Origin of the sequence: Mycobacterium liflandii (genome assembly GCF_022354805.1) — a bacterium.
GTDB classification, from domain to species: Bacteria; Actinomycetota; Actinomycetes; order Mycobacteriales; family Mycobacteriaceae; genus Mycobacterium; species Mycobacterium marinum.
The window spans coordinates 806,335-864,005 of record NZ_CP023138.1 but is presented as its reverse complement, the minus strand read 5'-3'; the positions used below and the strand labels follow the sequence as shown (position 1 = coordinate 864,005).

The following is a 57,671-nucleotide window of genomic DNA, read 5'->3' as shown; positions in this document are numbered from 1 at the left end:
CACCCACGCACCGCCGGGTTCCGCCACCGAACGGGATCCACCCGAAGGTGGACGGTCTACCACCAATGAAACGCTGCGGATCGAAGCGCTGCGGGTCTGGGAAAATGTCGGGATTGGCATGCATCTGCGCGATGTTGACGAGGATCGATTGCCCGCGCGGAATCATCCACTGGCCAAGCTGGTACTGCGGCGCATAGACGTGCCTGGCCGCGAAATCGATGACCGTCCTGGCTCGCTGCACTTCCAGGATGGTGGCCTGGCGTAGCTCGCCCCCCGCATCCTCGGCCTCGGCCACCAGGGCCGCCAGCAGATCGGGGTGGCGGGTCACCCGCTCAAACGCCCACGACAACGTGGACGCCGTCGTTTCATGCCCCGCCGCCAGCAATGCCAGCAGCTCGTCGCGAATATCCTTGCGCGACATACGTGAACCATCGTCGTAGGTGCTGCGCAGCATCAGGGCCAGCACGTCGGTCCGATCCGAGAAGTTCGGGTCCGACCGCTCCTGGTCGATCAGCCTGTCGATGATCACGTCGTACTGGCGCCGATACTCGGCGAGCCGACCCCACGGGCTGAAGCGGCCGTATCGCCGCTTCGGCTTCGGCATCGACGCCAGCCGTGAGCACAGTGTGGTCCAGGGCGGAATGATCCGGCGCAGTTCGTCGAGTTCGGCGCCATCGGCACCGAAGACCGCGCGCAGGATCGCGTTGAGGGTGATGCGCATCATCGACGGCAGCGTCGGGAAAAGTTGCCCCTCGGGCCAATTGGCGGTTTCGCGCAGGGTCTCTTGTTCGATGATGATTTCGTAGTTCTTCATGCTCTTGCCGTGAAACGGCGGCGCCAACAGCCGCCGCCGGCGGCGGTGGTCGTCCCCGTCGAGCCCGAACACCGAGCCAGACCCGAACATCCGACTCAAATTGGGCTGGATGTTGCCCAGGTCCTCCGGGCTGGCGGTGAAGACCTGCTTGGCCAGTTGTGGGTCGTTGACCACCACCATGTGGCCATAGATCGGGACGTTGAGTGCGAAAACGTCGCCGTTGCGGCGGCTCAGCCAGTCCATCATCCACCGCCGGGAGGTGGCAAAGGCCAGGCCCTGTAACAACTTCGGAATTCGGGTCGCTTGCGCCATTTTGACCGCCGGCACTGCCGGCGCGTCGGAGATCGCTTGATTCATGGGGGTATCGCTCCCAACACTTGCCCCCGAAACGGGGTTGGTACCACCGTGTACCACTCGCTTTTCTAGTACGGTGGTCTTTGGTACCAGTCCTGACAAGGAGTTCGGGTCGACCGAGGAGGCGCGCTCGTGACGGCAGCTGCTAGCAGCCCGGCGGCCCTGGACAGCGACCCGTTTCGGCAGCGCCTGCTCGAGGGCTTGGTCGCCTCGATCGGCGAACGTGGCTACCACGCCACCACCGTCGCCGACATCGTGCGCCACGCGCGAACCTCCAAACGCACGTTTTACGACCGGTTCGAAAGCAAGGAACAGTGCTTCCTGGACTTGCTACGGGCGGACAACGAGCGACTCGCCAAGCGGATCCGCGCGGCCGTCGATCCCGAAGCGGACTGGCAGGCCCAGATACGCCAAGCCGTCGAGGCCTACCTGAGCCACATCGAATCCCGGCTGGCAGTCACCTTGAGCTGGATCCGCGAATTCCCCTCCCTGGGACCCATCTCCTACCCCGTCCAAAGGCACGGGATGAACCTGCTGACCAGCCTGCTCGTCGAGCTCAGCGCCAGCCCCGGATTCCGGCGGGCCGGCTTGCCCGCGGTGCCCGGGGCACTGGCGGTGATCCTGCTGGGGGGTTTGCGTGAACTGACCGCGCTGACCGTCGAGGACGGACGAGACATCCGGGAAATCGTCGAACCGGCGGTGGATGCGTCCATCGCATTGGTCGGCCCACGGCACTAGGCTCGGTGCCCGACTGTGTAGCTCTAGTAGACGGAGGACCTAACGATGCGGCTGTCGACCCGAAACCAGCTCAAGGGCACCATCATCGAGGTGGACCTCGGCGCCGTGATGGCGGTTGTGAAGGTGCGGCTCGACGGCGGCGACCAGGTCATCACCTCCTCGGTCGCCAAGGATGCCGCGACCGACCTCGGCCTCGCGGTCGGCCAGCCGGCGACGGTGTTCATCAAGTCCACCGAAGTCACAATCGGAGTCGAGTAGTCCGACATGGCGGCCACGATGCGAGCCGAGCGCTTCTACGCCGATTCCAAAACAGTTGTACTCGAAGATGTTCCGATACCGGAGCCGGGGCCGGGCGAGGTCCTGGTCAAAGTGGCCTACTGCGGGATCTGCCACTCCGATCTGAGTCTGATCAACGGCACCTTCCCCACCCAGGCGCCAGTGGTGACCCAGGGGCACGAGGCGTCGGGCACCATAGCCAAACTCGGCCCCGAGGTTGACGGCTGGTCCGAGGGCGACCGCGTCGTGGTGGCCGCCGGCCGGCCGTGCCAGAGCTGCCCGAACTGCCGACGCGGTGACACGGTGAATTGCCTGCGGATCCAGCTGATGGCGTTCGCCTACGACGGGGCCTGGGCGGAGTACACCGTGGCACAGGCGGCCGGTCTGACCCGGGTGCCCGACAATGTTTCGCTCGACCAAGCCGCGATTCTGGCCGATGCGGTGTCCACACCGTTCGGTGCGGTGGTGCGGACCGGCAAAGTGGCCGTCGGGGAATCGGTCGGGGTGTGGGGCGTGGGTGGCGTCGGAACCCACATCGTGCAACTGGCCCGTTTGGTCGGCGCGGTGCCGGTGATCGCCTTGGACATCAATCCCGTGGTGCTCGACCGGGCGCTGGAACTGGGCGCCGACTACGCCTTCGACTCCCGCGACGACCAACTGCACGACAAGCTCGCCGAGATCACCGGCGGCCGCATGCTCGACGTGGCGTTCGACGCGGTCGGTCTCAAGGCCACCTTCGAGCAGGCGCTCGGATCGCTGACCGCCGGAGTCCGGCTGGTCGGTGTTGGCATGAGTGCCGAATCACCGACCGTGGGACCCACCTCGATGTTCGGACTGACCCACAAGCAGGTACTCGGTCACCTCGGCTACCAGAACGTCGATATCGAAACCCTGGCGAAGCTGGTTTCACTTGGGCGCCTGGATCTTTCGCGCTCCATCAGCGAGATCGTCCCGCTTGAAGACCTGCCGTTGGGTATCGAGAAGCTGGAACGCCAGGACGGCAACCCGATCCGCATCCTGGTCCAGCCCTGACGAGCACGCGCCTCCACGACACTTAAACCACGCACCCGACGCGCCGCGAAGTGGCGCAACGGTTTAAGTCTCGATACGAAGGAACGCGCGCAGCCGGTCCAGTACCAGATCCGGCCGCTGCTCGACGATCCAATGGCCCACCCCGTCGACGAACTCGACCTCGAAATCGCTGATGTGGTCCTCGTATCCGCGCAACAGCTGCGGGGTGAGCACCGGGTCGTCGGTGCCGTGTAACCAGCGCACCGGAACATCGACCCGAGCGTCGGCGTATTCGCCGCGCATCCAGGGCAACGCTTCCGAACTCTGGAACGTGCGATACCACCGCGAGCCCGCCACCGCGTGCCCCGGCTGGCGCATGCGTTCGACATACATGCGAACATCCTCGTCAGCAATGGTGAATCCCCCACCGACCCAAGACGTCAGCACCCGAAAGTAGCGAGCCTTGGGATCCGCGATCACCCGGGGGCCGATGACCGGCAGCAAGATGGGGATCTGATACCAAAACCGCCAGATGTCGCGCACCATGCCGAGATCGCGCGGGAACCACGGCGCCGCGGTGTTCATTCCGAAGAATCCGGTCACCTTGGCCGGGTAGCGCAGCATCATGATGAACGCCACCGGGCCACCCCAGTCGTGGGCGACGAGGCGCACCGAGGCGATGCCCAGCCGATCCAGCACACCCGCCAGATCGTCGGCCATCTCCTTTTTCGTGTAGCGCGAGCGCGGAGCCGAACTCCATCCGGCGCCACGCAAGTCGGGACACAACACCCGATACCCGTCCGCGGCCAGCGGACCGATCAGCTCGTGCCATTCCCACCAGTTCTCCGGAAAGCCGTGCACCAGCATCACCGCCGGGCCATCGGCGGGGCCGGCGTCTGCGACATGGATCGTGATGCCACCGTCGAGATCGACAAACCGGTGCTCGACACCGTCGAGGGCGGGAAGAGTGCTCATGTGTTGAGAAGGTAGTGGACGCGGCGGATCCCGGTCGACTAACTGAGGAACCGCTTCAGGTAGGGCGCAAAGCGAGCCCGCAGACTCTCCTCGGTCAGCCCGAACATCTCGCAGGATGTCTGCACGGTGCCCAGCCGGCCTCGTTGGTGGCCCGCGAGGTAGCCGGCCGTTGCGGTGCGTACCGAGTCGGTGAATAGCTCGCCGGCCAGCGCGTATATCCGCTCCGCGACGCCGACCTCGTCGGCCATGAAGTCGTCGAACCGAATATCGATCGAGCGCTCGGGACCGATGGTGTCGCGATCGCGCACGAGTGTGGCGAGCATCCGGTCGAGGCGATCGACCCAGTAGTGGGCGATCCGCTCGACCGGGACCGGCCAGCGGTGCATCCGGGCCGAGTAGGTGATCATCGCGAGCATCGACAACGCCACCGGCACCGGGTCACGGTGCGTGAACAACACGATGCTGCCCGGGAACACCCGATCCAGCACCGGAACCTGTTCCAGATGCTGGGGCGACTTGAGCAGCCAGCGCCGGCCGCCACGCAGGAATTGCATCGCCTTGAGCTGGGTAGCCAGGTATTGATAGTGCGGCGTCTGGTCGTGGGTCTGGTAGTAGTCGCGCCAGCGGGGCACGTGGCCAAGCGTTTCGAAGAGCATCGTCGAGAAGTCATTGGCCAGCAGTTGAATCTCTTCGTGGACGTGGTCGGCGGTCATCTCGTGCATCAGCGAAAAGTGCGGCATCACGGTGTTGATGACCCCGACCGCCACATCCATGCGGACCCGCCGCGGGTCCGGCTCCACCCCAGGGCTCCGGCGTTGTTGATTAGCAGGCTTGTGAGCTGGGTTGATGATCTTTGGTGCCGCGCTATTGGGGCCGGAGTGTAGGCACGGGCTATCTGGAGAACGATCGAGTTGGTTACTGTTCGTCGTTGGTCTGGAGTTGCCCGTGCCTACCGTTTCAGTATTGCCTGTGTCGTCGGTTCCAGAGGTGTTCGACCGCTGGAGTCCTGGTGAGCGCAGCGAGCTCATCGGATCGGAGTTTCTCGATGTGTTGGCCTCGGTGCCAGACCCGAGGGACCCACGCGGTCGGAGGTATTCGCTGATGGCTTTGTTGGCGATCGCGGTTCTGGCCACTGCCGCGGGGATGCGCGGCTATGCTGGTTTTGCCACATGGGCGGCCACCGCTCCCGATGATGTGTTGGCCTAATTAGGGGTCCGGTTCCGGCGGCCCAGTGAGAAGACCTTCCGCGCTGTTTTGTCTCGGCTAGACCCCGCCGACCTCAACGCCAGGATGGGCAGTTACTTCACTGCACACGTGGCCAGCAGCGACCCCAGTGGATTGGTGCCGATCGCGTTGGACGGCAAGATGCTGCGTGGTGCTTTACGCGCCAAAGCGACAGCCACGCATCTCGTGTCGGTGTTCGCCCACCGTGCCCGATTGGTGCTCGGTCAACTCGCTGTCGCCGAGAAAAGCAATGAAATTCCCTGCGTACGTGCCCTGCTCACGCTGCTGCCGGGTAGCTTGCGGTGGCTGGTCACCGTGGATGCGATGCATACCCAGGTCGTCACCGCGAAGTTGATCTGCGCCACCTTGAAGTCGCACTACCTGATGATCGTCAAGTCCAACCAAGCCAAAATACTTGCGCGTATCACCGCGCTGCCCTGGGCCGAGGTGCCCGCAGCCGCTACCGACGACTCCCGCGGCCACGGCCGTGTCGAGACCCGCACCCTGCAAATCATCACCGCTGCACGAGGAATCGGCTTCCCCTACGCAAAACAAATCATCCGGATCACTCGTGAACGCTTGATCACCGCCACCGACCAGCGCAGCGTGGAGGTGGTCTATGCCATCTGCAGCCTGCCGTTCGAGCACGCCCGCCCTACCGCGATCATGACCTGGATGCGTCAACACTGGGGAATCGAGAACAGCCTGCACTGGATACGCGACGTCACCTTCGACGAAGACCATCAAAGGGCACATACCGGAAACGGCGCACAGGTCCTAGCAACGCTACGCAACACCGCCATCAATCTGCACCGCCTCAACGGCGCCGACAACATCGCCGAAGCCTGCCGGATCACCGCTTTGACCGCCAACCGCCGCCTAGACCTCCTCAATCCACAATTCCCCAGCTCACAAGCCTGCTAATCAACAACGCCGGAGCCCTGGGCTCCACCCCCGCCTCTTGGGGCAGGGGAAACGGCTCCACGCTCTCCCAGTACGGCATGGTCCGGAATGTGGTCGGCGCCGCGAGCATGTTGTGCAGGTGGGTGGTGCCGGTGCGGGGCAGACCAGCGATCACCACCGGCGGTTGCAGTTCGATGTCGTCGATCTCCGGATGCCGGTGGCGCAGGTCGCTCAACAACAGCCGGTTCTTCAGCAGCTGCAATAGCTGCCCATAGAAGTTGACCACTCCGGCCGGCTGCATCCCGTCGATCTCGGCCAGGGCGGCCAGATAGACGTCGAGCCTTTCCCGGTAGTCGCCTTCGCCGAAATCGTGCAGCCCGGTGTCGGCGCTGGCCTTTGCGTGCAGCGCGTCGGAATCCAACGAACAGTCCGGGGCGAGGGCGGCCATCATGTCGAGGATCTGCTGAGCCTCGACACTGAACTGAGGCCGGGACAGATCGTCGAGGCGCACGAGCGCGGCTTTCGTCATGGCAACTTATGTTACTCTGAGTTTCGTAATGGTAGCTGATTTTGGCCGGCCTCGTGACCCGCGCATCGACGGCGCCGTGCTGCGCGCGACGTTCGAGCTGCTCGCCGAAACCGGATACGCCGGGCTGCTGGTCTCCGCCATCGCCAAACGCGCCGGCACCAGCAAGCCCGCGATCTACCGGCGCTGGCCCAGCAAGGCGCACCTGGTGCATGAGGCGGTGTTCCCGATCGACGCCGCCACCGCAGTCCCCGATACCGGATCACCGGTCGACGATCTACGCGAAATGGTGCGGCGCACGACGGCCGTGCTGAGCACCCCGGCCGCGAAGGCGGCCCTGCCGGGGCTGATCGGCGAGATGGCCGCCGACCCAACGCTGCATTCCGCGCTGCTGGTGCGATTCGGCGAGATCTTCGGGCATGGGCTCACCACCTGGCTGGACAATGCCGCGGCCAGGGGCCAGGTCCGGGCCGATGTCACCGCACCCGAACTGGCCGAGGCGATCGCCGGCATCGTCCTGATCGGTCTGCTGACCCGCCCGGGCGAACTCGAGCCCGACGTCGGGGACGCCTGGATCGACCGCACGACGACGTTGCTGCTGAAAGGAATCCGGAAAGGAACCCCGCAATGACATACGAGTCGACCGCCGCGTGGCAGGAGCTGCTGGACACCCTGCGCACTCTGGACAGCTCGTTCCTCGAGGGAGAGCGCGCCGTCACCGACGACCGTCACGTCGCCGACGGCTACCGCATGCTCGCCACCACGCTGGGCGTCGCCTTCGACGCCTACCTCTTTCCCGAGCCCGGTCGGCCCCAGTTCGTCGCGGTGAACACGCCGTTTCGCCGCGACCGCAGATGGGGCGGCGACAACACCGACGCCTACTACTTCATGTGCCCGGTCGACCCCGATCGCCGCTACCGCATCAGCGGCAACAAGGGCGACAGCGTGTACTTCTCGGTGACGGCCTACAACGAACCAGCACCGGGCGCGTGGTCAGACCGGATCGTTGCGATCGTTCGCGATAGCGATCTCGACGTCGACGCCGACGGCAACTTCTCCTTCGAACTGGGCCCCACCCCCGACGCGGCGGTGTTGATGACCCGCGACTACCAGGCCAACCCACTGACCGGGCGCCCGATCACCTGGCACATCGAGGCGCTCGACGAGCCCGACCCGATCCGACATGCAGATCCGCAGACCGCTGCCGGCCTGCGGTCGGTTGCGACCTGGTTGCGCACTATGTTCGCCATCATGCCGCTGCCCGTTGGGACACGGGACCAGGACTTGCCAGACGAACACGCGCTTGGGCACAACACCGCCCACGCCGCGAACCAGTTCGCCGACCCCTACCAGGTGCCCGACGCCAACTTCGGCTGGTCGGCACGCGACGCGTGCTACTGCTACGGCAGTTTTGTGCTCGACGACGACGAGGCGCTGGTCATCACGCACCGACCGCCGTCGTGCCGGTTCTGGAACCTGGTGGTGTGGAACCAGTTCATGGCCACCTGTGGCGCCGCCGATGCCCGGTGCTCGGTCAACGGCCACAGCGCCATCGCCAACAGCGATGGCTCGGTGACCGTGGTGCTCTCCCGCGGGGTCACCACACACCCGAACTCGCTGGCCACGCTGGACTATCCCCGCGGCAATCTCGCCTTCCGCTGGTTTCTCGCCGACGGCGTGCCGGCGCGGCCGGAGGTGAAGCTGGTGAAGCTCGCCGATGCACCGACCGAGGTGGCTTGAATCACCCGACCGCACGGACCAACTCGATGGCCCGGCCCAGCGTGGAAAGCTTGGCGTCCATCGTGTCGCCCGCGGGATAGAGCCGCACCGTGTTCACCCCCGCCTCGCGCCACGCCACCAGCCGGGACCGGACCATCTCCTCGGTCCCGATCAGCGTGGTGGCCAGCACCATCTCGTCGGTGACCAGCCTGGCCGCCCCTTCCGGTCGCCCCGTTGCCAGCGCTCGCGTACCGCGGCCGCGACCTCCGACCAGCCCTGCCTGCTGTAGGCCTGGTTGTAGTAGTTGGTGCTCGCCGACCTCATCCCGCCCAAGCTGAATGCGAGTTCCGTCTTGCGCGCCGCGACCATGTCCCGCAGCTCTTCGACACCGGATGCGAACGCCACTTCAGCGCCCTGGCAGAAGTCGATGTCGGCTCGGCTGCGACCGGCAGCGGCCAGCCCGGCATCCAGGTGCGTGAAATACGCGTCACCGGCGCCTTCGGGAACGAAGCTGGTACCCAGCCAACCGTCGGCAATCCGGCCGGTCAGCCGCAACATGGCCGGCGACAACGCGGCCAGGTAGATCGGGATGTCGTACTCGGGACGAGTCGACAATCGCATGGGCCGTGCCTCCCCGCCCCGGCGGGGAATCTGAAACTCACTGCCGGAGTAGCTGACTTTGCCGGCCGCGAACACCTGCCGCGCGATCTCGACCGTTTCCTTGAGCCGAGCCAGCGGCCGGTCGAACGCGACGCCGTGTAGACCTTCAATCACTTGTGGGCCGGATGCCCCCAACCCGAGTAGAAAACGGCCGCACGACAGATTGGACAGGGTGATCGCCGTTTGCGCGACCAGCACCGGGGATCGGGTACCAACCTGCAGCACCCCCGAACCGAGCTGCATCCGTTCGGTCCGGGCCGCTATGTAGCCCAGCGCGGATGGCGCATCGCTGCCCCACGCTTCGGCCACCCAGCAGGTGTGTAGGCCGAGCTTTTCGGCCTCGACGACGAAGTCGACCGTGTCCTTGCCGTCCTTGCCGCCGGACAGCTCGACCGTCGTCGCCGTACGCATCAACGCACTCCGTGCTCAGCCAACCTCTTGATCGCGGCCAGGGTCTTGTCGATCGCCGCCTCGAACTCCCGCAGTCGCACGAAGACGATCTTTTCTTCCTTGTCCGGCATCGCATCGATGGCGTTGGACAATCCCGAGCGCCCTGGCCCGATCTGCGTCCGGTAAGTCAGGTTGGTGCCACCGTCGCGGGGGACCAGACGAAACCGCCACACCGCGGCCGGATAGTCGGGTTCACCGACGGCCCAAGCGAATTCGCGGGGCGGATCACATCGGACAACTTGGGATGTACTGGTCCATTGCCCGAACGCCTCGTGTTGGTTGTGTCCGATGAACCGGGCGCCGACGCGTGGTTCGCTGACGCCGCCAACCCACTCCACGGCCTGCAGCTCGTTGCTGAGCGTCGGCATCAGCGCGATGTCGGAAATGAGGCTCCAGACCCGTTCGGGCTCGGCGTCAATCCACGTCGAGGCCTCCACGGTCGGCCTGTCCGCATAGCGTGCGCCCGTCCACTCCACGGATCCCATTGTCCTCCAGCGGGAACGTGCAATAGACGTGAGCGTCGCCACCACGGCCGCTCGACGGGGATTTCAGCCCTGCGGGTTCGCCGGCGCTGCACGCAACGATCTGCGAGAACTCATCTGGCGTTAGGCAATTCCGCTGCCGGTGACCACGCTTGGGCCCAACGTACCGGTTTGGTCACGATTGGGGGAGCACATCGACAGCTCGCCGATGTCCACTTTCTGGACAAGGCTTGGTGCGGGTGCCGGCGTCGTCGGTAGCCACCGACACGGTGCTAGGCCAACGCGTGCGCTTCCTGTCGATCGGAGCCACGGAATGCCAGTTTGACGATCTTGCGAACAACCGTGCCGAACTGGCGCAGCAGCGGGCCCCGGTTGTAAAGAATGCCGTAGCGTTCGCAGATCTCCTGCACCTCGGGGGCAATCTCGGCGTACCGGCGGGCCGGGATGTCGGGGAACAGATGGTGCTCGATCTGGTGGGACAGGTTGCCCGACAGCAGGTGGAAGGTCTTGCCGCCGGTCAGATTGGCCGAGCCCAGCACCTGGCGGAAATACCACTGCCCCCGAGACTCGTTCTGGGTTTCTTCGACGCTGAACTCCTGGGTGCCGTCGGGGAAGTGGCCGCAGAAGCTGATCATGTACGACCACACGTTGCGCATCAGGTTCGCCGTGAGATTTCCGGCGAAAACGAACGGCGCAAACGGCCCGGCCAGCAGCGGGAAGGCGACGTAGTCCTTGAGGGTCTGACGTCTGGTCTTTTTCCAGATCTCCGTCAAGGTCTCACGCTTGTCGCGGAGCGTGATCTCGCCGGAGCGAATGCGCTCGGTCTCCAGTTCGTGCAGCGCGACGCCGTACTGGAACAGCACCATCAACAGGAACGCATAGACGGGGTTGCCCAAATAGTACGGCTGCCAGAGCTGGTCTTCGCTCATCCGGATGATGCCGTAACCGATATCGCGGTCCATTCCCACGATGTTGGTGTGGGTGTGGTGCATGTAGTTGTGCGAATGCCGCCATTGATCGGCGGGGCAGGCGGTGTCCCACTCGAAGGAGCGCCCGGAAATCGCGGGGTCACGCATCCAGTCGTACTGGCCGTGCATGACATTGTGGCCAATCTCCATGTTGTCCAGGATCTTTGACAAGCCCAGCATTGCGGTGCCCGCCAGCCAGGCCGGTGGCAGTATGCCGGCGAACAGCAGTGCGCGTCCACCGTCTTCCAGCGCCCGCTGAGCCTTGATGACGCGGCGGATGTAGTCGGCGTCCGCTTCGCCGAGGTCAGCGATCACGCGTTCCTTGATGGCGTCGAGTTCGCGGCCGAATGCCTCGGCTTGTTCGGGCGTCAGGGCGAAATTTGCGCGGGTTGCGGTGTCTGCGGTTTCTGCAATGGTTGCGATGTTGTTGTTTCCCATGGGTTTCCCCTCCCAAGGTTGATGTGGATTGATGGCTAGAGCGATAGGTCGACGTCACCGACCGGAACCGATACACAGATCTGGACGTCCTCGTCCGGAGCGACCGATACCGCACCGGTGACCAGGTTGCGCACCGTGCCGGAGGTCTTGCGCCTCGTGCAGGTGTGGCAGATGCCCATCCGGCAGCCGTTTTCCGGTGCCAGTCCGGCCGATTCGGCCTGTTCGAGCAGCGAGCGGCCGTCGTCGACGACGTCAATGCCGCTGTCTGCGAACCTCACCCGGCCGCCGGATGGTTGCGCGGGCGCTTCGATCGGCGCCGGCACGAAGCTTTCGGTGAACACGTTTTCACAGTTCTCCCGCACGGCGTCCACCAAAGTGGTGGGACCGCAAACGAACACCGCGTCCGGGGCGTCCATCGCGGCGGCCAGGTGATCCGGGCCGAATCGGCCGACGAGGTCGCCGCCACCCGATTGGGTGTAGCCGTGCAGGACCCGCACCCCGGGCAGTGCGGCCAGCTCGGCGCGATAGCAGGCCTCGGCGGGATTGCGCGCGTAGTGGATGAAGGCGATCTCGGTACCGTGAATGTGCAGATGGTGCTGGGCAACCAGGGTGCGCAGCATCGCCAGCACGGGCGTGATGCCGCTGCCGCCGGAGACGAACAGGATGCGGCGCGGCCGGCGCTGCGGCAGCACGAAGTCGCCGCCGACACCGGCCAGGCCCACCACCATGCCGCGACGGGCATGGTCATAGAGATAGGTCGATACCAGCCCGCCGTCGTGGCGACCGATGGTCAGCTCGAGAGTCTCGCTGCCTTCGGCGTTGGCCGGCGAATAGCACCGGGTGTGACGTCGGCCGTCGATATCGACGGTGAGGTTGACGTACTGACCGGCCAGGGGGCCGGTACCCGCCGCCATGGCCGAGCGGAACGTGTCATTGGGGGCCAGCGTGAGGGTGACGCTGCGCGGCGTGGTGCGCCGCACGTCGATGAGCTTGGCGCGGGCCTCGCCCAGCGTCCACGTCGGCTCCACCAACTCGGTGTATCGATCGATTCCGTGCGGACCGGTGAGCAGGTCGACCAGGCCGGAACCCAGGACCCGCTTTGCCAGAGTTTGGGTCAAAGTTTGAGTGAACATATGTACACGGTGCGACGTGACGACGCTGGTCGTCAAGGTTTTTCCGCAGCTCTGCGGTAGGGTTCACATAGTGAATGAACGTACTCCTAGCTCACGCCCGCACCGATCGGGCCGCTCCCGGGACAGCCCGTCACGCGAGGAGCGCAAGGAGGCCACCCGGCGCGCCATCATCGCCGCCGCCCTCAAGCTGGTGCATGATCGCAGCTTCAGCGCGCTGAGTCTGCGTGAAGTCACGCGCGAAGCCGGAATCGTGCCAGCCGCGTTCTACCGCCACTTCGAATCGATGGAAGCCCTGGGCTTGGTTCTCATCGACGAGTCGTTCCGAACGCTGCGCGACACCCTGCGCGGCGCGCGGGCGGGCCGCCTGGACCCGAACCGGGTGATCGAATCGTCCGTCGAGATCCTGATAGGCAGCGTGGCCGAACGCCGCGAGCACTGGCGATTCATCGTGCGCGAGCGCTCCACCGGCCTATCGGTGCTGCGCTACGCCATCCGTACCGAGATCCGGCTGATCACCTCGGAACTGGCCACCGACCTGGCGCGGTTTCCCGGGCTCAATGAGTGGAGCACCGAAGACCTCAACATCTTGGCGACGCTGTTCGTCAACGCCATGATTGTCACGGCCGAGGCGATCGAGGACGCGCAGAGCTCCGAGGCGCTCGAGGAGATCCGTAGGATCGCGGTCAAACAGCTGCGGATGGTCGCAATCGGTGTCGCCGGCTGGAAAAGCAGGCCCTGAGTCCGTTTCGGGCTGATGCCGCTTGATCACCCAGGCCCCGAACCGCGTTCGGGCGGCTATCGATTGAGGTGCGCGCTGGCCCCTCGGCAAACGAGCACTGCGCCAGATTCAAGCCGCTATAGTTCTACGCGTGGCTCTGGCCGCGACTCGCAAGTTGGTGCGCGATCCTCAGCTGCGCAGACTAATGGCGGTATGCGCCACCTTTCTCACCAGTAATTCCGCGCACGGCGTGCTGCTCACCGTCTTCGCCTTCTCGGTGGGCGGTGCCGCCACCGTCGGCGTGGTGACCCTGGTCCGGATGCTGCCCAGCGCACTTCTGGCGCCGCTGGCGGCAACGCTGGCCACCAGTCCACGCCCCCAGGTACACCTGGCAATCGGGGTTGGCGCCCGCGGGATGACAACGATCGCCACCGTCATCGTGGTGGTGTCCGGGGCGCCGCTCGGTGTCGTCTTGGTGGTGCTGGGCGTCGACTCGCTGATGTCGGCGGCCGTGCGCTCCCTGCATGCCGCGCTGGTGGTGCGTCTGGCCACCAGCGTGGCCGAGGCGGCAACCGCCAACGCGGCGACCGGGGTTCTTCTCTATGCCAGCGCCCTGGCCGGGCCGGCGCTGGCCGGGGTGATGCTGGCCTTCGTCGGCGTCGGCTGGGCCTTGACCCTGCCGGCGGCGCTCTTCGTCGTCGGCGCCCTGACGGCGCTACGGATCACCGTGGCGCCCATCGATGACATGCCCGATACCGGCGGTGCCCGGCCATCCGGCGGTGTCGCGCGCGTCCAGCTCAGGGCGGTCGGAGCCGGGTTTCGCGCGATCATCGAAAGCCGTCCGGCCGCCGCAGCGGCGACCCTGTTCCTTCTCACCACGACGCTGCTCGACGGCTTCTGGTACGTCGCGAGCGCGCCGTTGGCCGCAGACCAATTTGGGCTCGGCCCAAGCGGTGTCACGACGATCATGACCATCTACGGCGTCGGCGGCCTGCTCGGTGCGGTGGCAATGCTGTCGATCGCGGGACGGGGCGGGCTGGCCCGCATGTTCACCTTGGCCCGGCTCAGCGAGGCGCTCCTGCTCGCGGCGATCGGTGCGGCCAGTCTGCCCGCATTGGGCCTGGTGCTGGCCGCCGGCGTGGGTGGGGGAAGCGCGGCCTCGTGGGCCATCGCACCGACGCTTGTTCAGCGCAGCGTCAACAGAGCCTCGATGGTGACCGCGGCGGCCAGTCTGCAGAGCGTGTCAGAGCTGGCGATCGCCGCGGGTGCGGGGATCGCGGCGGTGCTGGTCGGCTCGTTGGGGCTGACCGGCGCCCTGGCCATCGTCAGTGGTGCCGCGGCGCTCATCACGGTGCTGGCCTGGCCACAGGTGCGCCGCGCCGACAAGCTCAGCGACGACGACAGCGCCAAGCTTGCGGTGATCCGGGCCACCCCGGTGCTGGCCCCGCTGCCCGCACTTGCTCTCGAGCAGCTCGCGCGCACGGCGACGCGGATGGCCGTGCCTGCGGGCTCCGACGTGATCCGCCAGGGCGACCGAGGCGACCGGTTCTACATGATCGCCAGCGGCCTGGCCGACGCCACCGTCAACGGTCGCCGGGTGGCCACCCTTGGTCCCGGCGGGTCGTTCGGGGAGATCGCCTTGCTGCACGACGTGGCGCGCTCGGCCACCGTGACAGCGCGAAAGGACCTCGACCTGGTCGCGGTGGATCGTGCCGAGTTCCTCGCCGCGCTGTCCAGCAACACGGCAGCGGGTCTGCGGCTGGGCGGGCTCGCCCGGACCCGGCTGGGCACCGTGCCCGTCGAGGAGCGCCTCATCGAACTCGGCCCGGATCCCGCACTGAACAGCCAGTCGCTGTCTGAGCTGCTCGCCGCGCAGCCGGCGCTGGCGGGCATCGGCGACGGCGCGCTGCGCGAACTCGCCGACACCGCCAAGGTGCTGGCGGCCCCCGACGGTGCGCTGATCACCTGCGAGGGCGACCACGGCGATACCTACTACGTGATCCTCGAGGGCGCCGCCCAGGTCCTCTACGACGACACCGCGGTGCATCACCTCGGCCCCGGCGAGGGCTTCGGCGAGCAGGCGATCCTGCGCGACGTCCCGCGTACGGCGACCGTGCGAGCGGTGGGCGACACCACCCTGGTGGCCGTGGATCGCGAGGCGTTTCAGCGCGCGCGGCGTTGACACCGGCCGCAGCGACGGTGCCGTGACTGGGCCGGCTTACCGCGGGTCACGCCACATCGGCCAGATCGACGGACCACCGTGCGGCAGCGCGATCTCACCGGTAACGGTGAAACCGAAACGCTGGTAATAGGGCACATTTTCGGGCTTGCTCGACTCGAGGTAGGCCGGGCAGTACTCGGCGTCGCAGCGGTCCAGCCGCGACCGCAGCAGCGCCTGACCGAAACCCTGTCCGCGAACCGTCGGGTCGCTGCCGATGGCGGCCAGATACCAGTGTGGTTCTTCGGGGTGTGCGCGCTTCATCGCCGACTGCACGGCACGTCCCACCCCCGTTCGGAACCCGAACACCCGAAGCAAGGCCGGGGTCATCGCCAGTTCCCCGAGCCGTGTCTCGCGCCATTGGTTCGGCGGATCCCACAATGCCGCCGCGCCGATAACCGGTCCGTCGCAGGCCACCTCAACGCCACCGCGGGCCAGATGGTGGTGGCGTGTCATGGCCGCGAACAACCGGCACAATTGCGTGGTCCGGGCCCGGTCACCGGGAAACAGCCACGTCATCACGGGTTCGTCGTAGAAAGCCCAGGCCATGGTTCGGGACAGCTCACGGATATCGGCCTTCTGCGCCGGACGCGCCTGTGGGGTCATCTCAGCGAGGGTATCTGGGACCGCCATGGCATCGCCGGGTCACCGCACCGCCGGGCGGCCCGATCCCGCCTGATACCCAGCAGCTCCACCGCGCCCTTACGATGGGGTGGCTCCATCATCGATGCCGGTGCGGCGCTGCGCCGGGGAACGGTTGGCCTACGGTGTGGGACTTCGAAACAGACCCCGAATACCAGGCGAAGCTGGACTGGGTCCAAGAGTTCATGGTCAACGAACTCGAACCACTGGATCTGGTAGCTCTCGATCCCTATAACAAGAAGAACCCCGAGATGATGGCCGTCCTTCGGCCGTTGCAGCAGCAGGTGAAGAACCAGGGGCTCTGGGCCGCTCACCTGCGACCGGAACTCGGCGGGCAGGGGTTTGGCCAAGTCAAGCTTGCGCTGCTGAACGAAATCCTCGGACGCTCGCGCTGGGCGCCCTCGGTGTTCGGTTGTCAGGCACCAGACTCGGGTAACGCCGAGATCCTGGCGCTGTTCGGCACCGAGGACCAGAAGGCCCGCTACCTGCAACCGCTGCTGGACGGCGAAATCACCTCCTGCTACTCGATGACAGAACCTCAGGGAGGTTCGGATCCAGGGTCGTTCGTCACGGCCGCCACCCGCGACGGAGACAGCTGGATCATCAACGGGGAGAAGTGGTTTTCCACCAACGCCAAGCACGCCTCGTTCTTCATCGTGATGGCCGTGACCACCCCGCAGGCCCGCACCTACGAGAAGATGTCGCTGTTCATCGTCCCTGCGGAGACACCCGGTATCGAGATCGTCCGCAACGTCGGCGTCGGGACCGAGTCGAGCAAGCACGCCAGCCACGGCTACGTCCGCTACCAGGATGTTCGGGTGCCGGCCGATCATGTGCTCGGCGGTGAAGGCCAGGCGTTCATGACCGCGCAGACGCGACTCGGCGGCGGTCGCATTCACCACGCGATGCGCACAATTGCATTGGCACGACGAGCCTTTGACATGATGTGCGAACGCGCCGTATCCAGGCAGACCAGACACGGCCGGCTTTCCGACTTGCAAATGACGCAGGAGAAGGTCGCCGACAGCTGGATCCAAATCGAGCAGTTCCGGCTACTGGTGCTGCGCACGGCGTGGCTGATCGACAAGCACCACGACTATCAGAAGGTGCGTCGCGACATCGCGGCGGTGAAGGTCGCAATGCCACAGGTGCTGCACGACGTGGTGCAGCGCGCCATGCATCTGCACGGCGCGCTCGGCGTTTCCGACGAGATGCCGTTCGTCACGATGATGGTGGCCGCCGAATCGCTGGGCATCGCCGACGGCGCCACCGAACTGCACAAGATGACGGTGGCACGCCGGACACTGCGCCAATACGAGCCTGTTGCAACGCCGTTCCCGTCACAGCACATACCCACCCGGCGAGCGGCGGCCGAAGCGCGGCTGGCCGAGCGCCTGGAACACAGCATCGCGGAGTTCTGACACCGGACGCCGGCCGCTGGGCGTCCGGATGCCGAAAAGTGGTGCGGCGAATGGATTCTCACGGCTCCCGCCCCGACCGGTCAGGTGACGTACCGGACGACGCTTTCTGCCACACAGGCCGGCTTACCGGACCCTTCGACCTCGACGGTCGTGGCAACCGTCGCCTGGACCGCGCCGTTGCCGACGTCTTCAACACCGACCAGCGAACTCTGGGCGCGCACCCTGGAACCGACCGGCACCGGGGCGGGGAATCGAACCTTGTTGAGCCCGTAGTTGATTGCCAGCTTTATGCCCTTGACCGTGTACATCTCGTGCTGCAGGCGAGGTAACAGCGACAGGGTCATGAAGCCATGTGCGATGGTGGTGCCGAATGGCCCTTTGGCCGCTCTTTCCGGGTCGACATGGATCCATTGATGATCGCCCGTCGCATCGGCAAACAGGTTGACGTCTTCCTGCGTGATCGTCACCCAGTCGCTTTGCCCGATGGTTTCACCCGCAGCGGCAGCGAGGTCGGCGACGGATTCGAAGGTGCGCATGGCTGTCTCCTCTGCTCGTGGGTAAGCATAGATGTTGTGAAGCTACTGCTGATCGCCGATACGCACGTCCCCAAGCGTGCCCGCGACCTACCCGACCAGGTATGGAAGCAAGTCGCCCGGGCAGACGTGGTGATCCACGCGGGCGACTGGGTAACCGTCGAGTTGCTCGACGAACTGCAGAGCAGGGCGGCCCGGCTGGTGGCCTGCTGGGGGAACAACGACGGACCCGATCTGCGCAGCCGGTTACCGGAGCGGGCGGACGTCGTGCTGGCGGGTCTGCGCTTCACCGTCGTTCACGAGACCGGCGCGGCGGGCGGTCGCGAGGCCCGGATGTCTCGGCTCTATCCCGATAGCGACGTACTGGTGTTCGGTCACAGTCATATCCCGTGGGACACCACAACCAGCACCGGTTTACGGCTGCTGAATCCGGGGTCTCCCACCGATCGTCGCCGAGCTCCCCATTGCACTTACATGACCGCGACAATCGAAAGCGGCGCGCTTGCCGGGGTCACCCTGCACAACATCGAAAAGTAGCCGCTTCCATCGCACATATTCTTCAAATAGCAACGACTACAATGGTTTTGAGTTGCGCGACAAAGTCACTCGCAAGTGTCGACGACAGGCAATGACCACCCGAAACATCGCGCATTCGCGTTACCGAATTACGAAGCAAATAGTGCATCGCGGCCGAATTCTTCAAGTTTTCAACACCAATCTGAGCATCAATCGTTATCGTGTCGAAACGACTCGGCGCCGATTCTCAATCGTTAGATAACCGCGACATTCTTCTCCGGCCGCGACAGACGAATTGGGCCGCGGCCCTGTGTTTCACTCGCCCAGACAGATTTGACCGTGCCGTGCGGCAGATGAAAGTTGGGTAGGAGCTATGAAGTTCGTTGAGAAGTTGCGTGGCGCAGCGGCCGGCGCTCCGCGCCGGCTGACCATCGCGGCCATAGGGGCTGCCCTGTTGTCCGGACTTGTTGGGGCCGTGGGTGGCGCGGCGACCGCCGGGGCATTTTCCAGGCCAGGTCTGCCGGTGGAATACCTGCAGATTCCGTCGGCTGCGATGGGCCGCGACATCAAGGTTCAGTTCCAGGGCGGTGGAGCGCACTCGGTCTACCTGCTCGATGGGCTACGGGCGCAGGACGACTACAACGGTTGGGACATCAACACTCCCGCCTTCGAGGAGTACTACAACTCCGGGTTGTCGGTGGTGATGCCCGTCGGCGGCCAGTCCAGTTTCTACAGCGACTGGTACCAGCCCTCTCAGGGCAACGGTCAGGGCTACACCTACAAGTGGGAGACCTTCCTGACCCGGGAGATGCCCGCCTGGTTGCAGGCCAACAAGGGCGTCTCGCCAACCGGCAATGCGGCGGTGGGCCTTTCGATGTCGGGCGGTTCGGCGCTTGTTCTGGCTGCCTACTACCCCCAGCAGTTCCCCTACGCCGCGTCCTTGTCGGGATTCCTGAACCCCTCCGAGGGCTGGTGGCCGACGCTGATCGGTCTGGCGATGAACGACTCGGGCGGCTACAACGCCAACAGCATGTGGGGCCCGTCCACTGACCCGGCCTGGAAGCGCAATGACCCGATGGTCCAGATTCCGCGCTTGGTCGCCAACAACACCCGCATCTGGGTCTACTGCGGCAATGGCACCCCCAGCGACCTCGGTGGCGACAACATGCCGGCGAAGTTCCTGGAAGGCCTGACACTGCGCACCAACCAGACCTTCCGGGACACCTACCTGGCCTCGGGTGGGCGCAACGGGGTGTTCAACTTCCCGACCAATGGCACTCACTCGTGGCCCTACTGGAACCAGCAGCTGGTTGCCATGAAGGGCGACATCCTCAAGGTGCTCAACGGGCCTGCCGTCCCGGCGGCTCCGGCTGCCCCGGAGGCTCCCGCCGCCCCGGTCGCTCCGGCCGCCTGAGGGGCTCGCTAGCTCCAAAACCTGCATCGGCAGCAGCGCAACGGCCAGCGCTGCTGCCGATGCTTTTTTGGTGGCGCGGCTACTTCAACAGGGCCCGACGGTCGGAGTGGAAATAAGTGAAGCCGGTTGTCAGCGCACACACCGTTGAGGCGACCGCGAGCATCTGGGTTCCGCTGACCACCAAGCTGATGGTCCCACCCACGGTGGCGCCGAGAATGAAGCTGGCAAGCAACATGAAGTAGCCGAGCCAGTCCGCCGCCTGTCCGCCGGCGATATGGCGTTCGATGCCCTGCCCCATCTTGACCAACGTCCCGGTCACGTAACTCAACGGCACCGACACCTCGCCGTCCTTGACGAACGACGTGTTCAGCGAACCCACACCGAAGACCACGAGCATGATCGGCAGGAAGTCCAGCTGGCTGCCTTCCCATCCACCGATGACGATGTCCAGGGCCGTCGCGGCGACCAGGCTGAAGGTGGTCAGCACGGTCGGGCCGTGCGGGTGATCCACCCAGAAGTGCCGTTTGCACACCGATGCAACCACGACTCCCACCAGGAAACACACCAGGAGCAGCCCCGCCGTGACCGAAAGCCACACGTCGTCCCGAAAGTAGCCCAGCACAGCGCGTTGGGCGTTTCCCGTCATGAATGTCACGAAGTAGCCGGCAGAGTGGGTGAAAGCGGTTGCACCCAGCACGCCGGCCAGCACCGCCAGCACCCAGGACAGTCGCGCCTCGCTGTCGAAAATGTCACTCCTCACCCAGCCATGCTGTCAGACCCGTTCGACGACCGCAGAAATCAGCAGGCCAGACCATGCCCGTTCGGGCGCGCCACAGTCACCGGCCGGGCGCCGGCGGCCGGTGCGCCCGCCGACCTAGGTGGCGGTGAGCCGCGCGATCGAGCGCAGCGGGATCGGCAGCCAGCCGGGCCGGTGCCGCGACTCATAGCCGGCCTCATAGACGGCCTTGTCGAGTTCGTAGGCGGCCAGCAGCAGCTCCGAATCCCGCGGATCGTTTCCCGAGGCGGCCGCATAGCCTTCGCAGAACGCGGTGCGGTTGCGGGTGATCCATTCCCGGGCGCGAGCCGCCAGCTGCTTATCGTCGGCGTGGTCGACCAGCGGCCCATAGGCGGCGTACTCGAACGAGCGCAAGACCCCCGCGACGTCGCGCAGCGGCGAATCGGGGGCCCGCCGCTCCCGCAGCGGCTGCCCCGGTTCGCCTTCGAAGTCGATCAGCACCCAGCTCTCCGGCGTGCGCAGAACCTGCCCCAGATGCAGATCCCCATGCACGCGCTGAACGCTGATCGTCTCGTCGACCAGCTTGACGAACCGTTCTTCGATGGTGCCGGCGTACTGCTGCAGTTCGGGCACCGCCGCAGCGGTCGACGACAACCGCGCCAGCACGTGGTCCACCGGGAAGGTGGCCTGTGCCGTCCCCAGCTGCTCGGCCAGGGTCGCGTGCACCGACGCGACCGCTTCACCGAGCCGGCGGGACTCGCCGGCAAAGTCGCCGCCGACTTCGTGTGCGTACAGGTCGCCCTCGGCGAACAGGTCACGGACGCTGGCGGTGGCCATCGCCCAGCCTTCGGCCGCGTTGGCCGCGTAGGCGGTTGCCATGCCCAGCGGGCACGCGGCCTCCGGGGGCTCGCCGGGGATGCCGATTTCGTAGGTGCCCAGCAGCCGCGCCACGTGCGGATTGTGCGCCCGGCCCAGCACCCGGTTGAGTTCGATGTCGGGATTGATCCCGCTGCTCACCCGGCGGAAGACCTTCAGGATCGCGGCCTGCCCGCGGTCGAATATCACGCTGGTATTGCTTTGTTCGGCGTCAGAGACCCGCGGGTAGGCATCCAGCGGCAGCTCGACATCGGGCTCGCGAGCGAAGCTGACCTGCCCGTCGGACGAACTTCGCACGGCCGACGAGTCGATCAGCGAGAGCAGAACCTGCGGCGCCACCGGGTCATAGAGGGCGTCGAAGCCGGTGTGGTCGTCGGCGGAGCCGATGGTGGCCAGCGTGCTGAATTCCGAGACCGGCCCGGCATCCCAGCGCACCAGCACCTGGTAGCGCTCCGCGGAGCCGTCCGTGTAGCTGACATCCACCAGCACCAGGTCCAGATCATCGCGCAGCGCCACCACCGCACCCGGTTCGGCGGCGGCCAGTTCGCGGTTGCGTCCGGCGTACCAGCGTTGCTGCGGGAGCCATTCCGACCAGGGCAGCTTGGCTGCAAGCGTGACTGGCGAGTTCATTTAGCGCCGCTCCTTCTCATTGCTTGGTCCCCCGCAAGCGGGCGGTGCCCCAAGTGCATCGTCACCGGCGCGGTCATCGTTCCTCCTCGGATGCGGACAGCTGAAACCAGTAGAACCCGTGCCCCGGAAGGGTGAGCAGGTAAGGCAGGTGCCCGATTTTGGGAAATTCCACTTGCCCGGTCAGCTCGACGGGCGTGTAGCTGTTCCACTGCTGCAGGTTGAGCTCGATGGGCTGCGGGAAGCGCGACAAGTTGTTCACACACAGCACGACGTCCCCGTCTTCGCCGGCCGGTCCCGGGGCCTCGCGCACGTAGGCCAGGATCGACGGGTTGGAGCCGCCCAGCTCCTGGAACGTGCCGACGGCGAACGCGTTGTGGCGGCGTCGTACCGCCAGCATGGTGCGGGTCCAGTTCAACAGCGATGTCGAGGTGTCCCGTTGCGCCTCGACGTTGACCGCCTGATACCCGTAAACGGAGTCCTGGCTTGGGGGCAGGTACAGCCGGCCCGGGTTGGCGGTGGAGAAACCGGCGTTGCGGTCCGGGGTCCACTGCATCGGAGTCCGCACCCCGTCGCGATCCCCCAACCAGATGACGTCGCCCATGCCGATTTCGTCGCCGTAGTAGAGCACCGGCGAGCCGGGCAGCGAGAGCAGCAGCGCATTGAACAGCTGGATCTGGTTGCGGTCATTCTCCAGCAACGGCGCCAGCCGGCGGCGGATCCCGACGTTCGCTTTCATCCGCGGGTCCTTGGCGTACTCCGCGTACATGTAGTCGCGTTCTTCGTCGGTGACCATTTCCAGCGTCAACTCGTCATGGTTGCGCAAGAAGATTCCCCACTGTGCCATATCGGGGATGGGCGGGGTCTTTGCCAGAATCTCCGAGATCGGAAACCGCGATTCGCGGCGGACCGCCATGAAGATGCGCGGCATCAGCGGGAAGTGAAAGGCCATATGGCATTCGTCGCCACCGGTGCTGGCCTCACCGAAGTACTCGACGACGTCGGCCGGCCACTGATTGGCCTCGGCCAGCAACACCCGGCCCGGGAATTCGTCGTCCACCACCTTGCGGACGCGCTTGAGGAAGGCGTGCGTCTCGGGCAGGTTCTCGCAGTTGGTTCCCGCCCGCTCGAACAGGTAGGGAACGGCGTCCAACCGGAATCCGTCGATCCCCAGGCCCAGCCAGAACCGCAGGACGTCGATCATCGCCTCTTGCACGGCCGGGTTGTCATAGTTCAGGTCCGGCTGATGGGAGAAAAACCGGTGCCAGTAGAACTGGCGGCGCACGGGATCGAAAGTCCAGTTGGACTCTTCGGTGTCCACGAAAATGATCCGGGCGTCGGTGTATTTCTCGCTGCTGTCGCTCCAGACGTAGTAGTCCCCGTAGGGGCCGTCGGGGTCGTGCCGAGACTCCTGAAACCACGGGTGCGATTCCGAGGTGTGGTTCATCACCAGGTCGGTGATCACCCGGATGCCGCGCCGGTGGGCCGCGTCTACCAGGGCAACGAAGTCGCCGACGGTGCCGAACTCCGGCAAGACCTTGTAGAAGTCCCGGATGTCATAGCCGCCGTCACGCAGGGGCGAATCGTAGAACGGGGGCAACCAGATGCAATCGATACCCAGCCACTGCAGATAGTCCAGGCGCTGCATCAGGCCGCGCAGATCGCCGGAACCGTCGGCGGTGCCGTCGTAGAACGCCCGGACCAGTACCTCGTAGAAGACCGCGTGTTTGAACCAGGTTGGGTCGGCGGGCAACGCGGCCGCGTTGCCGAAATCCTTGGCATCGGGGTGTTCGACCACACCTCCCTCGACGTGGCTGCCCTCGGCTGGATTGTGCTCGATGGTGTTGGTTGCCTCGTTCATCAATTCCACGATGCCACGGGTACCCGAGGCGCAACCATAAGAATCACGCCAAGATCGATGCGCGCAATCACGCCCGGTGCCATGCGAATTGGCTGACCGACGCGAAGAAGCCGCAGCGAGATCAGGCGGGCGGGCCCTCGGCAAGCGTCACGTTTTCGGTGCGCTGCCCACCCGAACTGGATGTCCAGCTGATCGAGACGATGTCGCCAGGGTGGTGCCCGTTGAGCGCATCCGACATCGCGGTCGCCGAGTTGATCGGGGCGCCGCCGAGTGCGGTGATGATGTCGCCGGTGGAGATGCCGACCACCGCCGCCGGAGCGCTGCCAACCACGCGCGCAACCTTGGCCCCGGTGCCGTTGTTGTCGACGACACCCAGACCGAGGAAGGCGGTGGGCCCGATGTGCACCGTGGGCGACCCGCCGCCGGAGCGGATCTGTCCGGCGATGCCCATCGCCTGTCCGATCGGGATGGCGAAGCCCGTTCCGCCACCGGACATCTGGAAGTTGTCGGAGGCGGCGGTGTTCATGCCGACCACCTGACCCATGTTGTTGACGATCGGCCCGCCGGAGTCACCGGGGGCGATCGCGGCGTCCACCTGAATCAACCCGTTGAGCGTCTCTTCGGCGCCGGTCAGCGCGTCGGATGCCTCGACGGTCTGGTCCAGTGCGACCACGCGTCCGGGCACCGCGCGGGGCGTACCGCCCTGCCCGCCGGTGTTGCCCATCGCCACGATCGGCTCTCCAACGGAGACGCCGCCGCCGATCGCGGCGGCGGGAAGGCCACCCGCGCCGCGCATCTGCAGCACCGCGACGTCGCGGGTGCGGTCGTAACCGACCACGTCGACGCCGTAGGTGCGGCCGTCACCGACACTGAAGACGGAGATGTCGGTGGCGCCCGAGATCACGTGGTTGTTGGTCAGCACGACGCCGGCGGGATCGATGATGATGCCCGTTCCGGCCCCGACCGCGTTGTTGTAGCCGAGCTTGGTGTTGACGTTGACGACCTGCGGGCCGACCTGCGCGACCATCGCCGAGGGGTCAAGCGGCAGTGTCGGGAAGTCGGCGAACCGATCCAGCGCCAGGTTCGACGGCGCCGCGTGCGCCGGCGCCGGCACGGTGGCCAGGCCCAGTCCCAGCACGGCCAGTACCGCCACTAGCCATGACCACCTCGGTGAGTGGTGGCGCAATTTACTCATCCCGCATCCTCCTGCGTCGGGGTAAGAATCAGAGAATTGTCCCAGCCTTCAGGTCCGGGCAGCAAAACCTAGTCTTACGAGAATAGTCCAAGGATAGCGATGTGTGGCCTTGCTAAGGCCCAGATCGCCGGTTATTCGCCGAGGTCGACGGACCGGGCTCCAGCGCATACCTGAGATGGTGGCTGACGTCACCCACCATGTCGATCAGAGTCAGGTCGCGGTAGGAAAACCGCCATTTGCCGTCGACGCAGGCGAAACGGTCGTGGTAGCGGCCCGTGACGATCGGCTGTAGCGGGAAGTCGTCGACCTGCTGAAAAACGGTGTAGTAGCTGCGACAACGAGCGATTCCGCACTGCGGGTCGATCTCGATGATCGGATTGCTGACCACGTGCTTGGTGCGCGGCGTCCCGTTGGGATACACAATGATCAGGGCCTCCCAGATCTTCAACAATCCCGCCGCATCGACGGTGTCCTGACCGCCGTCCTGATCACCGTCCGCGGCGATTCGGATGCGGGCGTGCTCGAAGAGCGCGGCGGCCGCCGGCAAATCGCCGGCGTCGATGCATTCGGCATAGCGATAGAGCAGGTTGGCGATCTGAGTCTCCGCCCGCATCGAGCAACGGTAGCGCGCCGGCCAGACCGACCAGCCCCACTCCGGGCCGTAGGCTGGGCCGGTGGGCGAAGTGTTCGACCCCGCGGTCAGGTTCACCCAATCCCCGGTGGCGCGGTTGGCAACGGTCACCCCCGAGGGCATTCCCCATGTGGTGCCGGTGGTTTTCGCGGTCGACAACGACCTGATCTTCACTGCCGTCGACGCGAAGCCGAAATCCACCCGCAGGCTGCGCCGGCTCACCAACATTGAGCGCACGCCGCAGGTCAGCCTGCTGGTCGACCATTACGACGACGACTGGACGCAGTTGTGGTGGGTCCGCGCCGACGGAGTCGCCCAAATCCATCCGGCCGGAGCGGTGCTGCACACCGGTTACCGGCTGCTGCGCGCAAAGTACGCCCAATACCAATCGGTGCTGCTGGATGGGCCGGTTATCTGCGTAGCCGTGCGGCGCTGGTCCAGCTGGCACGCGTGACCCGCCCCGCGCGTTGTGGCATCTGGTCTCCGGTCCGCTCCGGTAGGCGCCAGTTACCGACCCTTGTGTTGCGGGGCAGTTGAGAGAAAAGTTGCTACTGCGTCCTGTGGGCTGGAACACACCGCGTACGGGAGTGGGCGGACAACCCCGGGAAGAACGGGAGGCAAGTCATGGCCGACAGAGCAGGTAGTTCCTCGGGTTCGGGAACTGCGCCTACCGCCGAAGGTCCGGACGCTATCCGCAACGTGGTTCTGGTCGGACCGTCCGGGGGCGGGAAAACCACCCTCGTGGAAGCGCTTTTGGTGTCCGCCGGAGTGCTCTCTCGCCCCGGCTCGGTAACCGACGGCACCACGGTCTGCGACTTCGACGAAGCGGAGATCCGTCAACAGCGCTCGGTCGGCCTGGCGGTCGCCGCACTGTCACACCAGGGCATCAAGGTCAATCTGGTCGACACCCCCGGCTATGCCGACTTCGTGGGTGAACTGCGCGCCGGGCTGCGCGCCGCGGACTGCGCGCTATTTGTCATCGCGGCAAACGAGGGTGTGGACGAGCCGACGAAGTCGCTCTGGCAAGAATGCAGCCAGGTTGGCATGCCGCGGGCGGTGGTGATCACCAAACTCGACCACGCGCGAGCGAACTACGCGGAGGCGTTGGCTGCCGCCCAGATCGCGTTCGGGGACAAAGTACTGCCGCTGTATCTACCGACCAGCGACGGCTTGATCGGCTTGTTGTCCCAAACCCAGTACGCCTACGCAAACGGCACGCGCTGCGAGACGGCACCCGGAGCTTCGGACGCGGACCGGATAGAGGAGGCCCGCGGGTCCCTGATCGAGGGAATCATCGAAGAGTCCGAGGATGAGTCGCTGATGGAGCGCTACCTCGGTGGCGAGCAGATCGACGAATCGATCCTGATCGAGGATCTGGAGAAGGCCGTTGCGCGGGGCTCGTTTTTTCCGGTGATCCCGGTGTGCGCCAGCACCGGTGTCGGCACGCTGGAACTGCTCGAAGTTGCCACGCGGGGCTTCCCCTCGCCCCGCGAACATCCGCTGCCGGAGGTCTTCACCCCACAGGGCGCCACCCACGCCGACTTGGCCTGCGACGTTGACTCGCCATTGCTCGCCGAAGTGGTCAAGACGACGTCGGACCCCTACGTCGGCAGGGTCAGCCTGGTCCGGGTCTTCGCCGGAACCATCAAGCCCGACGCCACGGTTCACGTGTCAGGTCACTTCTCATCCTTTTTCGGCAGTGCCAACGGGAACGGCGCGGCCGCCAGCACACACCCCGACCACGACGAGGACGAACGCATCGGGGTGCTGTCGTTTCCGCTCGGAAAACAGCAACGTCCGGCCACCAAAGTGGTGGCCGGTGACATCTGCGCGATCGGCAGGCTGAGCCGGGCCGAAACCGGCGACACCCTGTCGGACAAGTCCGAACCGCTGGTGCTGAAGCCCTGGACCATGCCGGAGCCGCTACTACCGATGGCCATTGAAGCCCATGCCAAGACCGACGAGGACAAACTCGCGGTCGGACTGAGCCGGCTGGCCGCCGAAGACCCAACGCTGCGCATCGAGCAGAACCAGGAGACCCACCAGATCGTGCTCTGGTGCATGGGCGAGGCCCATGCCGGCGTGGTACTCGACGCGCTCGCCAACCGATACGGCGTCACCGTCGACACCGTCGAGCTGCGGGTGCCGTTGCGCGAAACCTTCAGCGGCAACGCCAAGGGGCACGGCCGGCACGTCAAGCAGTCCGGTGGGCACGGCCAGTACGGGGTCTGCGACATCGAAGTGGAACCGCTTCCGGAGGGCTCGGGGTTCGAGTTCCTCGACAAGGTGGTCGGTGGAGCGGTGCCACGTCAGTTCATTCCCAGCGTGGAGAAGGGCGTCCGAGCCCAGATGGACAAGGGCGTGCACGCCGGGTACCCGGTTGTCGACATCCGGGTGACGCTGCTCGACGGCAAAGCCTACAGCGTCGACTCATCGGATTTCGCCTTCCAGATGGCCGGTTCACTGGCGCTGCGAGAGGCGGCCGCCGCGACCAGGGTGACGCTGCTGGAACCGATCGACGAGATCGCGGTGCTCGTGCCCGACGATTACGTCGGCACCATCATGGGCGACCTGTCCGGACGTCGCGGCCGGGTGCTCGGCACCGACACGGTGGGCCACGAACGCACGGTGGTCAAGGCCGAGGTGCCGCAGGTCGAATTGACCAGGTACGCCATCGATTTGCGCTCCCTGGCCCACGGGGTGGCGTCGTTCACCCGCTCCTTCGCCCGCTATGAGCCGATGCCCGAATCCGCCGCCGCCCACGTGAAGACTCACGCATAGCGGCCCGGCGGATTCATGTCGACCATCAACGGACTGCCCGCGCACATCCTGCTCAATCACCTGGTCGTGGTGCTGGGTCCGCTGACCGCGATCCTGGCCATCGTGTGTGCCTTGTGGACACCGGCACGGCAGCGATTTGTCTGGCTGACGCTGCTGCTGGCGGTCATCACACTCATCGCGACCCCGATCACCGCTGACGCCGGTGCATGGCTTCAGGCTCGGCTGGGCCCGTCACCGATGGTAGAAAAGCACCAGGAACTCGGTGAGACCCTGACCTATTTCATGGCGGTCCAGGCGTTGGCCGTCGCCCTGCTGGTGGTCATGCATGTTCGCCGGGAACGGGGGCGTGCGGTCAACACCGCGACGCACCTGACGATCACCGCGCTGGTGATCGTTGCCGCCGCGGCCACGCTCGTCGCGACCTACCAGGTCGGCGATTCCGGCGCGCAGGCCGCCTGGGGTTCCATCGCTTCGGCGCTGGGACCCTACTAGGCCTGCCCGCCGAACTGTTGGGCCACCGCGCGCCGGTCCAGCGACCCCTTCGCGGTATGCGGCAGCTCACTGGCCATCTGGAAGGTGGCCGGAATTTCGAAGGACGCCAGCTTCTCCCGGCAGAATTCGGTGAGTTCCTGCGCAGTGGGCGCGGGCTCACGCGGCACGATCACCGCCGCGACCGCTTCGCCGTAGAGCGCGTCGGGGACGCCGAAGACCGCGTTCTCCTGCACCCCGGGGTGGCTGGCCAGCACCCCTTCGACGCGTTCCGGGGAAATCTTCTCCCCGCCCCGGTTGATCAGTTCCTTGATCCGGCCGCGGATGCTGAGGTCGCCCGCCTGCGACAGGGTTCCGAGGTCGCCGGTGCGTAGCCAGCCGTCGGTGAAGTTTGCCGCGGTGATCTTCGGGTCACCGAGGTAGCCGCGCACCACCGTGGGGCCGTGCAACCAGACTTCGCCGACGGCGCCGGGCCCGACCGGATGCCCGTCGGGCCCGACGATCCGGATTTCGGGCCCCGTTGATCGACCGACCAGACCGGTTGACTCAGCGGGGTTTTCGTCGCAGCCGCTGCCCTCGACACCGGTGCTTGCCACCTGGTGGGTGGCCTCGGTCATGCCGAATGCGCACAACACCGGGGCGGAGAACTCGTCATGCAACGCTTGCGCGGTTTCGGGCGTGAGTGGCGCGCTGCAACTGCGGATGAAGCGCAATGCGGCGCGAGTCCGGCCGGACGAGTCGGCTTCCCGTTCCGTCTTGGCGCGCTCCAACAAGATCTGGTGGATCGTGGGCACCGCAGTGTACCAGGTGGCGTGCGCGACGTGAATGTCGTCCCAGAATGTGTGCGCCGAGAATTTTCCGCGAGCCGGCAGCAGCACCGTGCCCTCCGAGACCAGGGTCGACAGCAACGCGGCCATCAGGCCGTGGCCGTGGTATAGCGGCATCACCGCAACCGTCGCGTCCTGTGGGCTCAGCCGGTATCCCGCGATGATGGACCGTATCGAGGTGGCGATGTTGGCGCGCGTCCAGGGAACCATCTTCGGCAGCCCCGTGGTTCCCCCGGTGAACATGATCATGGCGTCGTCGGCCCGCAACCCCTGGGGCGCCGACGCCACCGCGGTGGGCTCGCCGGCGGCGTCCAAATGGACCGACAGAATGCCGGTATCGCGCGCCACACTCACCGCGATCGGCCACCATCGAACCGCCGGTTCATCCCGGTCGCCGGGTCCGGTGCCGTCGATGAGCACCACGCGTGCCCCTGCGGCCCCGGCGCGGGCGCGTTGGTCAGCGACCGGCAGCGCCGGATCCAGCGGAACGACGATCAGATTCGCGCGTGACGCGGCCAGCAGCGCGACCACGAACTCGAGGTTGCTGCCCGAGCGCAACGCCACCCGCTCCCCCTGCCGCAGGCCGGCCCGAGTCAGCTGCCCGGCGAGGTCGTCGACCAGGCGGACCAGGTCGCGATAGCTGACCGCGACACGATCGGCGGTGAAGATGACCGCGGTTGCCTCCGGCAGCTGGGCCGCCGCCAGCTCCACCAGATCCGCCAGCCGAGGGCCGGCGGCCGAGTCGCAGGGTTGGGTCCCGACGTGCGCGGGCACTGCCTGGCCGCCGGTGATCGAGTCCGATGCCATCGCGTGCACTCCCTCCAGGTATTACCGGTGCAGTTGGCACCTGATCAGCACCCTGCCGGTGATCGGTACGCGTTGTCCAATACTGACCGGCTACCAGTCGATAGTCGACGGCTATCGAGTCGCGGTGGTGCCGGCCTACGCCGTAGCCGCCGCTCGATAGACGGAGTGAATCGTCGGATAGAGAACCGGTCTTGGACACAGCGGGGGCACCCGATAAGAGTGGTGATCAAGCCACCGGCCACCAACACACCCGAGGAGTCGCCACCATGACCACACAATCGGCATCTCCCAGCGACGCGACAGCCGCAGGCGGATTGACCGATGGTTTCCATCTGGTGGCCGACGCACTCAAAGCCAACGACGTCGCCACGATCTACGGAATCGTCGGCATCCCCATCACCGACCTGGCGCGCACCGTGCAGGCCCGCGGAATCCGCTACATCGGATTCCGCCACGAAGCCTCCGCCGCCAACGCGGCGGCCGCCGCAGGCTTCCTGACCGCCCGGCCCGGGGTGTGCCTCACCACGTCGGGCCCGGGTTTCCTCAACGCGCTGCCCGCACTGGCCAACGCAACCGCCAACTGCGTCCCGATGATCCAGATTTCCGGGTCCAGCCAGCGGGCGATCGTGGATCTGGCACGTGGCGACTATCAGGAGATCGACCAGCTCAACGCGGCCCGCCCATTCGCGAAAGCCGCGTACCGGATCAATCGGGTCGAAGATGTCGGGCTTGGCATTGCCCGCGCGTTGCGCACCGCGATCTCGGGCCGCCCGGGCGGGGTCTACCTCGACGTCCCCGGCGAGGTGCTCGGTCAGGCGATGGACGCGACGGCCGCCGCGGCGACCGTTTGGCGCCTCGTCGACCCGGCCCCGCGGCAATTGCCCGCACCCGAGGCCGTCGATCGCGCACTGACCATCCTCAGCCAGGCCCAACGTCCGCTGATCGTGCTGGGGAAGGGCGCGGCATATGCACAGGCCGACAACGCGATCCGGGACTTCATCGAGACGACCGGAATTCCGTTCCTGCCCATGTCAATGGCCAAGGGGCTACTGCCGGATTCGCATCCGCGCTCCGCGGGTGCGGCTCGCTCGCTTGCCATCGCCCGCGCCGACGCTGTCCTGCTGATCGGGGCTCGGCTGAATTGGCTACTCGGCCACGGCGAGTCACCGCAGTGGTCGGCCGACGCCAAGTTCATCCAGGTCGACATCGCGGCATCGGAGTTCGATAGCAACCGCCCGATTGCCGCGCCACTGACCGGCGACATCGGCTCGGTGATGGCGGCATTGTCCGACGGCCTGGCCCGGCATCCGATCGCGACCAGGGCCCCGTGGACCACCGAGCTCGCCGAACGCAAGGCACGCAACGAAGCAAAAATGCTGCAACGCTTGGCCGAGGATCCGCACCCGATGCGGTTCTACAACGCGCTTGGCGCCATTCGCACTGTGCTGCACGATAATCCCGACGTGTATTTGGTCAATGAAGGCGCCAACGCGCTAGACCTGGCCCGCAATGTCATCGACATGCAGCTGCCGCGTCACCGTATCGACACGGGAACGTGGGGGGTGATGGGTATCGGCATGGGCTACTCCATCGCGGCCGCGGTGGAGACCGGCCGGCCCGTCGTCGCAATCGAAGGGGATAGTGCATTTGGTTTCAGCGGCATGGAGGTCGAGACCATCTGCCGCTACCAGCTTCCCGTCACCGTGGTCATCCTCAACAACGGCGGCGTCTACCGTGGCGACGAGGCCACCAAGGCCCAGGCCACAGACGCCAGTCCCAACGACCCCGCCCCCACTGTGTTGAGCGCCCACGCACGCCACGAGCTGATCGCAGAAGCATTCGGCGGCAAGGGATATCACGTCACCACCTCGACTGAGCTGCGGTCGGCGCTGACCGCGGCGCTCGCATCCAACGGACCCACCGTCATCGACTGCGAACTCGACCCGGCCGCCGGTGTGGAGAGCGGGCACCTAGCCAGCCTAAATCCCACTAGCGCGGCCACCCCAGCGCGGGTCAGCGCCGGCGGCTGATCTCCATCAGCCGCGTTTGGAAGAACTCATCCAACGCGAGCCCCTGGGCGCTGGTCATCAGCGCCCTGGCGACGGGAAATCCAGGCCCGGTGGAACTGGTAGCCAAGGCGACCTGGGCTTTCACCACCGGGCTGACCAGTTGGACCGGGCGTATCTCACCGCCCGCGGGTGTGGTCCATAGCCAGGTGTGCGGCACAATGGACGCCGAATTCCCCGTGGCGACCTGAGCGAACAGCGAAGCAACGGAATCGGTTTCAACCTGCGGACTGACCGTGATGGCGTGGTCGGCGAAGGCCGCGTCGATGATTTGCCGGTCTCGCATATCCGAGGAGAGCAGGGCCAGTGGTAGCTGCGCGGCATCGAGCCAGCTCAGCGTCGACACGCCCGGGGGCAACATCTCCGGCGGCGCCAGCAGCACATAGCGCTCCTCGTACAGCGGCACCAAGTCAACGTCATGACCATCGTCGGAGGACGTATACACGATGGCGGCGTCCAGCTCGAAGTCACGCAGCCGCCGGTACAGCTCGGTGACCGCCAACCGGGAACAGATCTGCGCCTTCACCAACGGGTGCGCCGAGCAGAAGTCCGACAGCACCAGCGACGCAGTTGTCGAGGCAGACGGAACGGTGCCCAAACGCAGCGTTCCGGTGATCCCCGATCGCACCGCGTCCACCTCTGCCTTGAAGGCGTCGTGCTCGGCGATGATCCGCTTGGCCCAGACCACCAACCGCTCACCCTCCGGGGTGAGCCCCTCGAAGCTGTGGCCCCGATTGATCAAGGTGACGTTGAGTTCACGTTCGAGCTTGGCGATTGCCGAGGACAAGGCGGGCTGCGACACATAACACTTCTCCGCCGCCCGGGCGAAGTGGCGTTCCTGAGCTACCGCGACGAAGTACTCCAGTTGACGGAAGAGCACTGACACCTCCTCGGTCATGGGTACCGATTCGCTGAGGCTATCGCCCCCACCGGACCGTTGTCGCCCGCCGGTCCCCGATTGGGCCGCCAGGTCCTGCACCGTCGCGACAAGGTCCGCGCGCCATTGGGCGGTTCTCGTTACCCCGCAGCGCGGTTGGACCGCAGGCGCGGCGCGACGAGCCAGCCCGGACGTACGCGGAATCGGTATCGCTACCAGCGAATCCGACCCCGGAATCTGCGCCAACGTCAATTCCGGATTGATTTTCGGCGCACCGAGGAGTTTCACCCGAGACCCCGAATATGGGCCCGAATCCCGACCCCCAGGCTAACTGAGAATTGTTTGCTACACCCCGCGAGTGGGCACCTAACAACTAGAATGCGTTTAGTTGCTCGCACCATCTCGAAGGGCGGACGCCATGCGTCGAATAATTCGTTATCTATTCGTTATGGTTGCGATTACAGTATTGGCGGTCGTGGCAGCGGGCAGTCCCGCCACCGCGGCCCTGCCGGCCGCAGAGCCGATTCCGGGCGTTGCTTCGGTGTTGCCCGCGAACGGAGCGGTGGTAGGAGTGGCGCACCCCGTGGTGGTGACGTTCACCGCGCCAGTGACCAACCGCCGCGCCGCCCAACGGACCATTCACGTCCTTTCACCGAGCAACATGACCGGACACTTCCAGTGGGTCCAAAGCAACCTCGTGCAGTGGGTGCCGGACCGATACTGGCCCACCCACACGCGCGTTTCGGTGGGGGTGCAGGAACTGACCACCGGCTTCGAGACCGGTGACGAGCTGCTCGGTGTGGCCAGCATCTCCGCGCACACCTTCACCGTCAGCCGCAACGGTGACGTGCTGCGCACCATGCCGGCGTCGATGGGCAAACCCAGTCGCCCCACTCCGATCGGCAGCTTCACCGCCTTGTCCAAAGAGCGCACCGTTGTCATGGACTCCCGCACCATCGGCATCCCGCTGAACTCGTCGGAGGGGTACATGATCACCGCCTCCTACGCGGTTCGGGTCACGTGGAGCGGAGTGTATGTCCATTCGGCGCCGTGGTCGGTGAACTCACAGGGCTACGCCAATGTGAGCCACGGGTGCATCAACCTGAGCCCGGATAACGCGGCGTGGTACTTCGACAGCGTCAACGTCGGCGATCCGATCGAGGTGGTCGGCTAGTCTTTGCGGCGCGCACAACGGTGCTGGCTGCCGGCTGAATCATCCAGCCGGTCAGCCGATCCCGGCCTGCACCACCTTGACAACCACCAGCACCACCGCGACCACGAGGTAGGCCCGCAGGGTGAATAGGCCCAGCCGGTGTGCCGGCGACATGGCCGGGCGGGCAAGGTCGGTCAGATTGGGGGTACACCACTGGGCCCGGTCCTGTTGGCGAATGGCACGCCGTTCGGCACGGCTGAGCAACTTGGCGTCGTTGATCTCATCGACCTCCCCGGGATCCAGCCCGCCGCCCAGGGATTGCGAGATGGCCTCCGCGTCGCGTCGGCCGCTGCGCCGGCGGCCGGTGATGAGCACCGCAGCGCCGCCCATCATGCCGATCGCCGCGCCGGCCACCAGACCTATCTCGATGGCGGCGGTCGACAGGCGCGGAAAGAAGGTCGTTACCGTCAGCGCCAGCGACAGCAAGACCAGACACCAGACCGTGGTCCAAGCAATAATGTTCTGCCGCAGGGTGTTTACCCACGGACCCAGTACCGCATGGTCGTTGCAGAGCAACACCAGAAATACCGTTGCCGACGGTAGCAGGATGCCGGCGAGGGCCTGCACACCCTGGGTCACCAAGCCGAGCAAGTAGTCGGGGCTGAACGCTACCGCGGCTGAAATCGCAAGTAGCGCCGCGTAGCCGCCGTAGAACAGCGGGGCCTCACTGATCTTCCAGTGCAGCGAGTGCCTTTTGCCCATCGCGTCGCCAACGGCATAGGTGGTGGCCAGCCCGATGGCGTTCGCGCCGATCAGCGATGCGTCGAGTAGCACGACTGCGAACAGGATGCCCACGGTGGAGCCGAAGTGGTTGGTCAAACTCGTTGCGACCGCGCCCGCGTCACTGAAGTGGCCGACGTCGGAGGTGCCGGCCAGGCCGAATGCGGTCACCGCCATCAGCGCTGTCGCCCCGACGATCACCACGACGATGCCGAGTACCAGATCCGCTCGTGCGTAGGGAATCCAGCGCGCCGTGATGCGCTTGTCCACCACGTTGGACTGCTGAAAGAACAACTGCCATGGTGCGATCGTGGTGCCGACGATCGCCACGATGAGCAACAGCACCGTGGAGTCCAGTCCTCCGGGGAAGCGTGGCACCAAACCACCCACCGTCCCCGAGAACGTCGGATGCACCAGTAGCGCCATCGGAATGATCACCACGTTGACCGCGATCAGCAGAAACATCATCTGCTCCCAGCGGCGAAATGAGCCGCCGGCGACCACCGCGAACAACAGCACCGCGGCGGCCGGGATGGCGACCGCCTTCGGGCAGCCGAGAAAGCCGAGGGCCATTGATACGCCGATGAATTCGGTGACGATGGTCAGCGCATTGAGGATCAACAGGTCGCCGACGCTGAACGCGCCCCAGAACTTGCCGAAGCGCTCGAAGATCAGTCGCGCGTGCCCGACCCTTACGACCGCACCCAGGCGCAACACCATTTCCTGGTTCACGTATAGCACCGGGATCAGCAAGGCCAGGGTCCAGAGCAGGGTCATCCCGTAGTTCTGGCCGGCCTGAGCGTAAGTGGCGACACCACCGGCGTCGTTGTCGCCGACCATCACGATCAGCCCGGGACCGCTGATGACCATCAGGGTCCGCAGACGCTGCCACCGCCGGGAAGCTACGCCGTCGCCATCCCGCCGGATCCGGCCGAACGCACCAACGATGTCGCCGGTATGGGCCGAATCCAGGACGGCGGCGTCGGCGGAGTGCACAGCGGAATTCGGGGCACCGCGACGCGAAGTGGATATCGAGGTCATCAACGTCTCGCTATCGATACAGAGGTGGCGAACCGGACAGCGCAAGCCACTCCCGGCGACGGACACCGGGTCAGCGTCCGCCGCCGAGTTCGTTGCGGCTCAGGGAATTAGCGGTAGTTGTTGGTGCCCAGATCTGGATGTCCACCCAGCGACGCGGTAACCACCGCGATCGGCATCCTGGACACGTAGCAGTTGGCGCGCTCCTGCGGTGTCAGGACGAAGTGGGCGGACCACTTGTTGGTCAGCCGCCGGCCCGCACTGAGCAGCGAACGTCCCGGAAAACCGGTCATGTAGGGAATACGTTGTGTAGCAACCAAAGCCATGATCTTACTCCTGGTGGGAAAACCGATCGGCTTACGTCATTCAACGCGTCAAGGTGTCCCGGGCCTTCATGGCGCTGGTGCCCCACGGATTGGGCACAGATCCTGGTGAAGGCCCGACAAGGCTTAGGCGGTAGAAGAAATGCCGGAACCGGATCGGGGGAAGACGGATTTCGGATAGGGACTATCGCCCGGACTGATGTCACTCATGTCTCGCCCTCACCTCCTCACGGCCATGACACACGGGGGTGTCGTCACATCACCTATGCAAGAGGGATGACCGTACGGCGACGCATCGTCGAACGCACTCCTCTCGTGGGAGCTTCGGCACTGCACGGCGTATCCGGACTATCCGGAAGCCACTTGGGCTCAACCCTTAGGCCGGGAAGAGCTGTCCTGACCCGGGGCATCTCTCGACGTTCGGGGTCAGTGGCCTGTATCCATGCAGACGCCTCGCCTACCGAGGTGCTTGCGGGAACCATGCTCGCACCGAAACCCGCTGCTCGTCAAACGGCTATTTGGTAACGGCCACCACCAACGATGGCACTGGCGATGGTGGCGGCCTACCCTCGCCGGCATGGGCACCACTTTGCAGGACGCCAAAGTCGCCGCGGCGCTGGACCGGATGTACGCCGCAGCCGCAAACGAAATGACGGCGCTGCGCGAGCGACGCGCTGAAATCGAACGGCTGTGGTCTGGGGATGCGCAGCAACGGGCCGACGCGATGAGCGAGTTCTACATCCCGGTGACACCGGAGGCCGGCCGACTCATGTATGCGCTGATCCGTGCGATCCGACCCACGACCGTCGTCGAGTTCGGAATGTCGTTCGGCATATCCACCATCCATCTCGCGGCCGCGGTTCGCGACAACGGCAGCGGCCGGGTGGTGACCACCGAACTCAACGCCAGCAAGATCGCCGCCGCCAAGCAGACCTTCGCCGACACCGAGCTGGCCGACGTGATCACCGTCGCCGAAGGGGATGCGCTCGCGACGCTGACAACCGTGCCCGGACTGGTCCAATTCGTGCTGCTCGACGGCTGGAAAGACCTGTACCTACCCGTCGTCAGGCTGCTGGAGCCGGTGCTGCCGGCGGGTGCATTGATCCTTGCCGACAACACCGAGTCCGCCGGTTCCCGGCCGTACCTGGACTACATCCGGGACCCCGCCAACGGCTACGTGAGCTTCAACTTTCCCGCCAGAAGCCGCGACAGCATGGAAATCAGCTGTCGCACGGCCGATTAACGACTAGCGCAACGACTCCTCGAGCCACGGTATCAGCCACTTCACACCCTCTGGGGTGAGGTGAACGCCGTCACTGCGCACCTGAATCCCGTCAACCTTGGCCGTATAAACCCCATCTGGGGACAGCTTCTTGTTGAGGTCGATGATCCCGACGTTTCGGTGTTGGCTAACTGTCTTGCGCAACATGTCGTTCCATTGCCTGACCCGGTCCGGCTGGTCCTCCGGGTACAAGCGGCCATCCGGCTTCTCGCCGCCCCGGCTGTAGGGCACCGTGGCCACCATCACCCGGACACCACTGGATCCGACGATCTTGAGCGCCCGCTGCAATTCGAAGTTGAGATACCCATCGAAGGTCGGGTCTCCGATGTGAGTCCACTTTCCTTCGTTCACCCGGTCCACGGTCTCCCAGCGACCGATGATCAGCAGCGCGACATCGGGCCGGTCTTGACTGACCTGGGCGGACCATCTGCTGGGCCAGGTATCGCACTCCGGCCGTTGCTCCAATGTCTGACCGATGTAGCGATACGGCGTGCCCCGCACCAGGCTGCAACCGATGACGGTGTGGTCGATAAATCGGAATCCGGGTGTGGCGGGCAGGTAATGCATCATGGTCCAGCCGATCGAGTCACCGAACACCGAAACGGTGAATGGCCGGTTCGGATCTCGTGGCGCGGCGGCTGGCCCCGGCGCGGCCGGCTCCGGCGGTGACGGTGAGACCGCGGCGACCGCCGAAACGCCGGGTGGCAGGCCTACCTCACGCAGGCCCGGGCCTGTGCCGACCGGGATAACCAGCATGGTGGCGGCGGCCGCGCTGGCGACGGTGGCCGCCGCCAGGGGTAGCAGCGGTACTCGCGCCGGGCGCCAGCGCCGGATCGGTTGCTCGAACAGCCACCACGACAACGCGGCGATAGCCACGGTGAGGGCACACCGCGCGGCGAACAGCCGCATTCCGGTCCACCCGGTGCGCTCGCCGTTGAGGGCCAAAAAGATCGGCCAGTGCCACAGGTAGATGCCGTAGGAGATGGTGCCCAGCCAGACCAGCGGGCGCCACGTCAGCAAACGCGCGACCGCTCCGCGTTGTTCCAGCGCAACCGGCGCCACCACGAAGACCGCGGCCAGGGCGACCAGGATCAGCAGACCGTGGCGGAACTCGTTGACGTTTCCGGTGGCAAAGTGGGTGAGCGCCGCCAAGCCCGCCACCCCGATGACCGGCAGAAAGCGGGCGACGCGCCGCCCCCACCGGGTCCAGACCAGGCACCAGCCGTGGTTGAGCGCCGTCCAATCGCGCACCAACAACGCCGCCGCCGCGGCGCCGACCAACAAGGCCTGGGCCCGAGTATCGGTGCCAAAATAGATCCGGTCACGCGTTGACTCGGACGCAAAGACAATGGCCGCCGCGCCAGAGGCCAGGGCCCCCAGGGTGCCGATCACGAATATGGTGAACCGGACGCCGCCGAGGGTGGCCCGCTGGAAATAGCGCCTGGCCCGGGCCGCCAAGAGCAGTGTCACCGCGATCAACAACAGCGGCCATACGATGTAGTACTGCTCCTCCACCCCCAACGACCAGGTGTGTTGCAGCGGCGAGGGGAGCGCGCCCTGGGTGAAGTAGTCGGTCTTCTGTGCGACGAACCGCCAGTTGGCCATCCACAGGAAGGCCGCCAGCGCGTCGTTACGCAGTCCGGTGAGCGCCTGGTAGGGCAACAGCTCGCGGGCCGCGGCGACGGTGAGCACCATCAGCACCAGCGCCGGCAGCAGCCGGCGCGCGCGGCGAATCCAGAATCCGGTCAGATCGATCCGACCGGAGCGACCCAATTCGTCCAAGAGCAGCGAGGTGATCAGGAAGCCGCTCAGGACGAAGAAGACGTCCACGCCGATGAAGCCGCCGCCCACTCCGGGAACGCCGCCGTGCCCGACGAGCACCAGCGCGACGGCCACCGCGCGCAGGCCGTCCAGCGCAGGAATTCCGCGCTGTCGCCCCGCGCGGTCCCAGATTGCGGTGCGGCCCGCACGTCGCACCGGAGCAATCCAACGTTTGCGGGTAGCAGAAGAATCCGGCGCGGGGTCATACCCGCCCGGCTCAGTGCTTGCTGTTAGCGTGCCCGGAGCACCCTGTCGCCCCGCGCCAAAGTTGCTGCCGATACGTCGCTGCCCCTCCTCGTGATCCCAGCAAGCTTAGATGCGGCAGCGGTGGATCCTTTTGCAGACACGCCTAGGTGTAGCAAGGTTTTTCGACGACTTGGCCGCTATTTCGGGCTAGGCCGGGCCGGCCGGTTGCGCATCGGCAGCGTTGATGCCCAGTTCCTCCAACACCGCGCTGGTATCGGCGCCCAACTGCGGGGCCGGACCCGATACCCGGCCCGGGGTCCGGGAGAACCAGGTCGGCACTCCCGGGAAGCGAACCGGTCCGTGGGCAGTGTCGATGGTTTCGAAGAATCCGACGGCATTCAGATGCTGGTTGTCGAACAATTCCGCCGGACTCGACAGCGCTGACGCGGGTATCTCGAGCTCCTCGAGCAGATCCAGCCATTCCTGGGTGGTCCGCGCCGCAAAGGTCTCGGCCAGCAGCGCGTACACGGTGTCGATCTGGCGGGCCCGGCCCTCGAGGGTGACGTACTGCTCGCTGGCCCATGGGGGCCGTACCGCATCGACGAAAGCGGCCCAGTGTTTGTCGTTGTAGATCAGCGCGGCAAGGTAGCCGTCGCTGGTGCGATACGGCCGCCGATTGGGCGCCACGGTGCGGGGATAGACCGCCGGGCCCAGCGGCGGATCGAACATCGCGCCGTTGGCGTGTTCGACCAGCATGAACGACGCCACGGCCTCGAACATCCCGATCTCGACCTCTTGGCCCTGCCCGGTACGTTCCCGGTGGAACAGGGCCATCATGGTCGCGTAGAGCGCGGTGAGTCCGGCGACCTTGTCCGCCATTATCGTTCCCACGTAGCTGGGCTCACCCGTGAGCTGCTCTTGCACGGACGGCAGTCCGCACGCCGCCTGAATGGTGTCGTCATAGGCCGGCAGATCCCGGTTGGGGCCGCGCCGGCCGTATCCGTAGCAGTTGGTGTAGACGATGGCCGGGTTGATGGCGGCGACCTCGGGGTAGCTCAGCCCAAGCCGGGCGATCGCCTTGGCGCGCATGGAATGGATGAAGACATCGGCCCCTTCGATCAGGGCCCGCACGGCAGCCTGGCCGGAATCGGACTTCAGGTCGATGACGGCGCTGCGCTTGCCCCGGTTGACGTTGACGAACACGCCGCTCATGCCGGCGGCCGGACCAACCGAGACGTACCGGGTGTCGTCGCCTTGCGGGGGCTCGATCTTGATGACATCGGCCCCCATGTCGGCCATGATCTGGGTACAGTAGGGCCCCATCACCATCGCGGTGAGATCGACGACGCGCACGCCGGACAGCGGGCCGGTGCGCTTCCCGGCACCGGCCCCCAAACTAGAGTCGCAATCGGACCCGCAATTAGACATGGTGCACGCTTCCTCGATTCGCCCACGCGGCCGACTCGAAACTGTAGCGGATGTGGTCTGAATGTCCGCTGGGGACCACGGGAAAGACCAGTGGTGCGGCCAGATCTCGGATGGCGTAGAGCCCTTCGGCAACATCTTCCATCGACCAGGACAGGCGCTGCACGCCGGGACTTTCGGCGACCACCGCCCGCGCCACCCGGCCCGCGATGGCGATCAACATCTCACCGTTGACCGGACAGGACTCGTGCGCCAGCAAACCGACCACCGGGGCCACCAGCTCGGTGCCCATCGGCGGGTACGACGAAATATCCAGGCCGTCAGCCATTCTGGTCACCGCGGAGGGAACGATGACGTTGCACAAAACACCACTGGCCGCGCCCTCGACGGCGGCGACATTGGACAAGCCGATCAAGCCGGCTTTTGCCGCGGCGTAATTGGCGACCCCCTGGTTGCCGTACAGGCCGCCGATCGAGGAAGCCAACACGATGCGGCCGTAAAGTTGGTCACACATCAACCCGAAGGCCGGCCGCACGACGTGGAAGGCGCCCCGAAGATGCACGTCGATGACGGCATCGAAGTCTTCGTAGCTCATCTCCTTGAGCGGCGCGCTGCGCACGTTGCCGGCATTGTGGATCAGGATGTCGATCCGGCCGTAGCGCTCGAGCGCGGTTTCGATGATCGCCTGACCACCGGCGGGTGTCGTCACCGAGTCCAGCGACGCGGCCGCCTGCCCGCCGAGCGCGGTGATCTCGGCCACCACCTGGTGCGCGGGTGCGGGGTCGCCACCGGCACCGGCCAGCGAACCACCGGTGTCGTTGACCACGACTTTGGCCCCTCTGGCCGCCAGCAGCAGCGCGTACGCCCGGCCCAGGCCCCGGCCGGCGCCGGTCACCACGGCGACCCGATCGTCGAACCTGAGTTCAGTCATCACGATTCCAGAATGAGGCCATTCAGATCGCCTTTGCTTCGCCATTGGGCAAGCAGATCACCGAATGCGTAAAAACCCGGGCCGTAGGGTTCGCCGATGTGGGAACGGATTCCCTCGCCTTCGGCCGCACCGGGGCCGCCGCCTTCGTTGTTGTAGTAGCCGGGCGTGCACTCGAGATCGAACTGGGTGTTGTCGATCGCGGTTTCCCGAATGGTCCTGCACCACTGGTCTTGTGCCTGCTGGCTGGGTTCGACGACGGTCGCACCCCGGGCCAGCGCTTCGGCGATGATGTAGGCGATGTGCTCGCCCTGCAATTCGTAGTTGGCGGCGATGTTGGCCGAGATGCCGACCTGGGTGAATCCGGTGAAAAACTGATTGGGAAATCCGCGGCTGGTCATGCCGTGCAGCGTTTGGTACCCATTGCGCCAATAGTCGAACAGCGACACGTTGTCGCGGCCCCTGATCTCGTCGATGGAGTAGCGGCGGCTGATCTGTGTGGTGATCTCAAAGCCGCTGGCGTAGATGATGCAATCGAGCTCGTACTCGGTGTCATTGGCCACCAGCCCCGTTTCGGTGGCCCGCTGGACGCCCCTGGTCTGCGAGACGTCGACCAGGGTCACATTGGGCCGGTTGAACGTCTGCAGATAGTCGTCGTTGGTGCACGGCCGCTTACACAGGAATCGGTAGTAGGGCTTGAGCGCCTCGGCGGTCGACGTGTCATCGACGATGCTCTGGATTCGGCGCCTCAGCCGCTCCAAGACTTTGTAGTCCTCTTCCTCACGGATCGCCATGAACTGCTCGGGGCTGAGTGCGGCCGGATCCTCGAGCGCCAGCACCCGCGCGGCGGTATTGCGACCCAGCTCGGTCCAGAAATCGCACACGTAGTCGGGTTGGCCCAGCGCCATCCCCTCGAAGGTCCAGGAATGGAAATTGCGCTGCCGCTGTTTCTGCCAGCCCGGCTGCAGTGACTTCGCCCATTCCGGGTCGGTGGGTGTGTTGTTGCGCTCCCCCACTGACGAAGGCGTGCGCTGAAAGACGTACAGGTGCTTGGCATACCGGCCCAGGAACGGCACGATCTGCACAGCCGTCGCCCCCGTTCCCACGACCGCGACGCGCTTGTCGGCCAGCCCGCTCAACCCCCCGGTGCTGTCCCCGCCGGTGTACTCATAGTCCCAGCGTGCCGAGTGAAAGCTGTGACCACGGAAATCTTTGATGCCCGGGATGCCCGGCAACTTCGGCCGGTGAAACGGGCCCGAGGCCATGACCACAAAGCGGGCCCGGATGTCATCGCCGCGGTTGGTGCCGACGCGCCAGCGCCTGATCGCCTCATCCCAGTGCAGCTCCCGTACCTGCGCGCCGAAGATCGCGGAGTCATAGAGGCCGTAGTGCTTGCCGATGCGCCGGCAATGCTCATAGATCTCGCTACCGTCGGCGAACTTCTTGCTCGGCATGTAGTTCAGCTCTTCGAGCAGCGGTATGTAGCAGTATGACTCGTTGTCACACTGCAGGCCCGGATAGCGATTCCAATACCAGACGCCTCCGAAGTCGCCGCCCAGTTCGATGATCCTGACGTCAGCGACGCCGGCCTTCTTCAGGTGGGCACCGCAGAGCAGACCGCCGAAACCACCGCCGAGTACCAGCACGTCGATGTCGGCCGATATCGGATCACGCTGTAACGGTGGCGAATAAGGATCGGATTCGTAGTATCCGGCAAAATCGTCAACCAGCTCGATGTACTGCCTGGAACCTTCCGGGCGCAGCCGCTTCTCGCGCTCTTGACGGTATTTCTCGCGCAGCGCGGGAAGGTCGATGTCGCCGGGTGTCTGGCTGGGCGGGCAGTCAGGGGCGGTCATCTCAGTCACGCCAGGGCGTTGGCCGGCAGCGCCGCGGGGTGTAGCGGTGCGTCCATCCGGTGCACCGCGGGTAGCACCTCTTGGGCGAACAGGCGAGTGCTGGCCATCGCCTGCTCGTAGGGCATGGTGCCGAATTGCACAACGATGGTCAGCTCGCAGAACGAGCACGCCGCCTGGGCAGCGGTGATTCGGTGGTAGATCTCCTCCGGCGTCCCGATGAGCAGGTTCGATGCGTGATAACCGGGGGTTTTAGGGGGACCGCCCTTGGCGTCGCCGGTCACCGACGAGGCCAGCACCGCAGTCGCACTGGCCTCACGTGCGGCATAGGCCTCATAGCCCTTGACCCCCTTGAAGTTCGAGGCGTCGGCGAATCCATAGTGCACGGTGACATCGCGATTGGCCGTCCAGATCCACTCCTCGGATTCGGCGGCCTGCTCGGCGCTGGCCGTGCAGTACATGAACATGACATTCTTCGGCTGGCACGGCGGCAGGCCTTCCTCCTGGCGGAAGGTGTTCACTTGCTGCACCTCTCGCCCGGCATCCTCGATCGGCTTGTTGCCCACGAACAGCGGGACCATGCCGCGGCGGGCGAGGATCTCCAGGGATTCCGCGGTCGACGATGAGCTGTAGATCCGTGCGAAGAGGTCGGAGCTGAAGGGTTCGGGGCGAAGGGACATTTCTGGAACGGTGAAGATTTCGCCCTCATAGGCGAACCGCTTTCCACTGAAGGCCAGGGCGAGGATGTCCAGGGTTTCGTTGAACCGCTGCCGGCTTTCTTCACGCGGTACGCCGACCGCGGCGAACTCCCCCTTGGACACCCCGCGCCCGATGCCAAGCGTCGTGTATCTCCCGTTGGAGATGATGTCCAGGTAGGCCATCTGGTGAGCCAGCCGGATGGGATGCCACCAGGGCGCCACGGCCACGAGCGTGCCAAGATTGACCCGCTCGGTTCTTCCGGCGAAGTAGCTCAGTGCCTGAATCGGGTTGGGCGTCATGCCATACGGTGTGCCGCAGTGCTCGGGCAACCAGATGCCGTCGAAGCCCAGTGGTTCGGCCAGGTCTCCGAGCGCGAGCGTGGCCTGGACGCATTCCCAGTCCGCAGTGCTGGGCGGGCGATCGTAGTCCTCGGCGAGCACCCGCTCCCAGTCCAGTGAATTGTGGGCGCCAAGTCCGATGTTGACCTTCATTGATCCGATCCCCTTCAGAGTTCTCGTGGTGCGCCGGTGCCCATGTATTCGGCAAGGTTGCGATGCAAGTTGGCGGTGCTGCGCTCCATGTACGGGTTTGGCTTGGGGCCGCCGAAGCCCCCCGACTTCATGCCCTGCTGGACCGCGGCCGTGTTGGAGAAATCCTGTGGCAGCACGCTGCGCCAACCCGGGTCATCCGGCGGCGCGTAGACCCACTCCGTTTGCGGCTCTTCACCTTTGGGATACAGCTCGTAGCAGGACGCTTCGAAGACACATTGGTCGGGGTCGTATCCGTGTGGCCGGGCGCTGTAGCACAGGGCGGTGGTGAGGCCTTGACCGATCTGGAAGTTGGGAAAGATCTGCCAGGCGGTGCCGCTTTGGGCCAGGTGTTCGGGATCGATGGTCGGCCAGAGCACGCCGCGGGCGGCGTCGTCACGCCGTGCCGACGTCAGCCAGTGATCGAGTACCTGACCCGCGGGTGCGTCTTCGGGCAACTCCTCGACCAGACGCAGCGCGGCGTCCACCAACGTTCTGGTGGTGGACGCGTTGGTCTCCTCGAGCGTGTAGCGCTGCATTTCGGCGGTGGATACCCGCGGATCGGCTCCGGTTCCGAGCCGGATCTTGGACTTGGTCTGCGCCAGGTCCTTCGGCGCGTCGTAGCCGATGTTGCTGTGGCGGCCGTGGGCGGCCGCCCAGCCGCGGAAGTTGCCGAACTTGTTGAACTGCGGATGGGTGGTTGCGACGTGGTAGGTCTCGTTGAACGCCTCCATCGCCACCTTCCAGTTGCATTGGAAGGTCAGCCACTTTCGCCACTTGCAGCGCATGTCCAGCAACCGGAACGGGTCGAGCATGGTGGCCGCGGGCTCCAGGTACTGGCGCAATGGCTGCGCGGCCGGATCCATATTGATCCAGATCCAGCCGCCCCAGGTGTCGACGTTGACCGCGGCCAGGTGGGTGTTCTCCGGGGTCAGCGCGCCTTGCCAGTCCGGCTTCTCGGGGATGTGGATGCAGTTGCCGTCCTGGTCGTAGGTCCAGCCGTGGAACCCGCAGACGAACGACTTTTTGTGGCCGCAAACGTTTTTGGCTCCCGGGGGGATGTCGACGAGCCGACGGCCTCGGTGCATGCAGACGTTGTGATGGGCCTTGAAGGTGTCGGCTGCGCTGCGTACCACCACGATCGAGTCGTCGAGAATGTCGTAGGTGAGGTAGCTGCCAACCTTGGGAAGATCTTCCACTCTGCCGACTTGCTGCCATACCTTGCGCCACAGCTTGTCACGCTCGGCTCGGGCGTAGTCCGCGCAGGTGTACGCGTCGACCCCGAAGGTGACCGCACCGGTCAACGTCGCCTCGACATCGTCGTGGCGGGCCGCGTCCATCGGTTCTGCCCTCCCGTCGATTGTGATCGGTCACCTCAGGCCTCGTCCCAGCGTTTGATCGCGGCCCGAAACGACTCGTCCTTGAGGAACAACGAGGTGTTGTCGGCACCCAGATGTCCCCATTTGAGGTTCAGGCCGCCGTCGACCAGCAGCGTCTGGCCGGTGATGTAGCTGGACAGGTCGGAGAGCAGGAACAGGATCACCCCGGCCACCTTGTCCGGACGTCCCCGCCGCCCCATCGCAATAGCGCGGCGATCACGTTCGGGGTCGACGTCGGTATAGGTGTGCGACGCCGGCGTCTCAGTCACCCCGGGTGCCACCGCGTTGACCCGGATCGGGGATCCCGCCGCGGTCTCGTCGCAGGCGAGTTCGAGGGCCATGGTGCGGGTCGCCGCCACGATCGCGGCTTTGGCTGTGCCATAACCGATGTGAAAGGGAGCGGCGTTCATCCCGCTGATGGAGGACAGCGAAACAATGGAACCCGGCCGCTGGCGACTCTTCAGTTCCGCGGCGATCGCCTGGCTCATGAAGAACATCGCCTCCAGATTCCTGGCGAACAGCTCATGCCAGGCGCTGCGCCGGACCCGGGTGCTCGGCATCCAGGTCGACGGGTCGGCGCCGCCGGCGACGTTGACCAGACCGTGCAAGTCGCCGTCGGCACGGCGCACGGCGCACGGCGCACGGCCTCGAGCGTGGCCTCGATTCCCTCATCGGTGCAAACGTCCGCGGCCACCGGCAACACCGCCAGTCCCTCGGCCACCAGCGGACCGACATGGCGGTCCAGATTGTCCTGGCCACGGCTCACCGCGACAACCGTCGCTCCCGCCCGAGCAACCATGCGCGTCACCGCCGTGCCGATACCGCCAGCCGCGGCACCGGCGACCACGACGACGCGCCCGGAGAGGCTCAGCAGATCAACAGTCATTGACCTGGCCGCTATTTGTCCGGACAAGATAATGGCGTGCTCTCATTAGAGAGTATGATTCTCTCGTTTTGGCGGCCTCGTCAAGGGCAATGTTCGGCATGGCCGCGGCTATTGTCTGGACCAGATTCCGATTGCTATGGTCCGAGCAGTGATACCCGTAACCCGACGGTTGCAGCACGCGGGCCGCTACCCGGTCACGCGGGCACCCAACGTTGCCGAAGGCTGGACCCTGACCCGGCTCACCGCGCCCAGCCGGCTGTTCGGCGCCAATGGGTTGCGCACCGGTCCGGATGGCAGGGTCTACATCGCGCAGGTGACCGGCAGCCAGATCAGCGCGCTGGACCTGAGCACCGGACGGCTGGACACCGTCTGCCCCAAGGGGGGTGCGATCATCGCGCCCGACGACCTGGCCTTCGACCAGGACGGCAATCTCTACGCCACCGAGGTGATGGACGGCCGGGTGAGCGTGCGCGCGCCCGATGGCCACACCCGGGTGCTTCGAGACGACATTCCGTCAGCCAACGGCATCACCTTTCACCAGGGCCGGTTGTTCGTCGGTGAATGCCGCGACGGCGGGCGACTGCTGGAGCTGGACCTCAACGGCGGGGCACCCCGAGTGCTGGCGCGCAACCTGCCCTCGCCCAACGCCATGGAGGTCGGCCCGGACGGCTTGTTGTACTTCCCGGTGATGGGCGCCAACGAGATCTGGCGCATCGATCCTGACGGCGGTGTCCCGCAGTGTGTGGCCGGCGATCTCGGAGTTCCCGACGCGGTGAAGTTCGACCCCCATGGCCACCTCGTCTCGACCCAGGTGCACAGCGGTGAGGTGCTGCGGATCAATCCCCGCACCGGAGATCGCACCGTGCTCGCGGCACTGCACCAGGGTCTGGACAACCTGACCTTCGTCGGCGAGCGGCTGTTCGTTTCGAGTTTCACCGGCGAGATCACCGAGATTCTCGGTACCGGAGAAACGCGGACCACGCTGCCGGGCGGGTTGACCTGGCCGCTGGGGCTGGCCGTCGACGCGGATGGCGACCTCTACATCGCCGACGGCACCTACTTTTACGTTCTGCTCGCCGACGGCACCCTGCGTGTCGGCGGAATGCTCTTCTCGGCGGGGTACCCGGGGTTTCTGCGCGGAGTGGCCGCGCTGGGATCCGGCGAATTCGCGGTGACCACGTCCAACGGCGAGGTTGCGCGCTACCGTCCCTGGGCGTCCGAAAGCGAGGTGTTGGCCACGGGTTTGGACCAGCTCTACGGGGTGGCCGTGGCGGGTTCGGGCGCCCTGTTCGTGGCCGAGCGGGGCGCCGGACGGGTGCTGTCGGTCCGGCCGGACGGGGTCGAGGTGATGGCATCGGGCCTCAGCGATCCGGTTGGCGTGGCCGTCACGGCCGACGGGAGGTGCGTGGTGACCGAGGCCGACGCCGGCCGGGTGCGCACGCTCGGCGATACCGGCACCTTGTTGGACGGATTGCAGTGTCCGCAGGGCGTGGCCATTTGCGACCGGCAGGTCTACGTCATCGACTCCGGAGCAAAGCAACTCGTCGCAGTCGATCTCGGCTCGCGCACCCGCCACACCATCGCGTGGGATCTACCGGTGGGAGCACCCGCCGGCGTCACCCCCAAGCCGCTGCGCGGAATGCCGCCGTTCTCCGGCCCGCAGGGACCGTTCGCCGCAATCACGCCCGGGCCGGACGCAACCCTCTACATCTCCGCCGACGCGGATGGCAGCGTACTGGCATTGCGCCGGGAATCCTGAAGGCCGCCAAAGTTGTCCGAGCCAAAGATCCTCGATCACCGCTATCTTCAGGTGGCGCGGACGCTACGCAAAGAGATCGTGGACGGTATCTATCCGGTGGGCTCGCAGTTGCCGACCGAACACGAGCTGTGTGATCGGTTTGCCGTGAGCCGGTACACCATTCGGGAGGCGCTGCGCCGGCTGCGGGAAGACAACCTGGTTTCCTCGCGCCCGCGCACCGGGACGCTGGTGGTACCGCGACCGTCGTCGGATTCGTACGTGCAGCATGTGATGTCGATCAACGATCTGCTGGCCTTCGCCACCGGCACCAGATTCGTGATCGAATCCATCGCCATGGCCACCATCGCCGATGAGGTGAGCGCACAGACCGGGCTGGCCAGCGGCGAGCAGTGGCTGAGCGTCTGCGGGTTTCGGCGGGCCGAGAACGCCGAGCCGGCCGAACCCGCACTTTGCCGCACCCAGTACTACATCAACCGCGCATTCGCGGCGGTCGGCAGGTTGCTACACCGCCACGACGGGCCGATCTTTCCGTTGATCGAGGACCTATTCGGATTGGGCATCGTTGAGGTCCAACAGGAAATCGCGGCCGTGTCAATCTCACCGGCGCTGGCCCACGGCCTCCAGGTCGAACCGGGATCTGCGGCCTTGCAGATCCGACGCGCCTATGTGACATCCGACGAGCAGGTGGCACAGGTCACGCTCAACACCCATCCGGCGTCCCGGTTCCGTCACTCGATGACGATGCGTCGACTCCGCGGTGAAACCGGATCCTCCGGTGTGACAGACCAATAGCGCCGGCCGATGGGAGGGCCGAAAGTTCCACAACGCAGGCTCATCGATGGGCGCTGGGTTCGCTGGGATGCCGATCGCGCCGCAGGCGCCTACGCGCACCGCTGGTGGGTCCGGCGCACGCTCGCCGATGCGCTGCGCGAGGCCGCGCAGAGCACCCCGCAGCGGGTGGCGCTGGTCGATGCCGATCGGCAACTGGACTGCCAGGAACTGCACCGCCAGGCCATGGCCCTGGCGCAGCACCTGCGCTCCCGCATGCCGGCGGGCAGCGTGGTCAGCTTCATGCTGCCGAACTGGCACGAAGCCGCGGTGATCTATCTGGCCAGCACGCTGGCCGCAATGGTGGCCAACCCCGTCCTGCCCTCGCTGCGCGAGCACGAACTGCGGTTCATTCTCGAAGATGCGGGCAGCCGGATGATCTTTGCCCCGGCAGATTTTCGCGGTCACGACTACACCTCGATGCTGCGGCGGGTGGCCGCACCGTTGCCGTCGCGCCCGGAGGTGATCGAGGTGCGGGGGCAGTGCCCCGATGGCGTTTCGACCTTCCAATCCCTACTCGTCGGCCGGGAGGCCGCTGCGCCCTTGCCCACGGCGGATCCCGATGCGGTACGGATGATCTTGTACACCTCGGGGACGACGGGACGCCCGAAAGGCGTCCTACACACCCACAACTCGATCCACGCACTGATCTGTCAGATCCGGGATCACTGGATGGTGGAGCCCGGTGACGGGTTCCTGGTCGCTTCGCCGATCGCGCACATCGGCGGCTCGATCTACGCCTTCGAATGCCCACTTCTGCTCGGTACTACCGCCGTGCTGCTGGACCGATGGGACGCGGACCGCGCGGTGCAACTCATGACATCGAAGCGGTGTACCCACATGGCCGGAGCGACACCGTTCCTCGAGCAGCTGCTTGCCGCCGCACAGCGGGCGGGCACCAGATTGCCCGACCTGAAATTCTTCGTCTGCGGCGGCGCATCGGTGTCGCCGTCGTTGATTCGTTGCGCGACAGACTATTTCGACAAGGCCGTTGTCACCCGCGTGTACGGTTCCACCTAGGTTCCGGTGACGACGATCGGCGCACCCGACAGCAGTGCGCACGCCGCAGCCACCGATGGCCGGGTCGGTGCCGCCGACGTCAAGCTGGTTGCCGGTGAAATTCGGGTGCGCGGGCCACAGATGCTGGTCGGCTACCGGCACCCCGAGGACGAAGCCGGATCTTTCGACGCGCAAGGCTATTTCCGCACCGGAGACCTCGGACATTGGGTCGACGACGAGTATCTGGTGGTGACCGGACGAGCCAAGGACATCATCATCCGCAACGGCGAGAACATCTCCCCCAAAGAGATCGAAGACATCCTGATCACCCACCCCGGAATCGCCGACGTCGCGATTGTCGGCCTGCCCGATGACCGCACCGGCGAGCGAGCCTGCGCCGTCATCGTTGCCGCGGCTGACCCCCCGCCCGGCCTCCCAGGCGTGCGCGCGTTTCTCGAAGGCGCTGGCGTTGCGCGGTTCAAGATCCCCGAGCAAGTGGTTATCTGGGACCACCTGCCGAAGAACGACGCAGGCAAGATTGTGAAACACCGGATCAAAGCAGCGCTCATGAAGGCAGAGCAGTGACATGCAGGTAGCAATCATCACGGGGGCAACGGGCGGAATCGGATTCGGTTGCGCAGCAAAACTCGCCGAAATGGGTATGGCGGTGCTGGGCACGGGCCGCGACGAGCGCAGGCTTGCCGAGCTGACCCAGCTGCCCGGCGGCCCCGACCGGATAGCCACCCACCCGGTCGATCTCACCGATGATGACGCACCCGGCCAGCTCACCCGCGCCGCCCTGGACCGATGGGGACGCATCGACTTCCTGATCAACGCCGCCGGGGTGGGCAGCCCCAAACCGGTGCACGAAACCGACGACGAATCCTTGGACTACGTCCTGAGTTTGATGCTGCGCGCACCGTTCCGCCTGACCCGTGAGGTGCTGCCACATCTGCGGCCCGGATCGGCGATCATCAACATCACGTCGACGTTTGCCGTGGTAGGAGGTCTTCGTGGCGGAGCATATTCGGCCGCCAAGGGCGGGCTCACCGCGCTGACCACCCACATCGCCTGCCAATACGGGGCAAAGGGAATACGGTGCAACGCGGTGGCCCCCGGCGTGATCCAGACGGCGATGACCCAGCATCGCCTGGCCGATGAGCGATTCCGGCGGATCAACGTTGAAATGACACCGCATCAGCGGCTGGGCACCGTCGACGACGTGGCAAACACGGTGGCATTCCTGTGTTCTGAGGGCGGCGCCTTCATCAACGGGCAGACCATTGTGGTCGACGGTGGGTGGAGCTCCACCAAATACCTTTCCGACTTCGAGCTGACCGCGCAGTGGAGCCCCGCTCAGGACGACTCGAAATAGCTGCGGATCCCGGCCAGCATCGCCGCGTGCGCCTGCACCGCCGCGCGGGTGGTGTAGGAGGCCAGCGGACGGGGCGCGGCGATCGCTATCCGCTCGGTGAGCCTGGTACCAGCGGCGACCGGCGCAAAGGTCACCGTCGCGCGCAGCCGCACGCGTGGGAACTGATCGGCCTCGGTGTGCACCGCACCGTGCACCGGGACGTGCAGCCGGGCCCGGTAGCGCACCTCGAGATTCAACGGTCCCATCGGAATGCGGTCTATCACGCGGTAGCTCTGCCGGTAGCCATCCCGGGTTTCGGTTCGGGACAGCGCTTGCACCGCGACGATCAGCGGGTGCACCAGCTTGAGGTTGTCCAGGTCCACATAGAAGTCGCGCACCCGCTCCGGTGGCGCGGGCACATCTTGTGACAGCGCCCGCTCAGCGTGGGCGATCCACCACGTCATGGCGACCAACCTAACCCGGCCCCGCCGCCGGGCGTCAGCCCAAGTTGAGGTGCCCACCGAACATCGCGAGCAACTCGCTGGTGCGCCACCAGATCAGCACCACGAACGCAACCGCAACGGTCAGGGTCACCGCACCTTGGATGAAATTACGGCGTTCTCGAGGCGCGTAGACGTAGGCCGCGGCAACCAGGGCGCCGGTAATCAGCCCGCCGACGTGCCCTTGCCAGCTGATCAGCTGGGAACCAACCGCGGGCGCGACAAACGTGATCGCGAGGTTGATCGCGATCAGGGCGACCACCCAGCGGATGTCGAGATTGAGCCGTTTTGCCACGACAAAGGTGGCACCGAACAGGCCGAATATCGCTCCCGATGCGCCGGCGGTCGCCGTGTTCAGCGGCGCAATCAGGTAAACCAGCACCGAGCCCCCCAGCGCGCTCAGCGCGTAGAGGCCGCCAAACCGCAACCTGCCCAGCCACATCTCCAGCGGCGGGCCCACGATATATAACGCCCACATGTTGAACACCAGGTGCAACGTGCCGTAGTGCATGAATGCCGAGGTAACCAGCCGGTATAGCTGGCCGTCGGCGACCGCCGGTGGCCACAGGGCCAGATGTGGCCCCAGTCCGGCAACGACCAACTGCAGAACGAAAACCAGCACGCTCACCGCGATCAGCGAGAACGTCACCACCGGGGTGACCGAACGCTGTCGGCCGCCGAATTGAGTACGGGGCTGGCGCACCGTGCGGGCGTCCGCGCGCACGCACTCGACGCACTGATGGCCGACGGCGCCCGAACGCATGCAGTCACCACAGATGTACCGATCGCAACGGGTGCAGCGGACATAGGTCGGCCGCCCGGGGCGCCGGTAGCAGGCGGGCGACTCCGGCGGGCTGGGGCCACTCATCGCACCATTGTCGCGTGCGCCGCCCGGCTTGGTATCAATGCGGTCGCCCCGCGCCGCCGCCGAGTAGACCAACGCGCAGGTCGGGGCCGTTGTTACGGCTGCGGGCCCCGGCTCGCGGGGCGATCAGCTGGGTCCGGCAGCGCCGGGGACTCCGGCCAGGGTGCCGCCCTGACCGCCGGTGCCCCCGGTGCCGCCGAAGATGCCGGGTCCGCCGTCGCCGCCGTTTCCGAGCAACCGCGCATTGCCACCGTTGCCGCCGCTGGCCGACTGGCCGATGCTGGTTCCCGCTGCGCCGCCGTCCCCGCCATTGCCGATGAGGGCACCGGTGCCGCCGTCACCCCCGTTGCCACCATGGTTTCCGGCGCCCACCGCCGCGCCGCCGGTGCCGCCCGCACCGCCCTGCCCGAACAGGCCGATGGCGTCACCGCCCTTGCCCCCGGCGGCCGCGAGCACCCCCAGCCACCGACGCCGCCGTCGCCGCCGTCACCGATGACCCGGCCCCCGTTGCCACCGATACCGCCCGCCGACGATGCTCCGACGCCGAACTGGCCGCTACCACCGGCGCCGCCATTTCCGAAGAAACCCGCGCCGCCGTCCCCACCGGCGCCGCCGCCACCGAAGAACCCACCCTGGCCGCCATCGCCGCCATCACCACCAGCCAGGTTCAGACTCGACCCTCCGGCACCGCCGTGTCCGCCATAGCCGAACAGCGTGGCGTTGCCGCCCTGCCCGCCGTTGCCGCCATCGCCACCGGCCGGGTCGAAACTCACGCCCCCGGCTCCGCCGTGTCCGCCGTCGCCGAACAGTCCCGCGTTGCCGCCGAGCCCGCCGTTGCCACCATCGAGGTTGGCGCCCGCGCCTCCGGCTCCGCCGTCGCCGCCGTTACCGAACAGCGCCGCGTTGCCGCCTTGACCACCGTCGCCACCGGTGGCGCCGCCCAGCCCGCCAACCCCGCCGGCCCCGGCGAAGCCCAGCAGCGCGGCGTTTCCGCCGGCACCCCCGTTGCCCCCGGTGCCGGTGGTGTTCTGGCCGACCCCGCCGGCGCCACCGATGCCCCCGTTGCCGAACAACCCCATCGCGTTGCCGCCCGCACCGCCTGTCCCACCGGTCGTGGTGGTGCCGACGCCCCCGCCGCCGCCGGACCCGCCATTGCCCCACAGCCAACCGCCGGTACCGCCCATCCCGCCCGATGTGCCGGCGAAGTCCGCACCGCCCGCGCCGCCGGAGCCACCGTTGCCGATCAGCCCCGCCGCACCGCCGTTACCCCCGGCCTGCGCCAGCCCACCGGATCCCCCGTTGCCGCCATTGCCGTACAGCAGACCGCCCGCGCCGCCGTCTGCGCCGGTGTTCGGCGATCCGTTGGCGCCGTCACCGATCAGCGGACGGCCCAACACGGCCTGGGTCGGCGCGTTTACCGCGGCGAGCACGTTTTGCCCCAGGTTCTTTACCACCTGAAGCGGGGACGCGTTGGCCGCCTCGGCCGCGGCGTAGGAGCTGGCACCGGCGTTGAGCATCTGGACAAACTGATCGTGGAACACCAGAGCTTGGGCACTGAGTGCCTGATACGCCCGGGCGTGGGCATCGAAGAGACCCGCGATCAACGCCGATACCTCGTCCGCGCCGGCCGCCATCACGGCCATGGTGGGGCCGGCCGCCGCCGAGTTCGCGGCGCTGAGTACCGACTGCACCCCGGCTAGATCCGTTGCCGCGGCCGCCACCAACTCCGGCGTCGCGAATACATACGACATCTGCCCAGGGCTCCGGCGTTGTTGATTAGCAGGCTTGTGAGCTGGGTTGATGATCTTTGGTGCCGCGCTATTGGGGCCTGAGTGTAGGCACGGGCTATCTGGAGAACGATCGAGTTGGTTACTGTTCGTCGTTGGTCTGGAGTTGCCCGTGCCTACCGTTTCAGTATTGCCTGTGTCGTCGGTTCCAGAGGTGTTCGACCGCTGGAGTCCTGGTGAGCGCAGCGAGCTCATCGGATCGGAGTTTCTCGATGTGTTGGCCTCGGTGCCAGACCCGAGGGACCCACGCGGTCGGAGGTATTCGCTGATGGCTTTGTTGGCGATCGCGGTTCTGGCCACTGCCGCGGGGATGCGCGGCTATGCTGGTTTTGCCACATGGGCGGCCACCGCTCCCGATGATGTGTTGGCCTAATTAGGGGTCCGGTTCCGGCGGCCCAGTGAGAAGACCTTCCGCGCTGTTTTGTCTCGGCTAGACCCCGCCGACCTCAACGCCAGGATGGGCAGTTACTTCACTGCACACGTGGCCAGCAGCGACCCCAGTGGATTGGTGCCGATCGCGTTGGACGGCAAGATGCTGCGTGGTGCCTTTACGCGCCAAAGCGACAGCCACGCATCTCGTGTCGGTGTTCGCCCACCGTGCCCGATTGGTGCTCGGTCAACTCGCTGTCGCCGAGAAAAGCAATGAAATTCCCTGCGTACGTGCCCTGCTCACGCTGCTGCCGGGTAGCTTGCGGTGGCTGGTCACCGTGGATGCGATGCATACCCAGGTCGTCACCGCGAAGTTGATCTGCGCCACCTTGAAGTCGCACTACCTGATGATCGTCAAGTCCAACCAAGCCAAAATACTTGCGCGTATCACCGCGCTGCCCTGGGCCGAGGTGCCCGCAGCCGCTACCGACGACTCCCGCGGCCACGGCCGTGTCGAGACCCGCACCCTGCAAATCATCACCGCTGCACGAGGAATCGGCTTCCCCTACGCAAAACAAATCATCCGGATCACTCGTGAACGCTTGATCACCGCCACCGACCAGCGCAGCGTGGAGGTGGTCTATGCCATCTGCAGCCTGCCGTTCGAGCACGCCCGCCCTACCGCGATCATGACCTGGATGCGTCAACACTGGGGAATCGAGAACAGCCTGCACTGGATACGCGACGTCACCTTCGACGAAGACCATCAAAGGGCACATACCGGAAACGGCGCACAGGTCCTAGCAACGCTACGCAACACCGCCATCAATCTGCACCGCCTCAACGGCGCCGACAACATCGCCGAAGCCTGCCGGATCACCGCTTTGACCGCCAACCGCCGCCTAGACCTCCTCAATCCACAATTCCCCAGCTCACAAGCCTGCTAATCAACAACGCCGGAGCCCTGGACATCTGCCCACCTCCACCGTCTGGGACACCATCTGGGGGCAACTCGGCAATTCAT

43 protein-coding genes, 8 pseudogenes and 1 riboswitch (1 of these 52 running past the window's edge) are annotated in these 57,671 nt (G+C 65.9%); of the genes and pseudogenes, 22 read left to right on the top strand and 29 right to left on the bottom strand.

Annotation, left to right across the window (positions count from 1 at the left end):
• Window positions 1–1,171, bottom strand: partial view of a cytochrome P450 gene (locus CKW46_RS04035; protein ID WP_482052852.1) — the 5' portion only. The gene continues 155 nt to the left of window position 1, outside the view; the window shows 1,171 of its 1,326 coding nt (coding positions 1–1,171); its start codon is at window positions 1,169–1,171; the stop codon falls past the left edge of the window.
• A gap of 129 nt (window positions 1,172–1,300) precedes the next feature.
• On the opposite strand from CKW46_RS04035, the gene CKW46_RS04030 reads away from it, so the two are divergent.
• From CKW46_RS04030 to CKW46_RS04020, 3 genes are read left to right on the top strand one after another with little or no spacing between them, the layout of a single operon-like run.
• Window positions 1,301–1,906 (top strand): TetR/AcrR family transcriptional regulator, encoded by a 606-nt coding sequence (locus CKW46_RS04030; RefSeq protein ID WP_011742284.1) that lies wholly within the window; start codon window positions 1,301–1,303, stop codon window positions 1,904–1,906.
• 45 nt (window positions 1,907–1,951) lie between these two features.
• Window positions 1,952–2,164: a TOBE domain-containing protein gene (locus tag CKW46_RS04025; RefSeq protein WP_117437924.1), complete on the top strand. Its 213-nt coding sequence runs from the start codon at window positions 1,952–1,954 to the stop codon at window positions 2,162–2,164.
• A gap of 6 nt (window positions 2,165–2,170) precedes the next feature.
• On the top strand, window positions 2,171–3,214 hold the full coding sequence (locus CKW46_RS04020; protein WP_240274477.1) for a zinc-binding dehydrogenase: 1,044 nt from the start codon (window positions 2,171–2,173) through the stop codon (window positions 3,212–3,214).
• Between the two features lie 63 nt (window positions 3,215–3,277).
• On the opposite strand, the gene CKW46_RS04015 is transcribed toward CKW46_RS04020, so the two are convergent.
• On the bottom strand, window positions 3,278–4,168 hold the full coding sequence (locus tag CKW46_RS04015) for an alpha/beta fold hydrolase (protein WP_011742287.1): 891 nt from the start codon (window positions 4,166–4,168) through the stop codon (window positions 3,278–3,280).
• Between the two features lie 38 nt (window positions 4,169–4,206).
• Window positions 4,207–4,971: pseudogene (locus CKW46_RS04010) on the bottom strand (sulfotransferase family protein); the annotation flags it as partial.
• Window positions 4,972–5,113: 142 nt separating this feature from the next.
• On the opposite strand from CKW46_RS04010, the pseudogene CKW46_RS04005 reads away from it, so the two are divergent.
• Window positions 5,114–6,316: pseudogene (locus CKW46_RS04005) on the top strand (ISAs1-like element IS2404/ISMul1 family transposase).
• Between the two features lie 19 nt (window positions 6,317–6,335).
• Here the strand turns inward: CKW46_RS04005 and CKW46_RS04000 are convergent.
• A pseudogene (locus CKW46_RS04000) lies at window positions 6,336–6,824 on the bottom strand (sulfotransferase); the annotation flags it as partial.
• Between the two features lie 28 nt (window positions 6,825–6,852).
• Between CKW46_RS04000 and CKW46_RS03995 the strand changes: the two are divergent.
• Window positions 6,853–7,452 carry a TetR/AcrR family transcriptional regulator gene (locus tag CKW46_RS03995; protein WP_117437582.1) on the top strand — a complete coding sequence of 200 codons (600 nt, stop codon included), beginning with the start codon at window positions 6,853–6,855 and terminating at the stop codon, window positions 7,450–7,452.
• Window positions 7,449–8,561, top strand: coding sequence for a DUF1214 domain-containing protein (locus tag CKW46_RS03990; protein WP_482052851.1), 1,113 nt, complete (start codon window positions 7,449–7,451; stop codon window positions 8,559–8,561). The genes CKW46_RS03995 and CKW46_RS03990 overlap by 4 nt, the downstream gene beginning before the upstream one ends.
• A 1-nt stretch (window position 8,562) precedes the next feature.
• On the opposite strand, the pseudogene CKW46_RS03985 reads toward CKW46_RS03990, so the two are convergent.
• The 4 genes and pseudogenes from CKW46_RS03985 to CKW46_RS03970 all read right to left on the bottom strand — a co-directional run bounded on the left by CKW46_RS03985 (window position 8,563) and on the right by CKW46_RS03970 (window position 12,671).
• Window positions 8,563–9,611, bottom strand: a pseudogene (locus CKW46_RS03985) (LLM class flavin-dependent oxidoreductase).
• Complete coding sequence (locus tag CKW46_RS03980; RefSeq protein ID WP_011742291.1) at window positions 9,611–10,135, bottom strand: SRPBCC family protein; 525 nt, start codon at window positions 10,133–10,135, stop codon at window positions 9,611–9,613. Before CKW46_RS03980 ends, CKW46_RS03985 begins: the two are co-directional and overlap by 1 nt.
• Before the next feature lie 269 nt (window positions 10,136–10,404).
• Window positions 10,405–11,538 carry a fatty acid desaturase family protein gene (locus CKW46_RS03975; RefSeq protein ID WP_117437580.1) on the bottom strand — a complete coding sequence of 378 codons (1,134 nt, stop codon included), beginning with the start codon at window positions 11,536–11,538 and terminating at the stop codon, window positions 10,405–10,407.
• A gap of 35 nt (window positions 11,539–11,573) precedes the next feature.
• A complete protein-coding gene (locus tag CKW46_RS03970) occupies window positions 11,574–12,671 on the bottom strand; it encodes a flavin reductase family protein (RefSeq protein ID WP_482052850.1) in 1,098 nt (365 codons plus the stop codon).
• Window positions 12,672–12,741: 70 nt separating this feature from the next.
• Between CKW46_RS03970 and CKW46_RS03965 the strand changes: the two genes are divergently transcribed.
• Entirely contained in the window at window positions 12,742–13,410 is a 669-nt protein-coding gene (locus tag CKW46_RS03965; RefSeq protein WP_012392318.1) for a TetR family transcriptional regulator, read from the top strand.
• Between the two features lie 130 nt (window positions 13,411–13,540).
• Window positions 13,541–15,571 carry a cyclic nucleotide-binding domain-containing protein gene (locus CKW46_RS03960; protein WP_015354121.1) on the top strand — a complete coding sequence of 677 codons (2,031 nt, stop codon included), beginning with the start codon at window positions 13,541–13,543 and terminating at the stop codon, window positions 15,569–15,571.
• Window positions 15,572–15,607: 36 nt separating this feature from the next.
• Here the strand turns inward: CKW46_RS03960 and CKW46_RS03955 are convergent, their stop codons facing one another.
• Window positions 15,608–16,213, bottom strand: a complete 606-nt coding sequence (locus CKW46_RS03955; protein ID WP_036426995.1) for a GNAT family N-acetyltransferase — start codon at window positions 16,211–16,213, stop codon at window positions 15,608–15,610.
• Between the two features lie 161 nt (window positions 16,214–16,374).
• Here CKW46_RS03955 and CKW46_RS03950 point away from each other — a divergent pair, with 161 nt between their 5' ends.
• A complete protein-coding gene (locus CKW46_RS03950) occupies window positions 16,375–17,670 on the top strand; it encodes an acyl-CoA dehydrogenase family protein (protein ID WP_117437577.1) in 1,296 nt (431 codons plus the stop codon).
• A gap of 80 nt (window positions 17,671–17,750) precedes the next feature.
• Here the strand turns inward: CKW46_RS03950 and CKW46_RS03945 are convergent, their stop codons facing one another.
• Window positions 17,751–18,206 (bottom strand): MaoC family dehydratase, encoded by a 456-nt coding sequence (locus CKW46_RS03945; protein WP_012392314.1) that lies wholly within the window; start codon window positions 18,204–18,206, stop codon window positions 17,751–17,753.
• Between the two features lie 36 nt (window positions 18,207–18,242).
• Between CKW46_RS03945 and CKW46_RS03940 the strand changes: the two genes are divergently transcribed.
• A complete protein-coding gene (locus tag CKW46_RS03940; protein ID WP_012392313.1) occupies window positions 18,243–18,740 on the top strand; it encodes a metallophosphoesterase family protein in 498 nt (165 codons plus the stop codon).
• A gap of 352 nt (window positions 18,741–19,092) precedes the next feature.
• The gene (gene ag85C, locus CKW46_RS03935; protein ID WP_011742299.1) at window positions 19,093–20,133 is read left to right on the top strand and encodes a diacylglycerol acyltransferase/mycolyltransferase Ag85C; all 1,041 of its coding nucleotides are present in this window, start codon (window positions 19,093–19,095) and stop codon (window positions 20,131–20,133) included.
• A 79-nt stretch (window positions 20,134–20,212) separates the two neighbouring features.
• On the opposite strand, the gene CKW46_RS03930 is transcribed toward ag85C, so the two are convergent.
• The 5 genes and pseudogenes from CKW46_RS03930 to CKW46_RS03910 form a co-directional block, all read right to left on the bottom strand.
• Window positions 20,213–20,893, bottom strand: a complete 681-nt coding sequence (locus CKW46_RS03930) for a YoaK family protein (protein ID WP_020785156.1) — start codon at window positions 20,891–20,893, stop codon at window positions 20,213–20,215.
• A 114-nt stretch (window positions 20,894–21,007) separates the two neighbouring features.
• Window positions 21,008–22,375: a maltokinase N-terminal cap-like domain-containing protein gene (locus CKW46_RS03925; RefSeq protein WP_482052849.1), complete on the bottom strand. Its 1,368-nt coding sequence runs from the start codon at window positions 22,373–22,375 to the stop codon at window positions 21,008–21,010.
• Window positions 22,376–24,233, bottom strand: a pseudogene (treS, locus tag CKW46_RS03920) (maltose alpha-D-glucosyltransferase).
• Window positions 24,234–24,354: 121 nt separating this feature from the next.
• Window positions 24,355–25,428, bottom strand: a complete 1,074-nt coding sequence (locus CKW46_RS03915; protein WP_015354116.1) for a S1C family serine protease — start codon at window positions 25,426–25,428, stop codon at window positions 24,355–24,357.
• Window positions 25,429–25,540: 112 nt separating this feature from the next.
• Window positions 25,541–26,041 carry a nuclear transport factor 2 family protein gene (locus tag CKW46_RS03910; RefSeq protein WP_011742303.1) on the bottom strand — a complete coding sequence of 167 codons (501 nt, stop codon included), beginning with the start codon at window positions 26,039–26,041 and terminating at the stop codon, window positions 25,541–25,543.
• Window positions 26,042–26,102: 61 nt separating this feature from the next.
• On the opposite strand from CKW46_RS03910, the gene CKW46_RS03905 reads away from it, so the two are divergent.
• The 3 genes from CKW46_RS03905 to CKW46_RS03895 all read left to right on the top strand — a co-directional run bounded on the left by CKW46_RS03905 (window position 26,103) and on the right by CKW46_RS03895 (window position 29,332).
• The gene (locus tag CKW46_RS03905; protein WP_011742304.1) at window positions 26,103–26,513 is read left to right on the top strand and encodes a TIGR03668 family PPOX class F420-dependent oxidoreductase; all 411 of its coding nucleotides are present in this window, start codon (window positions 26,103–26,105) and stop codon (window positions 26,511–26,513) included.
• A 170-nt stretch (window positions 26,514–26,683) separates the two neighbouring features.
• Window positions 26,684–28,840, top strand: a complete 2,157-nt coding sequence (locus tag CKW46_RS03900; protein WP_482052848.1) for an elongation factor G-like protein EF-G2 — start codon at window positions 26,684–26,686, stop codon at window positions 28,838–28,840.
• A gap of 15 nt (window positions 28,841–28,855) precedes the next feature.
• On the top strand, window positions 28,856–29,332 hold the full coding sequence (locus CKW46_RS03895; RefSeq protein ID WP_015354114.1) for a DUF2231 domain-containing protein: 477 nt from the start codon (window positions 28,856–28,858) through the stop codon (window positions 29,330–29,332).
• Here CKW46_RS03895 and CKW46_RS03890 read toward each other — a convergent pair.
• Window positions 29,329–30,963, bottom strand: a complete 1,635-nt coding sequence (locus CKW46_RS03890) for a FadD7 family fatty acid--CoA ligase (RefSeq protein ID WP_482052847.1) — start codon at window positions 30,961–30,963, stop codon at window positions 29,329–29,331. The genes CKW46_RS03895 and CKW46_RS03890 overlap by 4 nt on opposite strands.
• 266 nt (window positions 30,964–31,229) lie before the next feature.
• Here CKW46_RS03890 and oxc point away from each other — a divergent pair, with 266 nt between their 5' ends.
• A complete protein-coding gene (oxc, locus tag CKW46_RS03885; RefSeq protein WP_482052846.1) occupies window positions 31,230–32,993 on the top strand; it encodes an oxalyl-CoA decarboxylase in 1,764 nt (587 codons plus the stop codon).
• Here oxc and CKW46_RS03880 read toward each other — a convergent pair.
• Window positions 32,977–33,909, bottom strand: a complete 933-nt coding sequence (locus CKW46_RS03880; protein ID WP_015354111.1) for a LysR family transcriptional regulator — start codon at window positions 33,907–33,909, stop codon at window positions 32,977–32,979. The genes oxc and CKW46_RS03880 overlap by 17 nt on opposite strands.
• A gap of 415 nt (window positions 33,910–34,324) precedes the next feature.
• On the opposite strand from CKW46_RS03880, the gene CKW46_RS03875 reads away from it, so the two are divergent.
• Complete coding sequence (locus CKW46_RS03875) at window positions 34,325–35,080, top strand: L,D-transpeptidase (protein WP_482052845.1); 756 nt, start codon at window positions 34,325–34,327, stop codon at window positions 35,078–35,080.
• Window positions 35,081–35,131: 51 nt separating this feature from the next.
• Here the strand turns inward: CKW46_RS03875 and CKW46_RS03870 are convergent, their stop codons facing one another.
• Both CKW46_RS03870 and CKW46_RS03865 read right to left on the bottom strand, forming a co-directional pair.
• Window positions 35,132–36,880: an NRAMP family divalent metal transporter gene (locus tag CKW46_RS03870; protein WP_015354110.1), complete on the bottom strand. Its 1,749-nt coding sequence runs from the start codon at window positions 36,878–36,880 to the stop codon at window positions 35,132–35,134.
• 107 nt (window positions 36,881–36,987) lie between these two features.
• A complete protein-coding gene (locus CKW46_RS03865) occupies window positions 36,988–37,203 on the bottom strand; it encodes a hypothetical protein (protein WP_117437565.1) in 216 nt (71 codons plus the stop codon).
• A gap of 298 nt (window positions 37,204–37,501) precedes the next feature.
• Window positions 37,502–37,672, bottom strand: a riboswitch (M-box (ykoK) riboswitch).
• Window positions 37,673–37,777: 105 nt separating this feature from the next.
• Between CKW46_RS03865 and CKW46_RS03860 the strand changes: the two genes are divergently transcribed.
• The gene (locus tag CKW46_RS03860; RefSeq protein ID WP_482052844.1) at window positions 37,778–38,443 is read left to right on the top strand and encodes an O-methyltransferase; all 666 of its coding nucleotides are present in this window, start codon (window positions 37,778–37,780) and stop codon (window positions 38,441–38,443) included.
• 3 nt (window positions 38,444–38,446) lie between these two features.
• Here the strand turns inward: CKW46_RS03860 and CKW46_RS03855 are convergent, their stop codons facing one another.
• The 7 genes and pseudogenes from CKW46_RS03855 to CKW46_RS03825 form a co-directional block, all read right to left on the bottom strand.
• Entirely contained in the window at window positions 38,447–40,459 is a 2,013-nt protein-coding gene (locus tag CKW46_RS03855) for an SGNH/GDSL hydrolase family protein (protein ID WP_015354108.1), read from the bottom strand.
• 237 nt (window positions 40,460–40,696) lie between these two features.
• Window positions 40,697–41,917: a CaiB/BaiF CoA transferase family protein gene (locus CKW46_RS03850; protein WP_117437562.1), complete on the bottom strand. Its 1,221-nt coding sequence runs from the start codon at window positions 41,915–41,917 to the stop codon at window positions 40,697–40,699.
• The gene (locus CKW46_RS03845; protein ID WP_015354106.1) at window positions 41,910–42,845 is read right to left on the bottom strand and encodes an SDR family NAD(P)-dependent oxidoreductase; all 936 of its coding nucleotides are present in this window, start codon (window positions 42,843–42,845) and stop codon (window positions 41,910–41,912) included. The genes CKW46_RS03850 and CKW46_RS03845 overlap by 8 nt, the downstream gene beginning before the upstream one ends.
• Window positions 42,845–44,698: a flavin-containing monooxygenase gene (locus tag CKW46_RS03840; RefSeq protein ID WP_015354105.1), complete on the bottom strand. Its 1,854-nt coding sequence runs from the start codon at window positions 44,696–44,698 to the stop codon at window positions 42,845–42,847. Before CKW46_RS03840 ends, CKW46_RS03845 begins: the two co-directional genes overlap by 1 nt.
• A 5-nt stretch (window positions 44,699–44,703) precedes the next feature.
• Entirely contained in the window at window positions 44,704–45,885 is a 1,182-nt protein-coding gene (locus CKW46_RS03835) for an LLM class flavin-dependent oxidoreductase (RefSeq protein WP_117437560.1), read from the bottom strand.
• Window positions 45,886–45,899: 14 nt separating this feature from the next.
• The gene (locus tag CKW46_RS03830; RefSeq protein WP_482052843.1) at window positions 45,900–47,261 is read right to left on the bottom strand and encodes an aromatic ring-hydroxylating oxygenase subunit alpha; all 1,362 of its coding nucleotides are present in this window, start codon (window positions 47,259–47,261) and stop codon (window positions 45,900–45,902) included.
• 35 nt (window positions 47,262–47,296) lie between these two features.
• Window positions 47,297–48,186: pseudogene (locus CKW46_RS03825) on the bottom strand (SDR family NAD(P)-dependent oxidoreductase).
• 136 nt (window positions 48,187–48,322) lie between these two features.
• Here CKW46_RS03825 and CKW46_RS03820 point away from each other — a divergent pair.
• From CKW46_RS03820 to CKW46_RS03805, 4 genes and pseudogenes are all read left to right on the top strand, one after another.
• Window positions 48,323–49,945, top strand: coding sequence for an SMP-30/gluconolactonase/LRE family protein (locus tag CKW46_RS03820; RefSeq protein WP_482052842.1), 1,623 nt, complete (start codon window positions 48,323–48,325; stop codon window positions 49,943–49,945).
• A 12-nt stretch (window positions 49,946–49,957) separates the two neighbouring features.
• Window positions 49,958–50,737 carry a GntR family transcriptional regulator gene (locus tag CKW46_RS03815; RefSeq protein WP_015354101.1) on the top strand — a complete coding sequence of 260 codons (780 nt, stop codon included), beginning with the start codon at window positions 49,958–49,960 and terminating at the stop codon, window positions 50,735–50,737.
• A 9-nt stretch (window positions 50,738–50,746) separates the two neighbouring features.
• Window positions 50,747–52,357, top strand: a pseudogene (locus CKW46_RS03810) (AMP-binding protein).
• Between the two features lies 1 nt (window position 52,358).
• Window positions 52,359–53,147: an SDR family NAD(P)-dependent oxidoreductase gene (locus tag CKW46_RS03805; RefSeq protein ID WP_482052841.1), complete on the top strand. Its 789-nt coding sequence runs from the start codon at window positions 52,359–52,361 to the stop codon at window positions 53,145–53,147.
• Here CKW46_RS03805 and CKW46_RS03800 read toward each other — a convergent pair.
• From CKW46_RS03800 to CKW46_RS03790, 3 genes are all read right to left on the bottom strand, one after another.
• A complete protein-coding gene (locus CKW46_RS03800; RefSeq protein ID WP_012392288.1) occupies window positions 53,129–53,590 on the bottom strand; it encodes an SRPBCC family protein in 462 nt (153 codons plus the stop codon). The genes CKW46_RS03805 and CKW46_RS03800 overlap by 19 nt on opposite strands.
• 34 nt (window positions 53,591–53,624) lie before the next feature.
• Entirely contained in the window at window positions 53,625–54,494 is an 870-nt protein-coding gene (locus CKW46_RS03795) for a rhomboid family intramembrane serine protease (protein WP_041299882.1), read from the bottom strand.
• Window positions 54,495–54,586: 92 nt separating this feature from the next.
• Window positions 54,587–56,242, bottom strand: a complete 1,656-nt coding sequence (locus CKW46_RS03790; RefSeq protein ID WP_482052840.1) for a PE family protein — start codon at window positions 56,240–56,242, stop codon at window positions 54,587–54,589.
• Between the two features lie 148 nt (window positions 56,243–56,390).
• Between CKW46_RS03790 and CKW46_RS03785 the strand changes: the two are divergent.
• Window positions 56,391–57,594, top strand: a pseudogene (locus CKW46_RS03785) (ISAs1-like element IS2404/ISMul1 family transposase).
• Window positions 57,595–57,671 lie beyond the last annotated feature (77 nt).

Excerpts from the sequence above, each read along its gene's own strand:
- CKW46_RS04025 (WP_117437924.1), top strand. The coding sequence starts at position 1,952 with ATGCGGCTGTCGACCCGAAACCAGCTCAAGGGCACCATCATCGAGGTG.
- CKW46_RS04020 (WP_240274477.1), top strand. The coding sequence starts at position 2,171 with ATGGCGGCCACGATGCGAGCCGAGCGCTTCTACGCCGATTCCAAAACA.
- CKW46_RS04015 (WP_011742287.1), bottom strand. The coding sequence starts at position 4,168 with ATGAGCACTCTTCCCGCCCTCGACGGTGTCGAGCACCGGTTTGTCGAT.
- CKW46_RS03995 (WP_117437582.1), top strand. The coding sequence starts at position 6,853 with ATGGTAGCTGATTTTGGCCGGCCTCGTGACCCGCGCATCGACGGCGCC.
- CKW46_RS03990 (WP_482052851.1), top strand. The coding sequence starts at position 7,449 with ATGACATACGAGTCGACCGCCGCGTGGCAGGAGCTGCTGGACACCCTG.
- CKW46_RS03980 (WP_011742291.1), bottom strand. The coding sequence starts at position 10,135 with ATGGGATCCGTGGAGTGGACGGGCGCACGCTATGCGGACAGGCCGACC.
- CKW46_RS03975 (WP_117437580.1), bottom strand. The coding sequence starts at position 11,538 with ATGGGAAACAACAACATCGCAACCATTGCAGAAACCGCAGACACCGCA.
- CKW46_RS03970 (WP_482052850.1), bottom strand. The coding sequence starts at position 12,671 with ATGTTCACTCAAACTTTGACCCAAACTCTGGCAAAGCGGGTCCTGGGT.
- CKW46_RS03955 (WP_036426995.1), bottom strand. The coding sequence starts at position 16,213 with ATGACCCCACAGGCGCGTCCGGCGCAGAAGGCCGATATCCGTGAGCTG.
- CKW46_RS03945 (WP_012392314.1), bottom strand. The coding sequence starts at position 18,206 with ATGCGCACCTTCGAATCCGTCGCCGACCTCGCTGCCGCTGCGGGTGAA.
- ag85C (WP_011742299.1), top strand. The coding sequence starts at position 19,093 with ATGAAGTTCGTTGAGAAGTTGCGTGGCGCAGCGGCCGGCGCTCCGCGC.
- CKW46_RS03925 (WP_482052849.1), bottom strand. The coding sequence starts at position 22,375 with ATGAACTCGCCAGTCACGCTTGCAGCCAAGCTGCCCTGGTCGGAATGG.
- CKW46_RS03915 (WP_015354116.1), bottom strand. The coding sequence starts at position 25,428 with ATGAGTAAATTGCGCCACCACTCACCGAGGTGGTCATGGCTAGTGGCG.
- CKW46_RS03910 (WP_011742303.1), bottom strand. The coding sequence starts at position 26,041 with ATGCGGGCGGAGACTCAGATCGCCAACCTGCTCTATCGCTATGCCGAA.
- CKW46_RS03900 (WP_482052848.1), top strand. The coding sequence starts at position 26,684 with ATGGCCGACAGAGCAGGTAGTTCCTCGGGTTCGGGAACTGCGCCTACC.
- CKW46_RS03895 (WP_015354114.1), top strand. The coding sequence starts at position 28,856 with ATGTCGACCATCAACGGACTGCCCGCGCACATCCTGCTCAATCACCTG.
- CKW46_RS03890 (WP_482052847.1), bottom strand. The coding sequence starts at position 30,963 with ATGGCATCGGACTCGATCACCGGCGGCCAGGCAGTGCCCGCGCACGTC.
- oxc (WP_482052846.1), top strand. The coding sequence starts at position 31,230 with ATGACCACACAATCGGCATCTCCCAGCGACGCGACAGCCGCAGGCGGA.
- CKW46_RS03875 (WP_482052845.1), top strand. The coding sequence starts at position 34,325 with ATGCGTCGAATAATTCGTTATCTATTCGTTATGGTTGCGATTACAGTA.
- CKW46_RS03870 (WP_015354110.1), bottom strand. The coding sequence starts at position 36,880 with ATGACCTCGATATCCACTTCGCGTCGCGGTGCCCCGAATTCCGCTGTG.
- CKW46_RS03865 (WP_117437565.1), bottom strand. The coding sequence starts at position 37,203 with ATGGCTTTGGTTGCTACACAACGTATTCCCTACATGACCGGTTTTCCG.
- CKW46_RS03860 (WP_482052844.1), top strand. The coding sequence starts at position 37,778 with ATGGGCACCACTTTGCAGGACGCCAAAGTCGCCGCGGCGCTGGACCGG.
- CKW46_RS03850 (WP_117437562.1), bottom strand. The coding sequence starts at position 41,917 with ATGTCTAATTGCGGGTCCGATTGCGACTCTAGTTTGGGGGCCGGTGCC.
- CKW46_RS03845 (WP_015354106.1), bottom strand. The coding sequence starts at position 42,845 with ATGACTGAACTCAGGTTCGACGATCGGGTCGCCGTGGTGACCGGCGCC.
- CKW46_RS03840 (WP_015354105.1), bottom strand. The coding sequence starts at position 44,698 with ATGACCGCCCCTGACTGCCCGCCCAGCCAGACACCCGGCGACATCGAC.
- CKW46_RS03835 (WP_117437560.1), bottom strand. The coding sequence starts at position 45,885 with ATGAAGGTCAACATCGGACTTGGCGCCCACAATTCACTGGACTGGGAG.
- CKW46_RS03830 (WP_482052843.1), bottom strand. The coding sequence starts at position 47,261 with ATGGACGCGGCCCGCCACGACGATGTCGAGGCGACGTTGACCGGTGCG.
- CKW46_RS03820 (WP_482052842.1), top strand. The coding sequence starts at position 48,323 with ATGGTCCGAGCAGTGATACCCGTAACCCGACGGTTGCAGCACGCGGGC.
- CKW46_RS03805 (WP_482052841.1), top strand. The coding sequence starts at position 52,359 with ATGCAGGTAGCAATCATCACGGGGGCAACGGGCGGAATCGGATTCGGT.
- CKW46_RS03800 (WP_012392288.1), bottom strand. The coding sequence starts at position 53,590 with ATGACGTGGTGGATCGCCCACGCTGAGCGGGCGCTGTCACAAGATGTG.
- CKW46_RS03795 (WP_041299882.1), bottom strand. The coding sequence starts at position 54,494 with ATGAGTGGCCCCAGCCCGCCGGAGTCGCCCGCCTGCTACCGGCGCCCC.
- CKW46_RS03790 (WP_482052840.1), bottom strand. The coding sequence starts at position 56,242 with ATGTCGTATGTATTCGCGACGCCGGAGTTGGTGGCGGCCGCGGCAACG.